The organism is Zeimonas arvi (assembly GCF_008039575.1).
Lineage (GTDB): Bacteria > Pseudomonadota > Gammaproteobacteria > Burkholderiales > Burkholderiaceae_E > Zeimonas > Zeimonas arvi.
Genome location: NZ_VDUY01000002.1, coordinates 56395 through 111798, shown reverse-complemented (window position 1 = coordinate 111798; position 55404 = coordinate 56395). Strand labels below are relative to the sequence as shown.

The 55404-nt window shown below is 70.0% G+C and carries 54 protein-coding genes and 1 tRNA gene (2 of these 55 cut by a window edge); 29 read left to right on the top strand and 26 right to left on the bottom strand.

Features of this window, described 5'->3' with window-relative positions:
• Window positions 1-1584, bottom strand: the 5' portion of a protein-coding gene (gene aceE / locus FHP08_RS04970; RefSeq protein WP_147703228.1) for a pyruvate dehydrogenase (acetyl-transferring), homodimeric type. 1128 nt of this gene lie to the left of the window's left edge; only the first 1584 of its 2712 coding nucleotides appear in the window; its start codon is at window positions 1582-1584; the stop codon falls past the left edge of the window.
• 147 nt (window positions 1585-1731) lie between these two features.
• Window positions 1732-2712, bottom strand: a complete 981-nt coding sequence (locus FHP08_RS04965) for a helix-turn-helix transcriptional regulator (protein ID WP_187272172.1) — start codon at window positions 2710-2712, stop codon at window positions 1732-1734.
• Between the two features lie 160 nt (window positions 2713-2872).
• On the opposite strand from FHP08_RS04965, the gene FHP08_RS04960 reads away from it, so the two are divergent.
• The 4 genes from FHP08_RS04960 (at window position 2873) to FHP08_RS04945 (ending at window position 5311) form a co-directional block, all read left to right on the top strand.
• Window positions 2873-3574 carry an ABC transporter permease gene (locus FHP08_RS04960; RefSeq protein WP_147703226.1) on the top strand — a complete coding sequence of 234 codons (702 nt, stop codon included), beginning with the start codon at window positions 2873-2875 and terminating at the stop codon, window positions 3572-3574.
• Between the two features lie 5 nt (window positions 3575-3579).
• Window positions 3580-4326 (top strand): ABC transporter ATP-binding protein, encoded by a 747-nt coding sequence (locus FHP08_RS04955; protein ID WP_147703225.1) that lies wholly within the window; start codon window positions 3580-3582, stop codon window positions 4324-4326.
• A complete protein-coding gene (locus FHP08_RS04950) occupies window positions 4296-5180 on the top strand; it encodes an extracellular solute-binding protein (RefSeq protein ID WP_147703224.1) in 885 nt (294 codons plus the stop codon). The genes FHP08_RS04955 and FHP08_RS04950 overlap by 31 nt, the downstream gene beginning before the upstream one ends.
• 54 nt (window positions 5181-5234) lie before the next feature.
• Window positions 5235-5311 (top strand) — tRNA-Arg (locus FHP08_RS04945).
• Between the two features lie 110 nt (window positions 5312-5421).
• On the opposite strand, the gene FHP08_RS04940 is transcribed toward FHP08_RS04945, so the two are convergent.
• From FHP08_RS04940 to FHP08_RS04930, 3 genes are all read right to left on the bottom strand, one after another.
• A complete protein-coding gene (locus FHP08_RS04940; protein ID WP_147703223.1) occupies window positions 5422-5820 on the bottom strand; it encodes a hypothetical protein in 399 nt (132 codons plus the stop codon).
• Between the two features lie 199 nt (window positions 5821-6019).
• Window positions 6020-7408, bottom strand: coding sequence for a sigma-54-dependent transcriptional regulator (locus FHP08_RS04935; protein ID WP_225879036.1), 1389 nt, complete (start codon window positions 7406-7408; stop codon window positions 6020-6022).
• A 10-nt stretch (window positions 7409-7418) separates the two neighbouring features.
• Window positions 7419-8717: a sensor histidine kinase gene (locus tag FHP08_RS04930; RefSeq protein ID WP_147703221.1), complete on the bottom strand. Its 1299-nt coding sequence runs from the start codon at window positions 8715-8717 to the stop codon at window positions 7419-7421.
• Between the two features lie 245 nt (window positions 8718-8962).
• Here FHP08_RS04930 and FHP08_RS04925 point away from each other — a divergent pair, with 245 nt between their 5' ends.
• The 3 genes from FHP08_RS04925 (at window position 8963) to FHP08_RS04915 (ending at window position 11743) form a co-directional block, all read left to right on the top strand.
• Window positions 8963-9526 carry a hypothetical protein gene (locus tag FHP08_RS04925; protein WP_147703220.1) on the top strand — a complete coding sequence of 188 codons (564 nt, stop codon included), beginning with the start codon at window positions 8963-8965 and terminating at the stop codon, window positions 9524-9526.
• 137 nt (window positions 9527-9663) lie between these two features.
• The gene (locus tag FHP08_RS04920) at window positions 9664-11391 is read left to right on the top strand and encodes a flavin-containing monooxygenase (protein WP_323808892.1); all 1728 of its coding nucleotides are present in this window, start codon (window positions 9664-9666) and stop codon (window positions 11389-11391) included.
• 40 nt (window positions 11392-11431) lie between these two features.
• On the top strand, window positions 11432-11743 hold the full coding sequence (locus FHP08_RS04915) for a putative quinol monooxygenase (protein WP_147703219.1): 312 nt from the start codon (window positions 11432-11434) through the stop codon (window positions 11741-11743).
• 75 nt (window positions 11744-11818) lie between these two features.
• Here FHP08_RS04915 and FHP08_RS04910 read toward each other — a convergent pair whose 3' ends face one another.
• From FHP08_RS04910 to FHP08_RS04900, 3 genes are read right to left on the bottom strand one after another with little or no spacing between them, the layout of a single operon-like run.
• Window positions 11819-12691 carry a UbiA family prenyltransferase gene (locus FHP08_RS04910; protein ID WP_147703218.1) on the bottom strand — a complete coding sequence of 291 codons (873 nt, stop codon included), beginning with the start codon at window positions 12689-12691 and terminating at the stop codon, window positions 11819-11821.
• A 4-nt stretch (window positions 12692-12695) separates the two neighbouring features.
• Window positions 12696-13889, bottom strand: coding sequence for a metabolite traffic protein EboE (gene eboE, locus FHP08_RS04905; RefSeq protein ID WP_147703217.1), 1194 nt, complete (start codon window positions 13887-13889; stop codon window positions 12696-12698).
• Entirely contained in the window at window positions 13889-15085 is a 1197-nt protein-coding gene (locus FHP08_RS04900) for a 3-dehydroquinate synthase (RefSeq protein WP_147703216.1), read from the bottom strand. Before FHP08_RS04900 ends, eboE begins: the two co-directional genes overlap by 1 nt.
• 128 nt (window positions 15086-15213) lie before the next feature.
• Here FHP08_RS04900 and FHP08_RS04895 point away from each other — a divergent pair, with 128 nt between their 5' ends.
• Window positions 15214-15579, top strand: coding sequence for a transmembrane 220 family protein (locus FHP08_RS04895; protein WP_147703215.1), 366 nt, complete (start codon window positions 15214-15216; stop codon window positions 15577-15579).
• A gap of 47 nt (window positions 15580-15626) precedes the next feature.
• Here the strand turns inward: FHP08_RS04895 and FHP08_RS04890 are convergent, their stop codons facing one another.
• From FHP08_RS04890 to FHP08_RS04875, 4 genes are all read right to left on the bottom strand, one after another.
• The gene (locus FHP08_RS04890; RefSeq protein ID WP_147703214.1) at window positions 15627-15986 is read right to left on the bottom strand and encodes a c-type cytochrome; all 360 of its coding nucleotides are present in this window, start codon (window positions 15984-15986) and stop codon (window positions 15627-15629) included.
• A gap of 140 nt (window positions 15987-16126) precedes the next feature.
• Window positions 16127-17428: a PQQ-dependent sugar dehydrogenase gene (locus tag FHP08_RS04885; RefSeq protein WP_147703213.1), complete on the bottom strand. Its 1302-nt coding sequence runs from the start codon at window positions 17426-17428 to the stop codon at window positions 16127-16129.
• Between the two features lie 208 nt (window positions 17429-17636).
• The gene (locus tag FHP08_RS04880; protein ID WP_222707817.1) at window positions 17637-18563 is read right to left on the bottom strand and encodes a TatD family hydrolase; all 927 of its coding nucleotides are present in this window, start codon (window positions 18561-18563) and stop codon (window positions 17637-17639) included.
• Between the two features lie 44 nt (window positions 18564-18607).
• Window positions 18608-19468: an EboA domain-containing protein gene (locus FHP08_RS04875; protein ID WP_147703212.1), complete on the bottom strand. Its 861-nt coding sequence runs from the start codon at window positions 19466-19468 to the stop codon at window positions 18608-18610.
• A gap of 164 nt (window positions 19469-19632) precedes the next feature.
• Between FHP08_RS04875 and FHP08_RS04870 the strand changes: the two genes are divergently transcribed.
• The gene (locus FHP08_RS04870; protein WP_147703211.1) at window positions 19633-21018 is read left to right on the top strand and encodes an alkaline phosphatase family protein; all 1386 of its coding nucleotides are present in this window, start codon (window positions 19633-19635) and stop codon (window positions 21016-21018) included.
• 15 nt (window positions 21019-21033) lie between these two features.
• On the opposite strand, the gene FHP08_RS04865 is transcribed toward FHP08_RS04870, so the two are convergent.
• The gene (locus FHP08_RS04865; protein WP_147703210.1) at window positions 21034-21321 is read right to left on the bottom strand and encodes a 4Fe-4S dicluster domain-containing protein; all 288 of its coding nucleotides are present in this window, start codon (window positions 21319-21321) and stop codon (window positions 21034-21036) included.
• Between the two features lie 159 nt (window positions 21322-21480).
• Between FHP08_RS04865 and FHP08_RS04860 the strand changes: the two genes are divergently transcribed.
• The 7 genes from FHP08_RS04860 (at window position 21481) to FHP08_RS04830 (ending at window position 30540) form a co-directional block, all read left to right on the top strand.
• The gene (locus tag FHP08_RS04860) at window positions 21481-22641 is read left to right on the top strand and encodes an efflux RND transporter periplasmic adaptor subunit (protein WP_147703209.1); all 1161 of its coding nucleotides are present in this window, start codon (window positions 21481-21483) and stop codon (window positions 22639-22641) included.
• 5 nt (window positions 22642-22646) lie between these two features.
• Window positions 22647-25739 (top strand): efflux RND transporter permease subunit, encoded by a 3093-nt coding sequence (locus tag FHP08_RS04855; protein WP_147703208.1) that lies wholly within the window; start codon window positions 22647-22649, stop codon window positions 25737-25739.
• Complete coding sequence (locus tag FHP08_RS04850) at window positions 25736-26053, top strand: DUF3240 family protein (protein ID WP_147703207.1); 318 nt, start codon at window positions 25736-25738, stop codon at window positions 26051-26053. The genes FHP08_RS04855 and FHP08_RS04850 overlap by 4 nt, the downstream gene beginning before the upstream one ends.
• The gene (locus FHP08_RS04845; RefSeq protein ID WP_147703206.1) at window positions 26050-27306 is read left to right on the top strand and encodes a TolC family protein; all 1257 of its coding nucleotides are present in this window, start codon (window positions 26050-26052) and stop codon (window positions 27304-27306) included. Before FHP08_RS04850 ends, FHP08_RS04845 begins: the two co-directional genes overlap by 4 nt.
• 104 nt (window positions 27307-27410) lie before the next feature.
• Window positions 27411-27719, top strand: coding sequence for a hypothetical protein (locus FHP08_RS04840; RefSeq protein WP_147703205.1), 309 nt, complete (start codon window positions 27411-27413; stop codon window positions 27717-27719).
• Between the two features lie 14 nt (window positions 27720-27733).
• Entirely contained in the window at window positions 27734-29284 is a 1551-nt protein-coding gene (locus tag FHP08_RS04835) for an acetolactate synthase large subunit (RefSeq protein ID WP_147703204.1), read from the top strand.
• Window positions 29281-30540, top strand: coding sequence for an MFS transporter (locus FHP08_RS04830; RefSeq protein WP_147703203.1), 1260 nt, complete (start codon window positions 29281-29283; stop codon window positions 30538-30540). Before FHP08_RS04835 ends, FHP08_RS04830 begins: the two co-directional genes overlap by 4 nt.
• Window positions 30541-30552: 12 nt before the next feature.
• Here FHP08_RS04830 and FHP08_RS04825 read toward each other — a convergent pair whose 3' ends face one another.
• Window positions 30553-31062, bottom strand: a complete 510-nt coding sequence (locus tag FHP08_RS04825) for a hypothetical protein (protein ID WP_147703202.1) — start codon at window positions 31060-31062, stop codon at window positions 30553-30555.
• A 246-nt stretch (window positions 31063-31308) separates the two neighbouring features.
• Between FHP08_RS04825 and FHP08_RS04820 the strand changes: the two genes are divergently transcribed.
• Entirely contained in the window at window positions 31309-32085 is a 777-nt protein-coding gene (locus tag FHP08_RS04820; RefSeq protein ID WP_147703201.1) for an SDR family NAD(P)-dependent oxidoreductase, read from the top strand.
• Window positions 32086-32089: 4 nt separating this feature from the next.
• On the top strand, window positions 32090-32578 hold the full coding sequence (locus FHP08_RS04815) for a hypothetical protein (RefSeq protein ID WP_147703200.1): 489 nt from the start codon (window positions 32090-32092) through the stop codon (window positions 32576-32578).
• Here FHP08_RS04815 and FHP08_RS04810 read toward each other — a convergent pair.
• Window positions 32572-33627, bottom strand: coding sequence for a formylglycine-generating enzyme family protein (locus tag FHP08_RS04810; RefSeq protein ID WP_147703199.1), 1056 nt, complete (start codon window positions 33625-33627; stop codon window positions 32572-32574). The two genes, FHP08_RS04815 and FHP08_RS04810, sit on opposite strands and share 7 nt — an antisense overlap.
• Window positions 33628-33671: 44 nt before the next feature.
• Here FHP08_RS04810 and FHP08_RS04805 point away from each other — a divergent pair, with 44 nt between their 5' ends.
• Window positions 33672-34568, top strand: a complete 897-nt coding sequence (locus FHP08_RS04805; RefSeq protein ID WP_147703198.1) for an NAD(P)-dependent oxidoreductase — start codon at window positions 33672-33674, stop codon at window positions 34566-34568.
• A gap of 36 nt (window positions 34569-34604) precedes the next feature.
• Here the strand turns inward: FHP08_RS04805 and FHP08_RS04800 are convergent, their stop codons facing one another.
• Genes FHP08_RS04800 through FHP08_RS04785 form a run of 4 tightly spaced genes read right to left on the bottom strand, consistent with a single transcriptional unit; the run spans window position 34605 to window position 38301 of the window.
• On the bottom strand, window positions 34605-35444 hold the full coding sequence (locus FHP08_RS04800; protein ID WP_147703197.1) for a TauD/TfdA dioxygenase family protein: 840 nt from the start codon (window positions 35442-35444) through the stop codon (window positions 34605-34607).
• Window positions 35441-36760 carry a TRAP transporter large permease gene (locus FHP08_RS04795; RefSeq protein ID WP_147703196.1) on the bottom strand — a complete coding sequence of 440 codons (1320 nt, stop codon included), beginning with the start codon at window positions 36758-36760 and terminating at the stop codon, window positions 35441-35443. The genes FHP08_RS04800 and FHP08_RS04795 overlap by 4 nt, the downstream gene beginning before the upstream one ends.
• Window positions 36757-37284 carry a TRAP transporter small permease gene (locus FHP08_RS04790; protein WP_147703195.1) on the bottom strand — a complete coding sequence of 176 codons (528 nt, stop codon included), beginning with the start codon at window positions 37282-37284 and terminating at the stop codon, window positions 36757-36759. Before FHP08_RS04790 ends, FHP08_RS04795 begins: the two co-directional genes overlap by 4 nt.
• 12 nt (window positions 37285-37296) lie before the next feature.
• Window positions 37297-38301 carry a TRAP transporter substrate-binding protein gene (locus FHP08_RS04785; protein ID WP_147703194.1) on the bottom strand — a complete coding sequence of 335 codons (1005 nt, stop codon included), beginning with the start codon at window positions 38299-38301 and terminating at the stop codon, window positions 37297-37299.
• 166 nt (window positions 38302-38467) lie between these two features.
• On the opposite strand from FHP08_RS04785, the gene FHP08_RS04780 reads away from it, so the two are divergent.
• The gene (locus FHP08_RS04780) at window positions 38468-38860 is read left to right on the top strand and encodes a cupin domain-containing protein (RefSeq protein WP_222707816.1); all 393 of its coding nucleotides are present in this window, start codon (window positions 38468-38470) and stop codon (window positions 38858-38860) included.
• A gap of 162 nt (window positions 38861-39022) precedes the next feature.
• Entirely contained in the window at window positions 39023-41662 is a 2640-nt protein-coding gene (locus FHP08_RS04775; RefSeq protein ID WP_147703192.1) for a cation-translocating P-type ATPase, read from the top strand.
• Here FHP08_RS04775 and FHP08_RS04770 read toward each other — a convergent pair.
• The 3 genes from FHP08_RS04770 to FHP08_RS04760 all read right to left on the bottom strand — a co-directional run bounded on the left by FHP08_RS04770 (window position 41628) and on the right by FHP08_RS04760 (window position 45774).
• On the bottom strand, window positions 41628-42581 hold the full coding sequence (locus FHP08_RS04770) for an acyltransferase (protein WP_147703191.1): 954 nt from the start codon (window positions 42579-42581) through the stop codon (window positions 41628-41630). The genes FHP08_RS04775 and FHP08_RS04770 overlap by 35 nt on opposite strands.
• Window positions 42582-42677: 96 nt before the next feature.
• A complete protein-coding gene (locus tag FHP08_RS04765) occupies window positions 42678-44300 on the bottom strand; it encodes a GMC family oxidoreductase (protein ID WP_147703190.1) in 1623 nt (540 codons plus the stop codon).
• 7 nt (window positions 44301-44307) lie between these two features.
• The gene (locus FHP08_RS04760) at window positions 44308-45774 is read right to left on the bottom strand and encodes an aldehyde dehydrogenase family protein (RefSeq protein ID WP_225879060.1); all 1467 of its coding nucleotides are present in this window, start codon (window positions 45772-45774) and stop codon (window positions 44308-44310) included.
• Between the two features lie 200 nt (window positions 45775-45974).
• Here FHP08_RS04760 and FHP08_RS04755 point away from each other — a divergent pair, with 200 nt between their 5' ends.
• The 3 genes from FHP08_RS04755 to FHP08_RS04745 all read left to right on the top strand — a co-directional run bounded on the left by FHP08_RS04755 (window position 45975) and on the right by FHP08_RS04745 (window position 50239).
• Window positions 45975-48347 carry a TonB-dependent receptor gene (locus FHP08_RS04755; protein WP_147703188.1) on the top strand — a complete coding sequence of 791 codons (2373 nt, stop codon included), beginning with the start codon at window positions 45975-45977 and terminating at the stop codon, window positions 48345-48347.
• A gap of 70 nt (window positions 48348-48417) precedes the next feature.
• Complete coding sequence (locus tag FHP08_RS04750; RefSeq protein ID WP_225879035.1) at window positions 48418-49539, top strand: alpha-hydroxy acid oxidase; 1122 nt, start codon at window positions 48418-48420, stop codon at window positions 49537-49539.
• A gap of 16 nt (window positions 49540-49555) precedes the next feature.
• Window positions 49556-50239, top strand: a complete 684-nt coding sequence (locus tag FHP08_RS04745) for a Fe2+-dependent dioxygenase (protein WP_147703186.1) — start codon at window positions 49556-49558, stop codon at window positions 50237-50239.
• 72 nt (window positions 50240-50311) lie between these two features.
• Here the strand turns inward: FHP08_RS04745 and FHP08_RS04740 are convergent, their stop codons facing one another.
• The 4 genes from FHP08_RS04740 to FHP08_RS04725 form a co-directional block, all read right to left on the bottom strand.
• Window positions 50312-50824 carry a hypothetical protein gene (locus FHP08_RS04740; protein WP_147703185.1) on the bottom strand — a complete coding sequence of 171 codons (513 nt, stop codon included), beginning with the start codon at window positions 50822-50824 and terminating at the stop codon, window positions 50312-50314.
• A 155-nt stretch (window positions 50825-50979) separates the two neighbouring features.
• On the bottom strand, window positions 50980-51447 hold the full coding sequence (locus FHP08_RS04735; protein ID WP_147703184.1) for a Spy/CpxP family protein refolding chaperone: 468 nt from the start codon (window positions 51445-51447) through the stop codon (window positions 50980-50982).
• Window positions 51444-51905: an anti-sigma factor family protein gene (locus FHP08_RS04730; RefSeq protein WP_147703183.1), complete on the bottom strand. Its 462-nt coding sequence runs from the start codon at window positions 51903-51905 to the stop codon at window positions 51444-51446. Before FHP08_RS04730 ends, FHP08_RS04735 begins: the two co-directional genes overlap by 4 nt.
• Entirely contained in the window at window positions 51898-52476 is a 579-nt protein-coding gene (locus FHP08_RS04725; protein ID WP_187272171.1) for an RNA polymerase sigma factor, read from the bottom strand. Before FHP08_RS04725 ends, FHP08_RS04730 begins: the two co-directional genes overlap by 8 nt.
• A gap of 116 nt (window positions 52477-52592) precedes the next feature.
• Between FHP08_RS04725 and FHP08_RS18770 the strand changes: the two genes are divergently transcribed.
• The 5 genes in view from FHP08_RS18770 to garD are tightly spaced (at most 26 nt apart) and all read left to right on the top strand, a layout consistent with a single transcriptional unit that may run on beyond the window.
• Window positions 52593-52874: a hypothetical protein gene (locus tag FHP08_RS18770; RefSeq protein ID WP_323808891.1), complete on the top strand. Its 282-nt coding sequence runs from the start codon at window positions 52593-52595 to the stop codon at window positions 52872-52874.
• Window positions 52829-53548 carry an aldo/keto reductase gene (locus tag FHP08_RS04720; RefSeq protein ID WP_323808889.1) on the top strand — a complete coding sequence of 240 codons (720 nt, stop codon included), beginning with the start codon at window positions 52829-52831 and terminating at the stop codon, window positions 53546-53548. Before FHP08_RS18770 ends, FHP08_RS04720 begins: the two co-directional genes overlap by 46 nt.
• On the top strand, window positions 53548-54264 hold the full coding sequence (locus FHP08_RS04715; RefSeq protein WP_187272170.1) for a DUF6064 family protein: 717 nt from the start codon (window positions 53548-53550) through the stop codon (window positions 54262-54264). Before FHP08_RS04720 ends, FHP08_RS04715 begins: the two co-directional genes overlap by 1 nt.
• The gene (locus FHP08_RS04710) at window positions 54261-55151 is read left to right on the top strand and encodes an SDR family NAD(P)-dependent oxidoreductase (RefSeq protein WP_147703181.1); all 891 of its coding nucleotides are present in this window, start codon (window positions 54261-54263) and stop codon (window positions 55149-55151) included. Before FHP08_RS04715 ends, FHP08_RS04710 begins: the two co-directional genes overlap by 4 nt.
• A 26-nt stretch (window positions 55152-55177) precedes the next feature.
• Window positions 55178-55404, top strand: partial view of a galactarate dehydratase gene (gene garD / locus FHP08_RS04705; RefSeq protein ID WP_187272204.1) — the 5' end (the start) only. 1315 nt of this gene lie beyond the right edge of the window; the window shows 227 of its 1542 coding nt (coding positions 1-227); it begins with the start codon at window positions 55178-55180; its stop codon lies beyond the right edge, outside the window.

Here is a 55404-nt window from a genome sequence, read left to right as displayed (position 1 = left end):
CCGCGGGCCCAGCGTCTTGTCGCGCACCAGCGCGGTCAGCACCCGCACGAAAGCCTGCGTGGTGGAGATCTCGCGCCCCTCGGCGGTGGGTTCGAGCACCGCCTTGAAGGCGTCCAGGCCCGGCACGGCGAACTTCTCGCTGGACTTCGTCCGGCGCTGGGGCAAGGAGCCGCCGAGCGCGGCGCGGCGCTCGAGCATGTACTTCATCTCCGGCGACTCGGGGTCCGGCCGGTAGAAGGGCAAGGCCTCCAGCTTGTCGTCGGGGATCGGAATGGCGAAGCGATCGCGGAACTCCCGGATCGAATCGGCGTCGAGCTTCTTGAGCTGGTGGGTCGGGTTCTTGGCCTCGCCGGCGCGGCCCATGCCGTAGCCCTTGACCGTCTTGACCAGCAGCACCGTCGGCTGACCCTTGTGATGGGTGGCCGCGTGGAAGGCCGCATAGACCTTGTGCGGGTCGTGACCGCCGCGGTTCAGGCGCCAGATGTCGTCGTCGGTCATCCGCGACACCATCTCCAGCAGCTTGGCATGCTTGCCGAAGAAGTGCTTGCGCACGAAGGCGCCGTCGTTGGCCTTGTAGGCCTGGTACTCGCCGTCGACCGTCTCCTCCATGACGCGCTGCAGGATGCCGTCCTTGTCGCGCGCCAGCAGCGGATCCCAGTACGAGCCCCAGATCAGCTTGATGACGTTCCAGCCCGAACCGCGGAAGTCCCCCTCGAGCTCCTGGATGATCTTGCCGTTGCCGCGCACCGGCCCGTCGAGCCGCTGCAGGTTGCAGTTGATGACGAAGACCAGGTTGTCGAGCTTCTCGCGGGCGGCCAGGCTGATCGCGCCCAGCGACTCGGGCTCGTCCATCTCGCCGTCGCCGCAGAAGACCCAGACCTTGCGATTGCTGGTGTCGGCGATGCCGCGGGCGTGCAGGTACTTCAGGAAGCGGGCCTGGTAGATCGCCATCAGCGGGCCCAGACCCATCGAGACCGTGGGAAACTGCCAGAACTCCGGCATCAGCTTGGGGTGCGGGTAGGACGACAGCCCCTTGCCCTGCACCTCCTGGCGGAAGTTCGCCAGCTGCTCCTCGCTGAGGCGCCCTTCCAGGAAGGCGCGGCCGTAGATGCCGGGGGCCGAGTGCCCCTGGAAATAGACCAGGTCGCCACCGTGGCCCTCGTGCGGCGCATTCCAGAAGTGGTTCATGCCGGTGCCGATCATCGTGGCCAGCGAGGCGAAGGATGCGATGTGGCCGCCGAGGTCTCCGCCGTCGGGCGGGTTGTGCTTGTTGGCCCGCACGACCATCGCCATGGCGTTCCAGCGGATGAAGGACCGGATCCGCTCCTCGTATTCGGCGTTGCCCGGCGACCGGGCCTCGAGATGCGGGGGGATCGTGTTCAGGTAGGCGGTGTTCGCCGAGAAAGGAATGTAGGCCCCCGACCGACGAGCCTTCTCGATCATCTGCTCGAGCAGGAAATGCGCACGCTCGGGACCTTCGCGGTCGATGACCGCCTCGAGCGCGTCTAGCCATTCGCTGGTCTCGAGGGCGTCGATGTCGACGGGGTCGTTGGCGGCGGGCAGCTGGCTGGGGACCGCTGACATGGCTTCTCCTCTCTCGTTGCGATCGGCTGGGTGGTTCGCCGAATTCTAGGAAGGCCCCTTGCAAAAGACAAGAAAAATTTTCAGAATCTGAATTGATATTTCATATTATGGTTAACGAGATGTCCACTCCGTGCAGGTCCTGATGTCTCACTTGCCGCTCGAAGGTGGCGTCATGTAACCCTCGGTCTCCGCCGCCAGCCTCCGGACCGCCGCGATCAGTTCCCGCACCCGGCCATCGCGCGCAAGCGCGTCGTCGCCGGCCAGCCAGTAGGTCTCGACCCCGATCGACACGAAGCCCAGGCCGAAGCGAAGCGCGGCGGCCTTCAGGCCGAAGCCCGCGTCGGCGTCGCCGGCGGCAACCGTGGCCGCCACCGCCAGGTGCGAGGCCTCCTCGATCTCGTAGCCCGCGATGCGCTCCGGACTGATCCCCTGTTCCCGAAGCAGGCGGTCGAGCCAGCTGCGGGTGGCGGCGCCACGCTGGCGGTTCACGAAGCGCAAGCCCGTGCGCGCCAGGTCGGCCACGTCCCGGATTCGACGCGGATTGCCCGGCGCCACGATCAGGCCTTGCTCGCGGCGCGCCAGCGGGGCCACGAAGCTCGCTGCGCCGCCCGGCCGCGCCGGCGCGGCCGGACGTTGGCCGGCCGGCACATGAAAGCCCGCAAGCTCGACTTCGCCCCGAGCGAACGCCTCCAGCGCCTCTTCGGATCCCACGAAGCGCACCTGGACCCCCGCAGCGAGACGCTCGGCCAGGCAGCGCTGCAGCAGCAGGTCGTGGCTGGCCGCAAGCCGCAGCGGCCGGCGGGCGGCGCTCGACGAGACCGCGGCCAGCCGGGCGGCCAGCCTGTCGATCGGCCTTCGAAGGCCTCGTTCCGCCTCTTGCTCGAATGCAGCGACCGCCGCGACGACCGCGCGGCCGGTCTCGGTCAGGCGAGTCCCGTGCCCCTTCACTCGTTCGACGAGGTGAAAGCCAGTGAGCCGCTCGGCCTCCACCACCCTGCTCCACGCCGTCCGGTAGGACACGTCGAGCTCACGGGCGGCGGCCGCCATCCGGGGCGAGGATTCGAGCGCCGCGAGCAGGCGCGCCAGGCCGGTGAGATCCGGCGCCTGGTCGCCATCGGCGATCTGCACCGCGAGCCGTACCCGCGGAGCGGGCGCGCCGGACCCGGCCGATTCCGCGTCTCCCCGGCCGCGGGACGCAGTGGATGCGCGAGGTTTCATCCGGTCGTCCGATATATGCAAACAATTGCCGAATGGTAAGGCATGAAAGCCCCATTCATATACTGCACCGATGATCCCCGAGGCACTGCGCGAAGCGCTGGTCCTGCTGCGCCACTTCGAAGGCGACGTCGCGGACATCGCGCTGCTCTCCCTCGAGGTGAGCCTCAGCGCGGTCGCGCTCGGCGCCGCACTCGGCCTGCCCCTGGGCGCGCTGGTGGCGATCGCGCGCTTCCCCGGCAAGCCGGCAGTCACCGTGGCGATGAACACCTTCATGGGCCTGCCCTCCGTGATCGTCGGCGTGCTGGTCTACCTGCTGCTGTCCCGCAGCGGCCCGCTCGGCCCCATGGGGCTCCTCTTCACGCCGACGGCAATGGTGGTCGCGCAGACCTGCCTGACGCTGCCGCTGATCGCGGCGCTCACCCGGCAGATGGTCGACGACGCCTGGCGCGAGCACGGCGAGGCCTTGCGCTCGCTCCGCCTGTCGCTGCCCAGCCGGGTCCGCGTGCTCCTGTGGCACACCCGCTTCTCGCTGGTGGCGATCCTGCTGGCCGGCCTGGGCCGAGCGATCTCCGAGGTCGGCGCCGTGATGATCGTCGGTGGGAACATCGACGGGATCACGCGCACGATGACCACCGCGATCGCGCTGGAGACCAGCAAGGGCGACCTGGCGCTGGCGCTGGCGCTCGGCATGCTGCTGATGACCATCGTGCTCGGGCTGAACCTGGTGGCCAGCGCGAGTCGCGGCCTGGCGATGCGACGCTTCGGAGCCTGAGCGTCATGAGCGCGCCCCTCCTCGAGCTCGATGGCGTCTGCTTCCGGCCTGGCGGCCGGACCCTGCTCGACCGCATCGACTTCACCTGGGGCGATGGGTCGATCTGCGCCCTGATCGGCCCGAACGGCGCCGGCAAGACGCTCACGCTGCGCATCGCCCACGGGCTGCTGCAACCCGATGCCGGCCGCGTGCGCTTCGAAGGCCGCACGCCCCCGCGCGACGACACCGCCTTCGAAGGCCAGGCCCTGGTATTCCAGCACCCGTCGCTGTTCCGGGGCAGCGTGCTGGACAACCTGATGCTCGCCCGCCACGCGGCGGGGCTGCCTGAGAAGACCGTGCGCGCGCACGCGCTCACGATGCTCGAGCGGGTCGGCCTGTCGGCCCTGGTCCGCGCGCCGGCGCTGAAGCTCTCGGGCGGCGAACGCCAGCGCCTGGCGATCGCCCGCGCCTGGCTCACCGGGCCGCGGCTGCTGATGCTCGACGAGCCGACCGCCAGCCTGGACCCCGCCGCCCGCGAATCGATCGAAGCGCTGATCCGGGAGATCGCCGCCAGTGGATGCCGCGTGCTGATGACCTCGCACAACCTGGGCCAGGTGGCCAGGCTCGCCGACGAGGTCCTGTTCCTGAATGCCGGCCGGCTGCTCGAGCGCGGCCGGACCGGCGATTTCTTCCGCGCCCCCCGTACCGTAGAGGCGCAAGGCTTCCTTCAAGGAGAACTGCCATGGCAACCCGAGGCGGCCTGCGATTGCTGAGCCAGTCGATCGCCCGCGGGCGGCTCGCGGCGTTCCTCCTCGGCGCCGGGGCCGCGCTCGCCGCGCTCCTGTCGCTCGGTGCCGTCACCGCACAGACGGCCGAATCGATCACCGTTTCCTCGACCACCTCGACCGAGCAGTCGGGGCTGTTCAGGCACATCTTGCCGATCTTCGAGAAAAAGACCGGCATCTCGGTCAAGGTCGTCGCGGTGGGCACGGGCCAGGCGCTGGACATCGGCCGGCGCGGCGACGCCGACGTCGTGTTCGTCCACGACCGGGCCGCCGAGGAGAAGTTCGTGGCCGAGGGCTTCGGGGTGAAGCGGCAGCCTGTCATGTACAACGACTTCGTGCTGATCGGACCGAAGGCGGATCCGGCCAGGGTGGGCGGCAGCAAGGACGTGGTGGGCGCGCTGAAGAAGATCGCCGCAGCCAGGGCGCCCTTCGTGTCCCGCGGCGACCGCAGCGGCACCCACGCGGCCGAGATGCGCTTCTGGAAGATGGCCGGGGTGGACCCGAGGACCGGGTCGGGCAGCTGGTACCGCGAGACCGGCTCCGGCATGGGCCCGGCGCTGAACAGCGCCGCCGGCATGAACGCCTACGTCCTGGCCGACCGGGGCACCTGGCTCTCGTTCAAGAACCGGGCCGACCTGGTGGTCTCGGTCGAGGGCGACAAGCGCCTGTTCAACCAGTACGGCGTGATGCTGGTCAATCCCGCCAGGCATGCGCACGTGAAGCAGAAGGCCGGCCAGGCCTTCATCGACTGGTTGCTCTCCCCAGAGGGCCAGGCGGCGATCGGCGGCTACAAGTTCGACGGCGAGCAGCTCTTCTTCCCGAATGCAGGCGGCGATGCCTGAGGCACGCGCGGGCGGCTGACAAGCTCAAAAAAACTGTTATAATTTCGCTTCTGCGCGGCTGTAGCTCAGTTGGATAGAGTACTTGGCTACGAACCAAGGGGTCGTGGGTTCGAATCCTGCCAGCCGCGCCACCTTATTCAGCAAAATCAAGGGCTTAGAGAGAAATCTCTAAGCCCTTTTTTTTTGCGCATCGGTGGCCTTCGGCCGGGCTGCGCCCGGTACCCCGCCGAAGGCCTCCAGGTCAGCGTCTGCGGAGGTCCGCCATTTCCGGCGCTCCTGGCCGGCGGGAGTTGGCAAGCGCTCCGTGCTCATCGTCCTTCTTCTGACGCCACCAGGCCAGAAACGAGTCGAAGTCGCCATTGAACTTTCGTGCCTTCAGCGCCTCCCATACGACGCTGCACTCCATGGCGAAGCCAGCGTCGAACGGTTCGTGAATGGAGCCGTAGTCGCAGATCCAGAAGAGCCTTTCAAGCGATTCGATGCTCTCGCCGGCAAGGCTTCCCTGAGCCTGTGCGGCGCTCTGTCCGCCCATACCGCCCAAACCGCCCAGTGCGCCCAGTGCGCCCGCAACCGCGATCGTCGCCACCGCTCGCGTCACCCGAGTCTGTCCGCTTCCCATCGAAACGAGGTCCTGTGCCATGACGTTCTCCTTTGCGCACGTCTGGAATCGACCGATTCGCCGTGCACAGACGCTTGTGCAGGTTCCATGCCAGATGTGGTTCGGAGAAGACACGCCTTCGCAATCAATGGCTTGCCAGGCCTCAGGCCAGTTGGTCTGCGGCCCTGGCGCACCCGACCGCCGGATGTGACGGTGGCGCCCGTCGCAGGCGGCGGGCAGGTCAGCGGGATTCGCGACCGGTCGGCTTTCGAATCCCGTACTTGCGCATGCGTCCGCGCAGGGTGCTCGCATTCAGGCCGAGCAGGCGAGCGGCACCGTTGTCGCCTTCGATGGTCCAGCCGGTGGCGTCCAGCGCGCGGCGGATATGGGTCTGCTCGACCACCTGCAGCGACGCGATCGCCGACGGCATTTGCGGATCCGCCCGATTCTCGATGGGAGATGCTGCCAAACCATCCACAGCCTCGAGCAGGCCGCCGCTCGAAAGGATCAGCGCGCGCTCCACGGCATTCTCGAGTTCGCGCACGTTACCAGGCCAGTCGTAGGCGCACGCCCAGGCGATGAAGGCCGGCGAAACATGGTCCGCCTGCCGGCCGAGCCGTCTCGCAACGCGGGCGACGACATGTCGAACCAGTTGTGGAATGTCGCCCCGACGCTCCCGCAGCGGCGGTAGCGTGATCGGAAACACGCTGAGACGGAAGTAGAGATCGGCGCGAAAGCGCCCGGCAGCTACTTCCGCCCGCAGGTCGCGGTTGGTTGCCGCGATCACGCGCACATCGACGCGCAGCGCCCGCGTGCCGCCGACCCGCTCGAACTCGCGCTCCTGAAGTGCGCGCAGCAGCTTTGCCTGGGCTTCGAGAGGGAGCTCCCCGACCTCGTCGAGAAACAGGCTTCCGCCGTCGGCCAGCTCGAAACGGCCGCGCCTTTGCTGGTGGGCACCGGTGAATGCGCCCTTCTCGTGCCCGAACAACTCGCTCTCCACGAGCGCGCCTGGCAGCGCCGCGCAATTGAGCGTCACCAGCGCACGGTCGCGGCGAGCGCTCTGCTCATGAACGGCGCGCGCGACCAGTTCCTTGCCGGTGCCAGTCTCGCCGGCAATCAGGACGGTGCTGTCGGTGGCGGCCACCTGCGCGATGAGCCCGCGCACCCGTGACAGTGCCGCCGAGTCGCCGACCAGGACACCGGCGTCGTGCCGCTGCTGCTCGACCAGCCCGCGTATCGTGGCCTTCGAGCGTTGGTGGGCTGCGATCTCGCGACGCAACGCGACGTGGGTGCCGACCCGTGCAAGCAGCTCCGCGGTCTCGAAAGGCTTCGTGACGTAGTCGACGGCACCGATCTCGAAGGCACGGACCTTGTCGAAGGTTTCCTTCAGCGCGGTCAGGAAGATGACGGGAATGGCGCGGGTCGCTTCGGCCGCTTTCAAACGGCGGCAGGTCTCGTAGCCGTCGATGCCCGGCATCATCACATCCAGCAGGATCAGGTCAGGCGCCCGCTCGATGGCTCTAGCCAGCGCCTGTTCGCCATCGGTCGCAGCCAGGGTTCGGTAGCCGGCGGCCTCGAGCTCCTGCTCGAGCAGGTCGACGTTGAGTGGCTGAACGTCGACGATCAGCACCGTGGCGGCATCAGGGTGCATCGGGGCGACAGCGCTGCGGCAAGGTCAGCGTGAAGGTCGATCCTGCGCCGGGAACGGACTGCGCGACGAGCTCGCAATCCAGGGCCCGGGCCAAGCGCCGCGCGATGGCCAGTCCGAGCCCCGTTCCACCATGGACGCGGGAGCTACTGGCGTCGACCTGCTCGAACTCCTCGAAGATCGATTCGAGCAACTCGGCCGGAATGCCGATGCCGGTGTCGGCGACGGCGATCTCGACCGTGCCATCGCGCCAGCCGGCCCGCAGGTCGATGCAGCCGCGCTCGGTGAACTTGACGGCGTTGCTCAGCAGGTTGATCACGATCTGGCGCAGTTTCGCCTCGTCCACCCGCATCACCGGCAAGCCTGGATCGAACTGCGCGCGCAGGCGCACGCCGTCGGCCAGCAGTGGCTCCACCGTGCGCAGGCAATCTCGCAGCAAGAAGGAGAGCTGGACATCGGAAACCTGGATCTCGATCCGGCCTGCCTCGATGCGCGCCAGATCCAGCGTGGCGTTGATCAGCGAGAGCAGGTGCTGCGCGCTGGTCAGGATCTTCTCCAGGTTCTCGGCCTGCCGGACGTCTATCTGATCCCGGGTGGACCGCAGAACGATGCGGGTGAATCCGATGATCGCACTGAGCGGCGTGCGCAGTTCGTGGGACATGTTCGCCAGGAACGCGCTCTTGTGTCGGCTTGCGACCTCCAGCTGATGGCTCTTGTCGGCGACCTCCCGAAAGAGGCGCGCATTCTCGATCGCGATCACGGCCTGGTCGGCGAAGGATTGCAGCATCGCGAGCTGGGATGCCGGAAACGGACCCGGCTCAGCCCGGCCAACAGCGATCGCGCCGATCGGCCGGCCGTCGCGCAGCAAGGGCACGCCCAGGCTGCTCCGAAAACCTGCGGCGACAGCGGCTTGGCGAGGCGCAAATTCCGGGTCTTCGAGCACGTCCGGGATGGCCACGACCTCTCGGGTCAGCACTGCCCGGCAGGCCGCCGTGTCCCGGCTGACCGGCCGCGGAAAGATGCTGCGCATCGCATCGATGCCCCGCGGGTCGACGATGGCCAGAGCCGCGATGTGCAGCAGTGTGCCGTCGAACGTGAAGACGTTCGCGGAGCGCGCGCGGCACAGAGACAGAGCGGCCGCCGCGATGGTGTCGAATACCGGCTGTGCATCGCCGGGGGAGCGAGAGATCGCGCGCAGGATCTCGGCGGTGGCCGCCTGCTGCTCGAGCGCTTCAGCCAGCGCCTGGGTGCGCTGGGCAAACGCTTCGTAGATCGATTCCGCCGTGTCCATGTTGCGCTTGCCCCCGATGAGGCGACTACCGGCGACAACGAGCAGGTCGAACCACGACGATACACCAGGATTTGCCGCACGGTTCGGCACCCTGCGGGCACAGACCAATGCGGGTACCCCCGCAACAGGCCAGGTGCCGGGAAGTGATCATCGAATCCGGCAATCGCATCGGCAAGCCGCGGCACCGCTTTGCGGATTGCGGGGCGCCCGGTTACGCTGCCGGCTCGCTGCTATGGAGCCCATCGATGCCCGGTCCGCTCGCCTCCCTGTTTCGACCCTCGGCCCTGACCGCCGCACCACTCGCCGCCTGTGTCCTGATCCTGGGCCTGGCCGGTTGCGCCTCGATGCCCGGCCCCGGCGAGACGGTGACGGTCTCCGTCGGACGCCCGGTCACCGCCCAGGACCTCGAGACCCGTCGCGATGTCGCGGCGGCGCGCCCCGCGCTTCAGGCGGCCGGGATCGGCCCGGCCGAGATCGCGGCCGGGCGCGTGCTCCGGGTCCAGTGCGCGGTGATGACCGACGGCTGGTGGGACAGCCTCGCGATCCTGCCTCCGGGCTTCGATGCGCCCGGCGATCGCGCGCTGGTACTGGCGGTCGCGGACCGCGGCGACAACGACAGGCTGCCGGTCAACAAGGTGGCCGCCCGCGCGGAGCCGCCGCTCGGCCCCGGCGGGCAGGCCTACCGCTTCATTCCCGACTGGCGCGAGCGCGGGCTCAGCCGCAGTTTCGAGCGGCAAGCGCCCGCCGGCGGGCCGCCTTCGGACTATCTGATCGTCCAGGGCTCCTGGCTGGTGCGCTGCCGGCGCTGATTGCGCGCCGGTCCCGCGCGGGCCCGGCGGGTCCCGCTTGCCGCGGTGGGCATCACGTGCCGATTCCCGGCGCGGCGGGTTCGCGGCGCGCTCGACACGCGTCTATCATCGTTCCGAGAACGACACCCGGAGACGTGATGGCCGAGGCAGCATCCCCAGGATCGCGCCCTTCCCTGCTCGATCCGCGAGCCCCGCGCGAGGCCGGCGATGCCGGGCGCGACCGCATGCAGGTCGACGCCCTGATCGTCGGCGCGGGCTTCTCGGGCATGTACCAGCTGCTGCGCTTGCGCGACCATCTCGGCATGAAGGCGCTGGCGCTCGAGGCCGCCGACGGCGTGGGCGGCACCTGGTACTGGAACCGCTATCCGGGCGCGCGCTGCGACTCCGAGAGCCATTCCTACCAGTATTTCTTCGACGAGGATCTGGTGCGCGAGTGGCAGTGGTCCGAGCGCTACCCGGGACAGGCCGAGATCCTGCGCTACCTGAACCATGTGGCCGATCGCTACGCACTGCGGCCCGACATCCGCCTGAAGACCCGGGTCACTGCCGCCCGCTACGACGAGCCGGCCAACCGCTGGCTGGTCGAGACCGACACCGGCGAGCGCTACAGCGCGCAGTTCCTGATCGCGGCCGTGGGCGGCCTGTCAGCGGCCAACGTGCCGGACATTCCGGGCCTGCCGAGCTTCTCGGGACGCTGGTACCACACCGGCGAATGGCCGCACGAGGGAGTGGACTTCACCGGCAAGCGGGTCGGCCTGATCGGCACCGGTTCCACCGGCATCCAGTGCGCGCCGGTGATCGCGCAGTCGGCGGCCCACCTCACCGTGTTCCAGCGCACCGCCAACTACAGCATTCCGGCCCGCAACGCGCCGCTGGACGATGCGTTCAGGCAGTACGTTCGCGAGCACGTCGACGAGATCCGCAAGGTGATGCACGCCAGCACGAACGGGCACCCTTTCCTTTTCGCCGACCGTTCGGCCACCGCCACCCCGCCCGACGAGCGCGACGCCATCTACCGGGCGGCCTGGGAGAAAGGCGGGCTGCGCTTTCGCGCCGCCTTCAAGGACCTGCTGGTCGACCAGGCCGCCAACGACACCGCGGCCGGGTTCATCAAGGCGCGCATCCGCGAAGTGGTGAAGGACCCGGCCAGGGCCGCCATCTTGTCGGACATCGACCACCCCTTCGCCGCCAAGCGCCCGCCGATCGACACCGAATACTTCGAGACCTTCAACCGCGACAACGTGTCGCTGGTGGATCTGCGGGCCGCGCCGATCGTGGAGGTCGTCCCGGAAGGCATCCGGACGGCCGACGCGCTGTATCCGCTCGACATCATCGTCTTCGCCACCGGCTTCGACGCGATGACCGGCGCCTTCCTGAAGATCGCGATCGAAGGCCGCGACGGCCTCACGCTGCAGCAGGCCTGGCGGGCCGGGCCGCGCAACTGCCTCGGCCTGCAGGTGCCGGGCTTCCCGAACCTGTTCACGATCACCGGCCCCGGCAGTCCCTCGGTGCTGTGCAACCTGCCGGTCGCCATCGAGCAGCACGTGGACTGGGTCACCGACTGCATCGCCTGGATGCGCGAGCGCGGCGCCACCCGCGTCGAGCCCGCCGAGGAAGCAGTCGAGCAGTGGCTGGCCACGGTGCAGGCCGCCGCCGACGCCACGCTGCTGCCGAGCGTGCCCCACTCCTGGTACCTGGGCGCGAACGTTCCCGGCAAGCCGCGGATCTTCATGCCCTACGCCGGCGGCATGGCCCGATACCGCGCCATCTGCGACGACGTCGCTGCCCAGGGCTACCCCGGCTTCGTGTTCGACGCCCCGATGCGCGCGACGCCCCGGGAAACCGGCTCGGCGCTCGAGGCATAGCCGAACTCCTTCCTCTTCCCCCTCTCCCTTCTCCCCGAACATGATCAACGTCATCGCCGTCATCACCGCCAAACCCGGACAGCGGAAGGCCGTGCTCGAAGCCTTCCGCGCCAATCGCGCCAACGTGCTCGCCGAGGACGGCTGCATCGAGTACGGCGCGGCCGTCGACGTCGACCCGGTGCTGGGCTTCCAGGCGCCTTTCGGCCCGGACACCTTCGTGGTCATCGAGAAGTGGCGCGACCTGGATGCGTTGAAGGCGCATGCCCGCGCCCCGCACATGGCCGCCTACGCGGCGCAGACCAGGGATCTGGTCGCCAGTCGCGCGATCCACGTCCTTTCCCCGGCGGCCTGAGCCGCAGGACCCGCGCCCCGGGCATCGCCGGCGCCCGCTTCCCGACACGGGCGCTCGGGAACCCGGGGCGGGCGCTCAGGTTCCCGAGATGTAGCGCTGCAGGAAAAGCGTCACGGCAAAGCCTGCCAGCGCCAGCAGCGCCAGGGCCGGCGCGCCGGCGCCCGCGATCAGCATCGCGTCGAGCAGCGAGATGCCGGCGATCAGGCTGACCACGGCGCGCGGGATGTCGCCGCGCTGTCGGCGACGCAGGAACCAGAGCGCGACGAGCATCCAGACGACGAACAGCAGCAGGAAAGGCGCCACCACCGCCGACTGCGCGGCCAGCCAGGCGCCGTGCAGCACCGGCGCCGCCAGGAAGAGCAAGGGCCACAGGTTGCGGACCTCGCCGAGGTTCTCCTGCTTGGCCACGTAGGTGAGCCCGATCAGGTAGCAGAGCAGCAACCCCGCGCCCAGCCAGAGCGCGCCGGGCAGGACCAGGGTCACGCAGAGCCCTGCCCCGAGATAGACGAGGACCCGGCACAGGCCCATCAGCAGCGGGCTGAGCGGATTGCCCTTGTGCCAGGCATCGTACAAGGTGATCGCCGCCGCCAGCCCGACGCCGGCCAGCACCGGCGCGATGCCGGCGCCGGTCCCGAACCCGTAGCCCGCCCAGGCCAGCAGCAGGAGGCCGAGCGCCATCTGCGCGTAACCGGCGAGGAAGACGCTGCTCCGCGACACCTCTCCCGACGGGATCGGCCGCTCGGGGCGCTCGCGGGCGTCGTACTCGGCGTCGAAGGCGTCGTTCAGGAACATCCCGCCCACGTAGAACAGCGAGAATGCGACCAGCATCACCGCCATCTGTGCGCCGAAGGCGGTGGCGCCGGCCAGCACCGCGCCGGCCAGCGTGTTCGTCCATACGGTGGGAAGGTTGGACACCCGCCCGAGCTTCAGCACGGTCTTCGGTTTCATGGGCTCAGCCCCCGATTCTCTGCAGGACCCAGTCGAGCTCGCGGGCAATCGCCGCGCCCAGCGGAACCTTGCGATAGGCCTCGGGCAGCACGTCCCAGGTATAGGTCTCGACCTCGAGATGTCCGGACACCGGGTCGGACGCATGCAGTGCGAGCACCTCCGCCAGGAAGGACTGCGTGGTGCCGAATCCGATCATTTCCGGCAGGAAGACCGGCACGTGAAAGTGCACGCGCCATTCGGCGCCCCGGGCGGTGTCGCGCGCCGCGAGCGCCTCGGGCAGGTCCAGGAAGCGCCGCAGCTGGCCGTCGCGCCGCTCGACCACCTGGTGCAGGTAGACCGGCTCGGCGAAGGCCTCGAGCCGGGCCGCGCTCGCTTCGTCGAGAGCCGGCACCCGGAGCGCCGAACTGAGCTGGGCCTTGGCGATCCGGATGCCGCGCGCGCGCAAGGCGGCGATGCTGGCCGCCGGATCCTCGAACTCGACCGCCGCGTGGCAGACGTCGTAGCAGACCCCCAGGTGCCGGCGCATCGCGGCCTCCAGCGCCGTTCCCGACAAGCCGGTGGCGGCCGCCAGTTGCGCCCGTGCGGCCTCGCCGAACAGATGCCCCTCGAAGTACGCGATGGTTTCGTCGACGGTCTCGAGGAGGCAGCAGGGCTCGGGCTCCAGGGCCAGGCAGATCGTCTTGCCGGTGGCGCGCTCGATCTCCACCAGCCGCGCGACATGCGCGATCAGGTTCGCGGTGATCGTGTCGAGCCGCCCCGCGGCCCAGGGCCTGAAGGTGCCCGGCACCGTGCTCAGGCTGCCCTCCAGGCCATCCGGCAGCAGCCGGGCGAAGAGCTCGGCCAGCGCATTCGTGTACGCCAGTCGGAGCGGATCGCTCCAGTCGGGTCGGTAGGCGCCTTCCTTCACGGTGGCGCCGTGGAAGGTCCCGTACGGAAAGCCGTTGACCGTGAACACGTAGAAGCCGCCGTCGTCGAGGAAACCCTTCAGCGCCTCGAAGCGCGCGGGATCCTGGAGCGCCGCGAGCGCCGTCGCACCCAGTCGAAGGCCGACGCCCATCGGTTCGCCGGGGCAGACCTGGGCTCGCACCGCCGGCAGGTGCTCCCGCAACCCCGCCATCACCTCGTCGAGTGTTTCGCCCGCGTGGATGTTCGTGCAGTAGCTCAGGTGGCAGTCGGTGACCGTGCCGCGAATCCGCATCAGGCCTCCAGGCGCCGCTCGAGCCAGGCGATCGATTCCTTCATGCGGTCCACGTCGATCTCGTGGAGTTCCACGCCAGTGCCGATGCCTGCGAGCAGCGTGATCGTGAGCTCGCCGCCCAGGTGCTCGCGGAACTCGCGCAGGCCCGCCAGGATCGCCAGCTCGCCATCGGGCTCGGTGCGCAGCAGGCCCGGGTGCCAGAGGTCGAAGCCGAGGAACTCGAGCAAGGCGCAGATGCGATCTTCCTGCCCCGCCTCGAGCAGGCCGCTCAGCACCGAATAGCGTGCATCGAGCGCCATGCCGATCGCGACCGCCTCGCCATGCCTGACGTGGTGGCGCGTGATGCTTTCGAGCTTGTGCGCCGACCAGTGGCCGTAGTCGAGCGGCCGCGCGCTGCCCGTCTCGAAGGGATCGCCGCCGTGCGCGATCTGGCGCATGTGCAGCTCCGCGCATCGGCGGATCATGGTGGCCATTGCCTCGCGCTCGAAGGTGGCGAGGTGCTCGGAGTGCTGCTCGAGCCACGCGAAGAAACCGGCGTCGCGAATCAGCGCGACCTTGACCGCCTCGGCCATGCCCGCGATCTTGTCCCGATCGGGCAGGCTCATCGCGAAGTCGAGATCGTTGAGCACCGCGAACGGCGGCGCGAAAGTCCCCACGAAGTTCTTCACGCCATGCAGGTTGACGCCGTTCTTGACGCCCACCCCCGAGTCGTTCTGGGCCAGGACCGTGGTGGGAACGCGGACGTGCCGGATGCCGCGGTGCGTGGTGGCGGACACCAGCCCGACGGCATCGAGCACGGCCCCGCCCCCGATCGCCACGACGCAGGAGTGGCGGTCGATGTGGAAGTCGAACAACGATTGCTGGATCGCCTCGATGAAGTGCAGGTCGGCCTTGATCTTCTCGCCGCCGGGCACCAGCACCGGCTTGCAGACGAGCTCCAGGGCGTCGGCGTGCCCTGCCACGTAGGCCTGCACCTGGTCCGCCAGTTCGGGCCGCGCGGCAGCGAGGCCGTCGTCGATGAAGACGATCAGGCGGTGGCGCTTGTGTGGCTCGAGCCGGGCGATCGCGTCGCGCAGCGCGACGTTCCCGGGCGCGAACAGGTCCTCGGTGAACACCACCGGGAACTCGAAGGGCACGGAAAACCGCTGCCAGACCGTCTGCCTCTCGACCGCGGACTTCGTGACTGGGATGCTCATCGCTGCCGCCCTGTGTTTCCGGCCGCGCGGCGGCCGCTTTCGATCGTCATTGTGTACGAACAGACGAGGATGGAGAATGCGCTCACGGCCGGCGCGACCGGCCCGTACAACCGGAGACTTTCGCCGCCATGCGCTACCTGAACGTCCTGTTGGGAATCCTGATGCTCGCCTTCGTCGCGGTCCAGTACAACGACCCGGACGGGCCGCTGTGGATGGCGATCTACTCGGTGCCGATGATCTGGGCCTTTCTCGCCGCCTTCCGCCTGCCCCTGCTGCGCACGCCGCTCGGCAGCCGCCTGCTGCAGCTCAGCGTGCTCGCCGGCGTTGCCGCAGTCGCGTACTACTGGCCGCAGATGCCGGGCTTCTGGCACAAGGAAGTCTGGTGGAACGAGGAAACCGCGCGTGAAGGGATGGGCGTGATGCTTCTCCTGATCGTGCTGCTGGTCGCCTGGGTCAGCTCGCTGCGAGGCGGCGCTGCCGTCGGCCGGGTCTGAACGCCGCGCGGGCACACCGGTGCCCGCCGCCTTGGCGCGGCGCGCGCTCAGGGCGAGAACTCGTGGCTCTTGATGTAGGCCGCGACCGCCATCCGCTGCTGCTGCGAGAACACTTCCTTCCATCCGGGCATCTTCCGGAAGCCGTAGGTGACCCGGTCGTAGATGAAATCGGCGTCCATCCGTCCCGGCACCAGCTTGGGCGCCTTGCCCGGGTAGGCGCTGGCACCGTGGCAGTGGCGGCATTGCTGTTGCCAGACCTGCTTGCCCATCTCGATGTTGGCGGGGTCTTCCAGGAAGGCTTTCTCGAAGACCGGCGGTTTCTCTTCCTCGGCGGGCTTGCCTTGGGCATGCGCGCCGACAGACACAAGGAGCAGCGACACCGCCGCGAACGCGAGACTTTTTCTCATCAGCCTTTCACCTGCACAACTCGTCGGATCGGGAACGGTCCGGCGCTGCCGCCGCCGGACCTGGAAAGAATCGCTGGCTCGAAGCAACCTGGGGCATCGCGGGCCGTGGCCGACGATGCCCCAGGGCGATCAGGCCGCGATCACTGCGCCGGAACGATCTTGTAGATCGTGTCCAGCGAGCCGTTCGGGCCGGTGGTCACGGAGGTCAGCGCATAGACCTCGCCGTTCGCGTCCTGCGCGAAGGCCAGGATGTAGGGCAGCTTGCCCGACATCCCGACGACCTCGGCGAGTTCCATCGTCCACTTGCCGTCGGCGCCCTTGGTGCCCACGAAGATCTGACCGTCCATCTCTGCAAAGGACTTGCTCCAGTCGCCGAAGATGTACTTGCCCTTCCAGGCCGCGTTCGCGCCCTGGTAGACATAGCCGCCGGTGACCGAGATCCCCATGCATCCGTCGGGCTTGGCCGTGCAGTTCTTGTATTCCAGGATCGGCAGGGTCAGGCCGTTCTTGTCGCAACTGGCCGGATGGTTGTCGGGCTTCGTGTAGTCGAAGCAGTGGGTGGCTTCCATCCGGCGCCAGCCCATGTTCTGCCCCTTGCCCACGATGCTGACTTCCTCGTAGCTGTTCTGCTGCACGTCGCCGCAGAACAGGGCGCCGCTGCCGGTGTCGAAGGAGCAGCGCCACGGGTTGCGCAGGCCATAGGCCCAGATCTCGGGCATGGCGTTGCGATCCTTGGCGAACGGATTGTCGTCGGGAATGCCGTAGGGCTTGTCGCCGGTGCGCTTGTCGACGTCGATGCGAAGCATCTTGCCCAGCAGCGTGGTCAGGTCCTGGCCGTTGCCGTCGGTCACGTTGTGGCCGATGCCCCAGTCGTTCGCGTAGCCGCCGTCGCCGGTGGAGATGTAAAGCATGCCGTCGGGGCCGAAGCCGATCCAGTGGCCGTTGTGGTTGAACTGCGGCCAGGCGATCGAGCTGATCCGGCGGGCCGTGCTCGGATCGGCCATGTTCGGGTCGCTCCTGGAGACCGTGTATTCCTCGACCACGTTGCTGTGGTCGTACCAGAGCATCTGGCCGAGATCCTGCTGGAAGTCCAGGTGCGTGCTGAACGCGACGTAGAACTTGCCGTTCTCCCTGAACTTCGGGTGGAAGGCGATGCCGAGAAGCCCGCGCTCGTCGAAATCGTGGTGCTGCTTGACGATCTTGCTTCGGATGTCGAGGAAGGGCGTGGGCAGCATCTTGCCGTTCTCGATCACTCGCACCCGGCCGAACTGCTCGATGACGAACATCCGGTTGTCACCCGGCGGCTGGACCATCGCCAGCGGCGTGTTGACTTTGGTGACGAAGGGCTCCAGCTTGATCTTCGGGCCCGCCACCGCGGCACCGCTGCCGAAGGCGATGCCAAGCGCGGCGACCAGCGCGGCCCCCAGTTTGATGGGACTCATTGCTCCTCCTGATCATTGTTTCGCCGGAATGGATCCGGCGCTCGTGGTCCGGCGCAACGATGAGCCCAGCGACGGGTTCTTCCGCACCGGCAGGACACGCGCCGAAAACGCTTCTCTCCGGCGCGACCCGTGAATCGAGTATAGATCAGCCGACTTCAGTCGAACAACGCAAATCGGAGGGGGCGCGAAGCCGGGCCAGCCGGCGCCTTCACTTGATGATCAGGTCGTCCATCGACCGACGGTTGGCGAGCTTCTCGACACGCGGTTCGCGCCCGCCGCGCAGGATCGAGTTGCCCTCGTAAAGCGCGCGCTGATCGATGTCGACCGGGTTCAGCCAGTCCGCTTCCTTCATCTGCCCGCTTTGCCCGTAGGCGTCGAGCGCGTTCTGGTAGCAGGCCAGCCTGACCTGCTCCTCGGGGATGCCGCGCTGCAGCGCGAGCCGGGCGGTCTTGGCCACGCCGAGCGGCTCGGAGATGCCCCAGTCGCAGGCCGAGTCCACGATGATCTGGCGGGCGCCGTACTGGCGAAGGATCTCGACCATCCGCTCATTGCCCATCTTGGTGCTCGGATAGATCGAGAAGGCGGCCCAGAAGCCGCGGTCCAGGCACTCGCGGACCGTCTCCTCGTTGTTGTGGTCGATCACCACCTTCGAAGGCGCCAGGCCGTGCTCGATGCAGACGTCCATCGAGCGCGAGGTGCCGCGCTTCTTGTCGCGATGCGGGGTGTGGATCATGACCGGCAGGTCGAGCTCCTTCGCCAGGTCGAGCTGCAGCCGGAAGTACTTGTCCTCGAGCGCGGTCTGCTCGTCGTAGCCGATCTCCCCGATCGCGACCACCCCTTCCTTCAGCGCGAAGCGCGGGATCAGCTCCATGACGCCCTCGGCCAGCGCCTCGTTGTTCGCCTCCTTCGAGTTCAGGCCGATCGTGCAGTAGTGGCGGATGCCGAACTGGCCGGCGCGGAAGCGCTCGAAGCCGACCAGCGTGGACAGGTAGTCGAGGTAGGCGCCGACGTTGGTACGCGGCTGGCCGAGCCAGAAGGCCGGCTCGATGACCGCCACGACGCCGGCCGCGGCCATCGCCTCGTAGTCGTCGGTCGTGCGCGACACCATGTGCGCATGGGGGTCGATGAACATCATCTGTCGTCTCCAGGGTCTCTGTGCATGATGCGGTTCTGCGCGTCTCAGCCGCAGCGGGCGGCCAGCGCGCTCCAGTCGAGTTCGCCGCGGGCGATGGCCTCGCGCAGCTCGGGCGCGCGGTCGAGCACGGCCGCCGCGGCCGGGTCGGGGCTGGCCGACAGCCCGAGCGCCGCAGCCTCGCGGAAGCAGTCGCCGTCGTCCAGCGCCCGGGCCAGGTCGTCGACCATCGCCCCCCTTGCGAAGGGCCCGACGCAGCGCCAGATCTCCCACGGGACCGGCCGCGCGGCCGCCCTCCTCTCGTGCGAGAAGTCGATCATGATCCGGGCGAGCTCTTCGTTGGCGCGCTCGTCGAGGCCCACGATCGGGCCCAGCCTGCTGCCGATGAAGAGCGCCTTCAGGACCATGTGGTTCCAGCGGTGCTGGTCGAAGCATTGCCTCGGATAGGGATTGCGGTGGGCGATCGCCTCGAACACCGCCTGGACGTTGCCTCGCAGGCCTTCGCCCACCTGGTGCTCGAGCGCGTCGGAGCCCGGGTAGAGGGGCAGGCCACGATAGAGGGCGATCGACTCGGCCACGTCGGCGGTCTGGCACAGCCCCCTGAACCGCTCGGCGAAGCCCTCGGGCGGCAGCGCCGCGAGCATCAGCACGCGCGCCGCGTCGGACACGCTCCAGCCTTCCAGAGACCAGCCAGGCACCTCGGCGGCCAGCCGCGCGCGCGGCTCGGCATCCACGGCGAGCGCGGCCTTGCCGAGCCGGCGCGGCGCCATGCCGAGCGCGACGTGCAGGAACTTGTCGGTGGGGGCGGCGGCGATCGATCGAAGCTGCTCGTCGAGCCAGCGATCCCGCTCCTGGTCGAGGCGCGCGCGAAGGCATTCGCGAAGAATGTTCCGGGCCGGCTCGCTCATTTCTCCCCCTCTCGGATCGGTTTCGGCCGCCTGGAGGACGTTTGCCGAGGCCGTTTTCGGGGGATATTGCCAACGGTCCGACGCCCAGGCAAATGGTATTACACTCGCCCGGTTCGCAATCTGCCCGCCCGGCCTCCGGGCTCGCCCCGGAGCGCCCCGATCCGATGAAACCGTGCCTGGTCATCCTCGCCGTCGGCCTGTCTCCGGCCCTGGTCGGCGAGCACACCCCGAACCTGAGGCGTCTCGCGGATCGCGGCGGGCAAAGGCCACTGGACACGGTGGCGCCGGCGGTCACCTGCACGGTCCAGTCGACGCTGCTCACCGGGCTGCCGCCCTCGGGCCACGGCATAGTCGCCAACGGCTGGTACTTCCGGGACCTGAGCGAGATCTGGCTGTGGCGGCAGTCGAACCGGCTGGTCGCCGGCGAGAAGGTCTGGGAAGCGGGCAGGCGCCGCGATCCGTCCTTCACCTGCGCGAAGATGTTCTGGTGGTACAACATGTACGCCAGCGCCGACTGGAGCGCGACGCCGCGTCCCATGTACCCCGCCGACGGCCGCAAGATCCCCGATCACTACGCGCACCCCTACGCGCTGCACGACGAGCTCGACGCGAAGCTCGGACCGTTCCCGCTGTTCAAGTTCTGGGGGCCGATGACCGACATCTCGTCGACGGCCTGGATCGCCGATGCCACGCTGCACGTGATGCAGACGCGCGATCCCACCCTGACCCTGACCTACCTGCCCCACCTCGACTACAACCTGCAGCGCCTCGGGCCCGACCTGGCCCATTCTCGGGTGCAGGCCGACCTGCGCGAGCTCGACGCCGAGTGCGGCAAGCTGATCGACTTCGCCGACGCCACCGGCCGCGATGTGATCGTGGTGTCCGAGTACGGCATCACACCGGTCACCGATGCGATTCCCATCAACCGGGCGCTGCGCGAGGCGGGCCTGATCCAGGTCCGCCCGGAGGAGTTCGGCCGCGAGATCCTCGACCCGGGCGCCAGCGTCGCCTTCGCGCTCGCCGATCACCAGGTCGCGCACGTCTACGTGAACGACCCCTCGCGCATCGCCGAGGTGCGCACGATCGTCGAGCGGCTCGATGGCGTCGAGACCGTCCTCGACGAGGCCGGCAAGCGCGCCGCCGGCCTGGATCACGAGCGCTCGGGCGAGCTCGTCGCGATCTCGAGGGCCGATCGCTGGTTCAGCTACTACTACTGGCTGGACGACCGGCTTGCCCCCGATTTCGCCCGCACGGTCGACATCCATCGCAAGCCGGGCTACGACCCGGTGGAGCTGTTCGTCGATCCCGAGCTGCGCCTGCCGATGCTGGCCACGGCCTGGCGGCTCGCCAAGCGCAAGTTCGGCCTGCGCACGCTGATGGACGTGATCTCGCTGAAGGACGTGCAGCTCGTGAAGGGTTCGCATGGGCGGATCACCGGCGATCCGGCGCACGGTCCGCTGGTGATCAGCTCGCGCGGCGACCTGCTGCCTGCAGGGAAGGTCGGGGCCACCGCCTTCAAGCAGCTGGTGCTGGCGCACGTTTTCGCCTGAGCGCGGGCGCGACCCTCAGGTCGCCCTGCCCAGGGTGATCGCGCCCTCGGGGCAGGCGGGCGCGCAGCGGCCGCAGGCGTGGCAATCGTCGGGGCGCACGACGTAGGCCTGCCTGCCGCCGTGCGCCCAGGCCTTCAGCCGCCCGCGCAACGAGAGTGACGCCCGGTCGTCGCTCGAAAGCACGCGGATCTCGAACACGCCGAACGGGCAGACGGCGACGCAGGCCGCCTTGCCTTCGCAAAGGTTCCGGTCGATTGCGGGGACGATCTTGCCCGGGGCACCCCGGCAGCTTTCCGTGCTCATGTCGCTGGAGCGTCGCTGGCATCCACGATTCGCCCGCATGCGAGCGGGCCGCTGCCGGCATTCTCGCCGCAATGCGGCCCGGCGTCGATCCGGCCCACGTTCAGCCAGGATTCAGGGTCACGGTCATAGAGTCCGACATCGATCCGGTGCCTCGAACTCATGCCCGCACGCCTCATGCCCTCCTGCCGCCTTCTCGCCCTCCTGCTCGCCGCGTCGACAGCCGGCTCGCTCTCGCACGCGGGGCTCGCCCGGGCGGCCGAACCGCCCGCATCGTCGACCTCGTCGGCATCTCCCCGATCGTCGGCAACGCCGGCATCGCTGGAGGTGGCCCGATTCGCGGCAGCCGGCATCCAGACCGCGCCGGTCCTGAGCGCCGATGCCGGCTGGCTCGGTCACCTGCCGGCCCGCGTGACGGTGCCCGACGCACAGCTGCGATTCGTCGCCGCTCCGGTGAGCGCACGGGTCATCGCAATCCTCGTCGGCACGGGCGACTCCGTGAAGGCCGGGCAGCCGCTGGCGACCTTGTCCAGCGCCGAGCTGATCGGTTTGCGCCGCGACCTCGTCCAGGCGAGCGCCGAGCGCGATCGCGCGGCACGAGCGTTCGCTCGCGACCAGGCCCTGTTCTCCGAGGGTCTGATTCCCGCATCCCGGGTCGAGGCCAGCCGCGCCGCCGACCGGCAGGCCGCGGCGCTGCTCGCCGAGCGCCGCGCCCTGCTGCAACTGGCCGGCGCCGCCCCCGGAGGCAGCGCCGAACTGACGGTGAAGTCGCCGATCGACGGCGTGCTGCTGTCGCAGCAGGTGCGCGCCGGCGAGCGGGTCGACCCGGCGACCACGCTGTTCCAGGTGGCGCGACTGGAGCCGCTGGCGCTCGAGATCGACGTGCCGGTCGCGCTCGCCGGCGGTCTGGCGGCGGGACGGGCGGTGCGGATCCCCGCGAGCGGCTCGGAAGGCAGGGTGATCGCGGTCGGGCGCGCCGTGGGCGTCGGACAGACGATCGTCGTGCGCGCGCAGCTCGACACGCGCCTCGCCACGCTCAATCCGGGCCAGCAAGTCGAGGCGGAGATCGCCGTCCCGCCGCGCGAAGGTACGCGGCCGGCCTGGCGCATCCCCGGCAGCGCGCTCGTCAGGCTCGCCGGCACCGACTCGCGGCCCGTGGTATTCGCCGAGCGCAACGGCCGGTACGTGGTGGTTCCGGTCGAACTGATCTCCGGCTCGGATCAGGAGCGAGTGGTCAGGGGCGGCCTCGACGCCGGCGACCGGGTCGTCTCTCGTGGCACGAGCCAGCTGAAGGCCGCGCTCGGGCCTGGCTCGGGGGACTGATCGCGATGCTGTCCCGGATCATCGAATTCGCGCTGACCCAGCGGCTGCTGATGCTGGTCCTGACCGCCCTGCTGGTGGGCGCGGGGGTCGTCTCGATCCGGGCGCTGCCGATCGACGCCTTCCCCGACGTCTCGACGACCCAGGTCAAGGTCATCGTGAAAGCGCCCGGCATGACGCCCGAGGAAGTCGAGAGCCGGATCACCCTGCCGATCGAGCAGGAGCTGCTCGGCATCCCGCGGCAGCGCATCCTGCGCGCGGTCTCGAAGTACGGCCTCACGGACCTCACCCTGGACTTCGAGGACGGCACCGAAATCTATTGGGCCCGGCAGCAGGTGGCCGAGCGCCTGGCGGCCGCGATGGACGCGCTTCCCCCTCAGGCCAGCGGCGGCCTTGCCCCGATCACCACCCCGCTCAGCGAAATGTTCATGTTCACGATCGAGGGCCCGTTGTCCCTCGAGGAGAAGCGAACCCTGCTCGAATGGGTGATCCGCCCGCAGCTGCGCACGATCCCTGGCGTGGCCGACGTCAACAGCCTCGGCGGGCACTCCCGGGCCTTCGAGATCGTTCCCAATCCGCAGCTTCTCGCGGCGCGCGGCATCGGCCTCGACCAGCTCCGAAGCGCGGTGGAGCGCAACAGCCGAAACGATGGCGCCGGCCGGCTCGCCGACGGCGAGGAGGCGCTCATCGTCCGCGTCGAGGGCGCGGTCGTCGGCCTGGACGACCTCGCCGAGATCGTCATCGATCGGCGCGACGGTGTTCCGGTCCGGGTGGGCGACGTCGCCCAGGTGCACATCGGCAGCCTCACGCGAAACGGCGCGGTGACCCGCGACGGCGCCGGCGAGGCGGTGCAGGGCCTCGTGCTGGCCTTGCGCGGCGCCAACGCCCAGGCGGTGATCGACGGCGTGAAGGCGCGGCTGGCGGAGATCTCGACAAACCTGCCAGCCGGCACGCGCATCGAGCCCTTCTACGACCGGTCCACGCTGGTCGAGCGCGCGATCGGCACCGTGTCGCGGGCGCTGCTCGAGGCGATCGTCCTGGTGCTCGTGTTGCTGGTGGCTTTCCTGGGCAACCTGCGGGCCGCCCTGGTGGTGGCGCTCACCCTGCCCCTCGCGGCGCTCGGCACATTCGTGCTGATGCGCTACACCGGCCTGTCCGCGAACCTGATGAGCCTGGGCGGCCTGGCGATCGCGATCGGCCTGCTGGTGGACGCTTCGGTCGTGGTCGTCGAGAACCTGGAGACCCGGCTGGCCGAGGGCGGCGCGCTCGCGCCGGTGTCGGCCCTTCACCTCGTCTATCGCGCGGTGCGCGAGGTCGCGGTCCCGGTCACTTCGGGCGTGTGCATCATCGTGATCGTGTTCCTGCCGCTCCTCACGCTGCAGGGGCTCGAGGGAAAGCTGTTCATCCCGGTCGCTCTGTCGATCGTCTACGCGCTGTCGGTGTCGCTGGTGCTCGCCCTGACCGTGATCCCGGTCCTCGCTTCGCTGCTGCTCAGGCGCGGACCGGCCCACGCGCCCTGGCTGGTGCGCAAGCTCGACGCGATCTATCGTCCGTCGCTGGCCTGGGCCATGGCCCATTCCCGCGCCGTCTTCGTGGCGGCGCTGGCCCTGCTGCTGCTGGCCGGCGGCGCCTACGTCCGGGTCGGCAAGAGCTTCATGCCGACCATGGACGAGGGCGACATCATCATGCAGCTGGAGAAGCTGCCCTCGATCGGCCTGGCGCAGACGGTCGAGATCGACACACGGATCCAGCGGGCCATCCTCGAGCGGGTCCCCGAAGTCCGCAGCATCGTGGCCCGTTCGGGCTCCGACGAGCTCGGCCTGGATCCCATGGGCCTGAACCAGACGGACAGCTTCCTGGTGCTGGCGCCGATCGCCGAATGGCGCCGTCCGGACAAGGCCTGGCTCACCGACCAGTTGCGTGCGGTGGCGGCCGCCTTCCCGGGCGTGCAGGCGACCTTCACCCAGCCGATCGAGATGCGGGTGTCGGAGATGCTGACCGGCGTGCGCGGCGACGTGGCCGTCAAGGTCTTCGGCAACGACCTGCGCGAGCTCGCCGGCGCGGCCGCCCGGATCGAGAGGCTGCTCGGCGAGATCCCGGGGGCCGAGGACGTGTTCACCGCGAAGAACGAGGGCATGCAGTACCTGCGCGTACGGATCGACCGCCTCGCCGCCGGGCGCCTGGGCCTGTCCGTGGACGAGATCGAGTCGTCGCTGCGCACCGTGGTCCAGGGCCAGGAAGCGGGCTCGCTGGTCGAGGGGGGCCGTCGCGTCCCGATCCTGATCCGCGCCGACGAGGACTTCCGCGCAAGCGCCGCACGCTTCGCCGACCTGAGGCTGGGCCTCGACGGCGGCGGCGCCGTGCCGCTGTCGGCGGTGGCGCACCTGGAGCGCATCGACGGTCCGGTGAAGATCGACCGCGAGAACGGCGCGCGCTACGCTACGGTCCAGGCGAACGTGCGCGGACGCGACCTGGTCGGCTTCGTCGAGGAAGCGCGGGCCCGGGTGGCCACGGACGTCCCGCTGCCCGCAGGCTACCGCCTGGAGTGGAGCGGGCAGTTCGAGAACCAGCAGCGCGCCGCGGCCCGGCTGGCGGTCGTCGTGCCGGTCGCCCTGCTCCTGATCTTCCTGCTGCTGTTCTCGACCTTCGGATCGGTCCGGCAGGCGGCACTGGTCCTGGCGAACGTGCCCTTCGCGCTGGTCGGAGGCATCTTCGCGCTGCTGCTGTCGGGCGAGTACCTGTCGGTGCCGGCCTCGGTCGGCTTCATCGCCCTGCTCGGCATCGCGGTGCTCAACGGCGTCGTGCTCGTCACGCAGTTCAATCAGCTGATCGACAAGGGGATGACAGCCACCGAGGCGGTCGTCGAAGGCGCTCGACGCAGGCTTCGCCCGGTGATGATGACTGCGTCGATCGCGGCCTTCGGCCTGGTGCCGCTGCTGTTCGCCAGCGGGCCCGGCTCGGAGATCCAGCGGCCGCTTGCCGTCGTCGTGATCGGCGGGCTTGTCAGCTCGACCCTGTTGACCCTCTTGTTGCTGCCGATTCTCTTTCGTCGGTTCGGGCTCGATCGCACCCCGGCCGCCCTCGAGGGAGCACCGCGATGACGCAAGGCCGCACCGACATCGTGCTCACGCTCGTCGCGCCGGCGGCGCTCGAGGAGCCGCTGGTCGATCTCCTGCTGGCCATGCCGGAACTCGCGGGTGGTTTCACCAGCAGCCCTGCCGACGGCCACGGCACGCGCGTCCCGCTGGTCGGGGCCGACGAGAACGTCCGCGGCCGCGGGAAGCGGGTCCGCATCGAGATTGCGCTCGCGTCTGCCGCCCTGTCCACGCTGCTCGATGCGATCCGGCAAGCCATGCCCGCTGCCCCGATCCATTTCTGGACGATGCCGATCCTCGACTTCGGAAGCCTCCAATGAGACTGCCTGTCCTGATCAGCGCGCTTGCGCTCGCCCTGCCGCTGCTCGCCCATGCTGAGGGCGCGCCCCCCTATCCTTCGGAACTTCCGCCCGCGGAGCTCGTTCGCGAGGCGATCATCGAGGCGCCCGACGTTCAGGCCGCCGCCGCGATGCGCGACGCGGGGCTCGCCACCCGTCGGCAGCTCGTCGCCGGGCCCCAGGAATGGGTGGCGCGGGTGGATTACCTGCGGCGGCGCGCGACCCAGGGCGGCGACTCCGAACGCACGAGCGACTGGGAGCTTGCGCTGGAGCGCCCCCTGCGCTCGCCGACCAAGGCGAACCTGGACCGGCAACTCGGCGACATCCGCGTCGAGGAAGCCGACGTGGCGCTGGCCGATGCGCGGCACGAAACCGCCCGCGAGCTGCTCTCGCTCTGGTACGACTGGCTGCGCGCCAGGACGGTGGCGACGATGCTGCGCGACCAGTCCGAGCTGGCGACGCGCGAAGCATCGGTCGTCGAGCGACGCAACAGTCTGGGCGACGCATCGGCGCTCGACCTGAGCCGGGCCCGAGCAGCCGCCGCCGAGGCGCAGGCGGCCGCGAGCCAGGGGCTCGCGCGCGCCGAACAGGCGCGGATCATGCTCGAGCACCGATTTCCGAGGCTCGCCGGCCCCGGATCGATGCCCGGGCCGGCACCGCGCCCGGAGACGCTGTCGTCCGACCTGTCGGCGCTGGGCCGCGCAGCGATCGAGAGGGACCACGGCCTGTTGCTGGCGCGCGCCGCGGCGGCACGCGGTCTGGCCGAGAGCCGGCGCGCCCTGGCTGATCGCAGGCCGGATCCGAGCGTCGGCCTGCGGATGGCGCGCGAGCGCAGCGGCGCCGACGGCATGGTCGGCGTCTACCTGTCGATCCCGTTCGGCGGCGAAGCCAGGCGGGCCGCGGCGGACGCCAGCGTGGCCACGGCCGATGCGCTCGCGCGCCGGGCCGCCGCCACGCAACGGCGACTCGAGGCCGAGGTCGGCGCGCTGATCCACGCGGTCGAGTCGAGCCGCGCGAACTGGCAGGTCAGCGAGGCGGCGGCCGCCCTGCAGGCGGGGGTCGCCGAGCGGCTGGAGACCGCGCACCGCCTCGGCGAGGCGAGCCTGGGCGAGGTCCTGATCGCCCGCAGGCAGGCGAAGCAGGCAGCGCTGGCGAGCCTCGAGGCGCGCATCGAGGCCCTCCAGCGCCGGGCGCGGCTGCTGCTCGACGTGCACCTGCTCTGGGACTACGACTGACGCCTTCGCGCATTCCGGCACGGCCCCGGGTCGCCCGGCAGGGCCCCGCGGTCTAGAATCGGCCGCAGACCCACCCGACACCCGGCTCGCGCCGGGATACCGCCGTGAACGAGACACCCCGCCCCGGTTCCGCCCCGCAGAACATCGACCTCGACGAGGTCGGTCGCCTCGTCGACGCGCTCGAAGACGACCTCGCCAGGGCCCGCAGCGACTCCTCGCGGATCGACGCCCTGCGCGCCGAGGTCGAGCAGCTGCGCGCCGCGCTCGGCGCCGAGTCGCCCGAGGACGGCGATGTCCACCGCGGGCTTTCGGGCCTGCGCGATGCGATGCACAAGCTCGGCGACGAACTGATCTCGGATGCATTCGAGGGCAGCCGCTACATCGCCCAGATCGGCCGCATCCTGGGCCTGTGACGGAGACACCCGCAATGAACGGTGCCGAATCGCTGGTCCGCACGCTGCTTGCCTCGAAGGTCGAGGTCTGCTTCACCAATCCCGGCACGTCCGAGATGCATTTCGTGGCCGCGCTCGACACGGTGCCCGGCATGCGCTGCGTGCTCGGGCTCTTCGAGGGCGTGGTCACCGGCGCCGCAGACGGCTACGCGCGGATGGCCGACCGGCCGGCCGCCACGCTGCTTCACCTCGGCCCCGGGCTGGCCAACGGGCTGGCCAACCTGCACAACGCCCGCAAGGCGCGCAGCCCGGTGGTCAACATCGTCGGCGAGCACGCGATCCATCATCGCGGCTACGAAACGCCACTGGCCAGCGACCTCGAAGGCATCGCGCGCCCGGTTTCGCACTGGTTCCGGATGTCGGGCGACGCCCGCTCGGTGGCCGGCGACGCGGCCGAGGCAGTGCGACAGGCGCGCAGCGGCGCCGGCAAGGTCGCCACGCTGGCGCTGCCTGCCGACACCGCCTGGAACGAGGCCGACGGACCTGCCGCGCCGCGGGAGCCGCCGCCGCGAGGCAAGGCGGATCCGGGTGCGATCTCGCAGGCCGTGGCCGCGATCCGGTCCGGCAAGCGGGTCACGCTGATGATGTCCGGCCGCGCGCTGCGCGAGCCCTGCCTGGGCCTGGCCGCGCGGATCGCCGCCGCGACCGGCGTGCGACTGCTGTCGCAACAGTCCAATGCCCGGGTCGAGCGGGGCGCGGGCCGCGTGGTCGTGCCGCGGGTCCCCTACCCGGTCGACCAGGCGCTCGCCGCGCTGGCCGACATCGACGTGCTGCTGCTGCTCGGGGCCAATCCACCTGCCTCCTTCTTCGCCTACCCGGGCAAGCCGTCGATGATGACGTCGCCCGGCTGCGAGACCCTCCGCGTGGCCGGCCCCGACGACGACCTGGAGCACGCCCTGCGCTGGCTCGCCGACGAGCTCGGGGCGACCGCGGCGGCGCCGCTGGCCAACGACGCGATCTGCATGACGCCCGCCCAGCCCGGGCGGCTGACCGCCGAAGCGGTCATGCAGTCGGTGGCTGCCATGCTCCCCGAGCAGGCCATCCTGTGCGACGAATCGGTGTCTTCGGGCCGCGCGCTGTTCCGCTACACGGACGGCTCGGCGCCGCACGACTACCTGCAGCTCACTGGCGGCGCGATCGGCGAGGGCCTGCCCATGGCCACCGGCGCGGCAATCGCCTGCCCCGACCGCAAGGTAGTGAGCCTCGAAGGGGACGGCAGCGGCATGTACACGCTGCAGGCTCTCTGGACCCAGGCGCGCGAGCGGCTCGACGTGGTCACCGTGGTGCTGGCCAATCGTGGCTACCGGATCCTCCAGGGCGAGCTAAAGGGCGTGGGCGTGGAGAACCCCGGCGAGCGCGCGAAGCGGATGCTCGCGGTCGAAGACCCCGAGCTCGACTGGGTCGCGCTGGCCAGGGGAATGGGCGTCGAGGCCGCGGCGACGGACACCGCCGAAGGCTTCAACGACCTGCTGGCCGCGGCGCTTCGGAAGAAGGGCCCGTTCCTGATCGAAGCACAGCTGCCTTGAGTCCGACCGTGGTCGGCCGGGCGACCCTCTTCCGCGGCTGGTACGTCGTCTGGGCGGCCTTCGCCGCCATGACGGTGATCTTCGGGGTCGCCTATTCCTTCGCGGCCTTCTTCCAGCCCTGGTCGGTCGAGTTCGACGCCCAGCGCGCCGACGTGTCCTGGGTGTTCGGCCTGTCCTCGCTGCTCTACTTCTCGCTGGGCGCGGTGGGCGGCGCGCTGGCCGACCGTTTCGGGCCGCGCGCCACCGGCCTGGCCGGCATGAGCTGCCTGGCGGCCGGCCTGCTGGCCTCCAGTTTCGCGACGGACCTGGCCAGCATCTACCTGGCCTACGGGCTGGGCATCGGCCTCGGCGTCGCGCTGGTCTACACGCCCTCGATGGGCGCGGTCCAGCCCTGGTTCGCCAGGCGGCGCGGCCTGGCCTCGGGCATTGCCAGCTCGGGCATCGGCGCCGGCACGCTGGTCGTGCCGATCCTGGCCAGTTGGCTGATCGCCAACCTCGATTGGCGCGAGGCGATGCGCTGGCTGGCGCTGGGGGTCGTGCTGGCGGGCTTCGCCGCTGCCTGGTTCCTGGACCGGGACCCCGCCCGTCACGGACTGGCGCCCGACGGCCTGCCCCTGTCGGCAGCGAGTGGCCTCGCCGCCGACGCCACCACGCGTCGCGGGGCGCCGGCGGGGCTGACGCTGCGCGAGGCCCTGCGCGCCCCGAGCTTCCGATGGCTGTACGCGAGCACGCTGGCCGCCGGCGTCCCGATGTTCGTGCCATTCGCGCACCTGTCCGCGTCGGCGCGCGACGCAGGCATCGCCGACACCGAGGCGGTCGCGCTGGTCGGGCTGATCGGCATCGGCAGCCTGCTGGGCCGCTTCGGGATCGGCGGGTTCGCCGATCGGCTCGGGCGATTGCAGACCCGGATCATCGTCGAAGCCATGCTCGGCGCGTCCTTCCTGATCTGGGCGAGCGCCGACGGCTATCCGGCCTTTGCCGTCTTCGCGCTCGTCTTCGGCCTTTCGTATGGGGGCATCGTCTCGCTATTGCCGCCGATCTGCAGCGATCTCTATGGCCTCAGGGCGGTTTCGGGGATCATCGGCCTGCTCTACACCGGCGCCGCCTTCGGCGCCCTGCTCGGACCGGTGGCGGCCGGCGCGCTGTTCGACGCTCACGGCCACTACGGCTGGGCCATGGCCCTGTGCGCGACCGGCTCGGTGCTGGCGACCTTCTGTGCCTGGCGCGTGATGCGGATGGCGCCGCGGCAAGCGTAGCGCAAGGGGCCGCTAGACCAGCGTGGCGGCCCAGCGCGGCGATTCGTCGCCCGGGCGGCCCGGGCCCAGCGTCTCGCCGCTCGCATCGAGCAGGCGGCCGCAGCGGACCTCGAGCGCCAGGTCGGCGAGCATCAGTCCCGGCACGCCATGGCGCGGGAACGAAGCCAGATGGCAGGGTTCCTGGACCGCAGCCAGGGCCGTCCCGACCGATCCTGCGCGAATGCCGCGCAGGATGCCGGTGTACCAGCCGGCGACGACCGATTCCTCGGCGAACGGGAACAAGTGCCCCAACGCCAGCGGATTGGTGTCCGGCCAGCTGCCGGTGAGCCCGACGAGGCGCAGCAGGCCGTCGTCGCCGATCTCCCAGGTGGCCGCGTAGTCCGGGGCATCGGCGGACAGGCCGCTCGCGCGCCGCAACCCGGGCCGTTGGCCGATCAGCCGAAACCACGCCTCGAGCGGACGCGATCCCAGCCGGAACACCCGGTCCCGGTATAGAAGGGTATCGCCTGCGTAGGCTGTCATCGTGGACTCTCCATGGCGCTATCGCCGCACTGGGAGCACTGTCGTCCTTCGGCCCTGCCGCCGCTCGTCCCGCCCGACGAAGCGCCCGCATCGGGCGATGGCCGGCCCGTCGGGGCCCGGGGCCGACCCACCACCGTCCGGGGCCGGCCCTCCGGGGTCCGGGACCGCCCGCGCCGGCCAGCAGCCGCACGGGTTTGCTGTCATCCTTCCGCGTGTGCAAACCAGTCCAGCAACGAGGGGGAACAGATGTCGCTATTCGATCTGACCGGCAAGGTCGCAGTCATTACCGGCGCCAGCCGGGGAATCGGGCGGGCGATCGCCGAGCGGATGGCCGAACAGGGGGCGAAGGTGGTGGTGTCGAGCCGCAAGCTCGCGGCCTGCGAGACCGTGGTCGAGGGCATCCGGGCGCGCGGCGGCGAGGCCATCGCGGTCGCCTGCAACATCGGCCGCAAGGAAGAACTGCAAGCCCTGGTCGACGCCACCAACGCCAGGTGGGGCCGGATCGACATCCTGGTGTGCAACGCCGCGGTCAACCCCTACTTCGGTCCGTCGGTGGACATGCCCGACGAGGCCTACGACCGGATCATGAACAGCAACGTGCGCAGCAACTTCTGGCTGTGCAACATGGTGGCCCCGCAGATGGCCGAGCGCGGCGACGGCTCGATCATCATCGTGTCCTCGATCGGCGGATTCCAGGGCTCCGACGTGATCGGCGTGTACTGCATCTCCAAGGCCGCCGACATGCAGCTGGCCCGCAACCTGGCGGTGGAATGGGGCCGGAAGAACGTGCGCGCCAACTGCATCGCACCGGGCCTGATCAAGACCGATTTCGCGCGCGCGCTGTGGGAAGACCCGAAGATCCTCGAGCAGAGCGTGTCCAACACCGCGCTGCGCCGGATCGGCGAGCCCGACGAGATCGCCGGCGCGGCGGTCTTCCTCGCCGCGCCCGCCGGCCGCTACACGACCGGCCAGACCTTCGTGATCGATGGCGGCCGACTGGCCGGGCTGGCGCGCGGAGACTGAGCTGATGGCGGGCAAGCGGACCCGCCCGATCGGGCGCCCGCGCGGGAGCGGGCGCCTGCGCCCAGGGCTGCGCCGAGCTGCGCTGACGCTCTTCGCGCTGCTTGCCGGCTGCGGCTATGCGGAGATCTCGATCCTGCTGACCGATTCGGATCCCTCCTCGTGGTGGATCCGGATCGAGTCGCCGACCTCGCTCGCCGAATGGCACACAACCGCGCCGGCCGTGGTCGTCGCCGGCGGGGCCTTCGTACCCGAGGGTTCGCAATGCGCCGGTCCCGCCGGCACCATCGCGCCCGGCTACCGGATCGCCTGGCTGAATTCCGCCACCGGACAGGCCGGCCTCGCGGCAGCCCGACTCGACTGCCTCGACCCCCTGGCGCTGCGCTGGGACGCCGGCGCGTTGACGCTCGCCACCGGATCCAATCCGATCGTGGTCACGGCCAGCGACGCGGGCGGACACTCGGCCTCGGACACGCTGGTCGTCTGGCGTCAGTGAGCGGCCGCGACGGCGCCGGTCTCCCTGAGCAGGCGAAACCCGACCAGCGTGTAGCGCGTCTCGGGCGTGTTCCAGTTCCGGAACGAGGCCCGCGCGTAGAAAGGCCAGGTGTGCCAGGACCCGCCTCGGCGCACCTTGAGCCGGCCGTCCGGCGGACCTCCTGGGTCCTCGAGCGGCGAGACACGGTAATAGGCTTCCTCGTACCAGTCGGCCACCCACTCCCAGACATTGCCGTGCATGTCGTGGAGGCCCCATGCGTTCGGGGCGAAGCTCCCGACCGGCGCGGTGAAGACAAAGCCGTCCCGCGCCGGCAGCGCCTGGGCCTGCCAGCGCGGCCAGTGCGTCGAGGCGTCCAGGTCGAACAGGTTGGCGGCGCTCGTCTGCGGCACCGGCGCGTCGCCCCAGTGATAGCGGGTGCGGCTGCCGGCACGGCACGCGTATTCCCACTCCGCCTCGGTCGGAAGCCGATAGGGCACGCCCTCGATCTCGCCAAGCCAGCGCGCCATCGCCATCGCGTCGTTCCAGCTGACGTTCACCACCGGATGATCGTCGCCCTGCGGAAAACCCGGATTGCGCCACGAGTAGGCCGGATCGCGTCCCTCGAAGGCGTCACCGCGCGGCGATCGCGCAGGGTCGTAGTCGCTTCGGAACCCGTAAGCGCCAGTCCCGTCCGCGATCGACTCGGGCACATGGCCCGAAGCTTCGACGAAGCGCCGGAACTGGCCTACGGTGACCTCGTGCCGGGCGAGGTAGAAGCCGCGGGTGATTCGCACACGATGGCGGGGCGCCTCGTCGTGCAGCTCGGCGATCCGCTCGCGTCCGATCGTCGGGAACGCGGCCTCCAGCGCGCCGGCCGATTCCTCGCTGCCCATCATGAACTCCCCCGCCGGCACCAGGACGAAGGCCAGGCCCAGCCGGTCGACGATCGTCGCGGGGCCGCCTGCGCCTTGTTCGCCGCCCCGGCTCGCACAGCCGGCAGTCGCGAGGAGCAGCGCGGCAAGCAGCGTTCCTGCCGCGCGTTTCCTTCCGGAACTCGTGTGCTTGCTCATCTGCGCCCCCTTGGGGCACCCTCGCCCCTCCAGGGAGGATAACCATGAAGAAGATCGGATTCATCGGCGCGTCGGGCCTCATGGGCCACGGCATGGCGCGCAGCCTGCTCGCCAAGGGCTTCCAGGTCGGCCTGACGGTGCACCGCAACCGCGCGCGCGTGGCCGACCTGCTCGAGGCCGGCGCGACCCAGGCCGCCACGCCGGCCGAGCTCGGCAAGACCTGCGAGGTCGTGATCGTCTGCGTGACCGGCTCGCCCCAGGTCGAGCAGGTGCTCGCCGGTCCGGACGGCGTGCTGAGCGCCCCGCGCAAGGGGCTGGTCGTGATCGAGACCTCGACCAGCGAGCCCGACTCCACCGCCCGCCTGCGCGAGGCCTGCGCGGCGAAGGGGGTCACCCTGGTCGACGCGCCGCTCGCCCGCACCCCCGTCGAGGCCGAGCAGGGCCGGCTGAACACGATGGTCGGCGCCGACGATGCCACCTTCGCCGCGATCCGGCCCGTGCTCGAGGGCTATTGCGAGAACATCTTCCACGTGGGCGGCCCGGGCGCCGGGCACGTGATCAAGCTGCTGAACAACTTCGTGGCCCAGGCGATCTGCACGGCCACCGCCGAGGCCTTCGCGGTCGGCGTGCGGGCGGGCGTGGATCCCCGGAAGCTCGTCGAGGTGGTTTCCGCCGGCGCGGTGAACTCGGGGATCTTCCAGGCCATGGCCAAGACCCTGTCGGGCGACCTGGAGGGGCTGAAGTTCGAGCTCGACAACGCCCGCAAGGACGTGCGCTACTACACCCACCTGGCCGAAGGGCTGACCGTGCCCTCGATCGTCGGCGAGGCGGTGCACCAGAGCCTGGCCATGGCCAGCGCGATGGGCCAGGGCAAGAAGTTCGTGCCGGCGCTGGTGCTGGCGCAGGAGCAGCTCACCGGCGCGAAGATCGTGCCGGGCTGAGCGCGACGCAAGCCCGGGGTCGCCAGGCCCCGGGCCTCATGCCGGCTTGAGCGTGATCCGCCAGAGGCTGCGCGGATGCCTCGGGTCGGTCAGCGTGGCCGAATGCAGCAAGGCGGCGTTGTCCCAGATGACCACGTCGCCCACCTCGTAGGAAAGCCGGTACTGGTAGCGGGCCTGCGTGGAATGTGCCTTGAGCTCGTCGAGCAAGGCCCTGCCCTCGGGCTCGCCCATGCCTTCGATGCCGAAGGAGCTGCCCGACACCGCGTACAACGCCTTGCGGCCGGTGTACCAGTGCTCGAGCACCAGCGGATGGCGAACCCACTGCATCCGCGCCTTCTGCGCGTCGCTCAGCACCGAGGCCACCGTGCGCGAGGCTTCGTCGAGATCGTCCCGGTTGCCGTAGTGATGCAGCACCGTGAGCCCCTCGAGCCTCGACTTCGCGGCAACGGACAGGTCTTCCCACGCCGCAGTCTGGTCGGCGAACAGCGTGGCGCCGCCCACCGCCGGCACCTCGATCGAGTACAGCGTGGTCGCCCTGGCGGGTTCGGCCAGATAGGAGTAGTCGGTGTGGAAGTAGGTGCCGGCGTCGGCCAGCCCCTGGGCGACGCCATCCTTCACGACGTTGGACAGGCGAAGGATGTCCGGGATCTCCGGATGATGGAACTGATCGATCACGTGCGGCTCGGGCCGGCCGAAGCGCGAGGCCCAGCGGTGGAAGGCCGGCGCGTCGAGCCGCTGGCCGCGCACGACCAGCAGGTGGGCGTCGTAGAAGGCCCGCTCGATCGCGGCAAACAGCGTGTCCGGCATGGGCTGCGAAAGGTCCACCCCGCGCAGCTCGGCGCCGAAGCTTCCGAGCGGACGAATGTCGAGCGTCATCTGAGGAACTCCGGGGAGATCAGGCTGGGCACGAAGAGCGTGACCTGCGGCCAGAGGATGACGAGGATCAGTACGCCGAACATCGGCATGAGCATGATCATCGTGTCCTTGAGCACGTCACCGAGGCGCACGCCGGCGATCGAACAGGAGATCATCAGGCACAGGCCGTAGGGCGGCGTCACGAGGCCGAAAGCGAGCGAAACGATGCCGATCATCGCGAAGTGCACCGGGTCCAGGCCCGCCGTCCTGGCGACTGGCTGGAGGATGGTCCCGACGATGATGATCGCCGGAATCGCGTCCAGGAAGCAGCCCACCACCAGGAACACGGCCGCCACGAAGAAGCCGGTGGCGATGGGGCCCATCTCCCAGGCATTCACGCCGCCCAGGATCGCATGCGGGATCTGGTAGAAGGCCATCAGCCAGCCGAAGGCGCTGGCCGTGCCCACACAGAACAAGGTGGCGCCGGCGAGCCGGCCGGTGTCGAGCAACGCCTCGTAGAGCCCCTTGAGGCTCATCTCGCGATACGCGACGAGGGACAGGATCGCGGCATAGAGCACCGCGATGCACGCGGACTCGGTGGCGGTGAACCAGCCGAAGATCTTGCCGCCGATGATGATCACCGGCGTCAGCAGCGCGGGCACCGCCACGTACAGGGCCCGCACGATCTCCCCCGCGGACGAGGCCTCGTAGGTCGGGTAGCCACGCCGCTTCGCGTAGACGTGAACGGTGGCCATCTGGACCAGGCCCATCAGCAGGCCCGGAATGATGCCCGCCAGGAAGAGCGCGCCGATCGACGTGGTGAGCACCCCGCCCCAGACGATCATCAGGATCGACGGCGGGATGATGACCGCCATGACCGCCGACACCGCGGTGATCGCCACCGAGAAACTGGTGTCGTAGCCCTCCTTGACCTGGGCCTCGATGAACAGCTTGCCCTGGCTGGCCGCGTCGGCCGTGGCCGAACCGGAAATGCCCGCGAAGAAGATCGACAGGACGATGTTGATCTGCGCGAGGCTTCCCGGCAACTGCCCGACCAGCGCGCGCGACAGGCGGACCAGCCGGTCGGTGATCCCGCCGGTGTTCATCAGGTTGGCGGTGAGCAAGAAGAAGGGCACCGCCAGCAGGATGAACGAGTTGTAGGCGTTGAAGGTCTCCTGGGCGAGGACCATGAGCGACAGGTGCGGCTCGATGACGAGCATCGGCAGGCAGGCCAGGCCGAGCGCGACCGCCACCGGCACGCGCAGGAACAGCAGCACGAAGAAGATGCCGAACAGGACGGCCGAGGCCCCTCCGGGCGAGAAGATGAGGCTGCTCATGCGCGCGCGCCCCCTTCCCGGCCGGTGGCGACGCGCCAGAGGTCGACCATCCGCTCGCCGTGGAACGCGAGCCAGCTCAGCCCGAGGAGCGGCCAGGCGATATGGATCATCCACAGCGGCAACTCGGCCAGCTCCGAGATCCGGTTGAACGCGAACTCGGTGAACTCCCAGCCGGCAATCACGAAGACCACTGCGAACACCAGCACCGCGATGCCCGAGACGAGCTGCAGGACCGCATCGGCGCGCGGGGAGAGCCGCGGCCACATGTCGACGATGAAGTGCGTGCCCTCGCGCATCCCGACCATCGAGCCGATCATGATCAGCCAGACGAACAGGAAGCGCGCCATCTCCTCCGTCCAGATGTAGGACGGGATCAGCGAGGTGTAGCGCGAGAAGATCTGCAGGCTGACCGGGACGACCAGGATCGCCACCGAGATCACGAGCAGGAACGAGAGCAAGCGGTGCCAGGCGGCCGTGAAGCGCCGCCAGGCGCCGCGCGGAGCGCGGGCCTGGTCAGGAGACATCGAGAGGCGCCGTCAGATGGCGTTGATCTTCGCGAGGATGCCCTCGGCGCCGATTTCCCTGGCGTAGGCGGCCATCACCGGGTCGACCAGCTTCTTCATGGCATCCCGGTCGTTGAAGGCGATCCGCTTGAGCTTGCCGGCCGCCTCGAGGGTCTCGAGCCGCTTGCCGTCGCCGCCCGACTCGACCTCGCGGCCGTAGGTGGCGGCCTCCTTGCCGGCCCGGACAACGGCGTCCTGAAGGTCCTTGGGCAGGCCCTTGAAGGTCTTGGCCGAGAAGCACAGCGGCCGGATCGTGATCGCGTGCTGGGTCATGTTCAACTGCGGCGCCACCTCGTAGAACTTCATCTGCTCGACACCGGCCGCCTCGTTCTCGCCGGCCTCGATGACGCCGTTCTGTATCGCGTTGTAGACCTCGTTGTACGCGATGACCGTGGGCGCCATGCCCGTCGCCGCGAAGGTCTTGCTCCAGATGGGCGCGCCCTGCACCCGCACCTTGAGCCCCTTCATCTCGGCGAGATTCGTGACCGGCTTCGTCGCGAAAATGTTGCGAACGCCGCCGCCGCCATAGCCGATCAGCATGACGCCGGCCTTGGCCGCGATGTCGTCGGCGATCGGCTTGAACAGGTCCTGGTCGAGCACCTTGTTCCAGTGCGCGAGGTCGCGGAACAGGAAGGGGGCGTCGATGAAGGGCGCCGAGCGGGAGAACGTGGACATGTGGGCCGGCGAGGCCACCGCGAAGTCGACCGCCCTGCCCTGCGCCATGTACTCGACGTACTGCTTCTCCAGGCCCAGCGCGCTGTTCTTGTGGATGACGAAGTTGATCGGCTTGCCGTAGTACTTCTGGACCAGCTCGGCGAAGCGCTGCATGGCCATCGTGTAGGGATGGCTGTCGTCGAACTGGGAGGCGCCGTTGAGCGTCAGCGTCTGGGCGCTCGCCCGGCCGATGATTCCGAAAGTGCCGAATGCGGACGCCGCGGCGGTCGCGGACGCTGCGCCGATGAAGGATCTGCGGTGCATCATGTCTCCTCTGGGTTTGACCGGGCCGCCACGGAGGCTCCAGGACGGCCCGGCGATTTTTCTCGGGGCAGTTTAGCCCCAGAACCCGCCGCCGCGAAAGGTCTCGCGAACGACAATTTCGCGCGGCCCGGCCGGCATGCGGAAAACCGACATGGGAGACCTCTCGATGAGATTCAGCGTCCAGCACGCCCGCGACGGCCGCTTCGAAACCGACGGCCTGAGGCAGTACTTCGAGTACCGCGACCTGGGCATCCGGACCGCCACCGACGGCAAGGCCGTCATGCACGTGATCCGCGCCCGCGAAGGCACCCACGCCACCGGCGAGTGGCACCGGCACGAAGTCGACCTGCAACTGGTCTACGTGCTGAAGGGCTGGGTGCGCTTCGAGTACGAAGGGGTCGGCGAGGTGCTGCTCGAGGCCGGCTCCTGCGTGCACCAGCCGCCCGGCATCCGGCACCGCGAGATCGCGCACTCGCCGGACCTGGAGCTGATCGAGATCGTGTCCCCGGCCGATTTCAGGACCGAAGCAGCGGCAGCACCGGCCAAGCCACCGGCGTGACCAGGGCGACGGCGATCAGGGTCATCGCCAGGCTGGCGCGCATCATCGCGGCGGCCAGCGACAGCCCGCCAGGCCTGCGAGCGCGCCTCGGCCGGGCAGAGGCTCGTCTTCCTGCCTAGCCTGTATCGTTTCGTCCGTCATCGATTACTGCCCGATCGTCGAGTGCCGAAGCCGTCAGGATCTCGTGCCAGCGCCGAAGCCGGTTCCCCCGCTTCGGGCACCGGGCGTTCCACGGGCGACGCCGGGCTCGACGCTGCCGAGGCGGACCGGCGCCTGGCCCTGGACGGGCCCAACGAGCTGCCCCGCCCCGGCACCCGCACGCTGCGGCGCGTGACCCTCGACGTGATCCGCGAACCGATGTTCGGCCTGCTGCTGGCCGCGGGAGCGATCTACTTCGTGCTCGGCGACCTGGCCGAAGCCATGATGCTGCTGGCCTTTGCCTCGCTGTCGGTGGGCATCGCGATCGTGCAGGAGCATCGCAGCGAGCGCGTGCTGGAAGCCCTGCGCGACCTGACCAGCCCGCGCGCGCTGGTCATCCGGAACGGCGAGCGGCGCAGGATCCCCGGCCGCGACGTGGTCCGCGGCGACCTGATCGTGCTGGCCGAAGGCGACCGTGTGGCTGCCGACGCGATCCTGCGCCGCAGCGAGGACCTCCAGCTCGACGAGTCCCTGCTGACCGGCGAGTCGGTGCCGGTTCGCAAGCGTTCCCTTTCCGCCGCCGACGACCGCGTGGAGCTGGCCGCCCTGCCCCCCGGCGGCGACGACCTGCCCGCCGTGTTCGCGGGCACCCTGGTCGTGCGCGGCCAGGGCATCGCCGAGGTGAACGCCACCGGCGCTGCGAGCCGGATCGGCCGCATCGGCCAGGCGCTCGGCGGCATCGAGACCGCCACGCCTCGGCTGACCCGCGAGACCCGCGCGATCGTCCGCACCGTGGCCCTGGTCGGGCTCGCCTGCTGCCTGGTGGCGGTGCTGCTCTTCGGCCTGTTGCGAGGGTCCTGGCTGGACGCGGTGCTGGCCGGCATCGCCCTGGGCATGTCGATGCTGCCCGAGGAGTTTCCGCTGGTGCTCACCGTGTTCATGGTGATGGGCGCCTGGAGGCTGTCCCGCGCGCGGGTGCTGACCCGCCGGGCCGCCGCGATCGAGACCCTGGGCGCGGCCACCGTGCTGTGCACCGACAAGACCGGTACGCTGACCGAGAACCGGATGGCGATCGCCGCGCTGCAGCCGGCCGGTGGCGAATCGCTGTGGATCGACGGCGATTCGCCGGCTGCGCCGGCTGGCGCGCGGCGCCTGCTCGGCCTGGGCGCGCTGGCCTGCGCGCCCGAGCCGCACGATCCGATGGAAAAAGCCTTTCACGCGCTGCACCAACAGTGGGGCGGCGAGCTTCCCGACCCCGACGCGCTTCGCCACGTGTGGCCGCTGCGCCCGGCGCTGCTGGCGGTCGGCCAGGCCTGGGAACAGTCCGGCGGCACGCTCGTCGTGGCCGCCAAGGGGGCGCCGGAGGCGATCGCCGAGCTGTGCCGTTTCGACGCCGCGCGGCGCGGGACGCTGCAGGCCGACGTCGACCGGCTGGCCCGGGCGGGCCTGCGCGTGCTCGGCGTGGCGGAGGCCAGGCCCGCTGCGATGCCGGCCGGGGTCCGGTCCGGAAGCGGGGCCTCGGCCGATCCCATGCCCGCGGACCTGACCGGGCTCGATTTCCAGTACGCCGGCCTGGTCGGGCTCGAGGATCCCGTGCGCGACAGCGTGCCCGAGGCCGTGGCCGAGTGCCGCAGCGCGGGCATCCGGGTGGTGATGATCACCGGCGACTATCCGCAGACCGCCCGGGCGATCGCCGGGAAGGCGGGCATCGACTCGGGCAGCGTGATGACCGGAACCGAAATGGCCCGCCTCGGCGACGCGGCGCTGGCCGGCGCGATCGCGGGGGTGTCGGTCTTCGCCCGGATCATGCCGGAGCAGAAGCTGCAACTGGTCCAGGCGCTTCGCAGCTCGGGCGAGGTGGTGGCGATGACCGGCGACGGCGTGAACGACGCGCCGGCGCTCAAGGCCGCCGACATCGGGATCGCGATGGGCGGCCGCGGCACCGACGTCGCCCGCGAGGCCTCGGCCATCGTGCTGCTCGACGACGACTTCGGCTCGATCGTCCGCACCGTGCGGCTGGGCCGGCGCATCTACGACAACCTGCGCAAGGCGATGACCTACATCCTGGCGATCCACGTGCCGATCGCCGGCATGGCCCTGCTGCCGCTGCTGACCGGCCTGCCGATCGTGTTCTGGCCCATCCACATCGCCTTCCTGGAGATGGTGATCGACCCGGTCTGCTCGATCGTGTTCGAGGCGGAGAAGGAGGAGTCCGACGTGATGGGCCGGCCACCGCGCGACCCCGAAAGCCGCATCCTGTCCGCGCAGGTGCTGGGCTGGGCGCTGCTCCAGGGCCTGCTCGCCTTCGCCGTGGTCGCCGCCGCCTACCTGGGCGCGGCCCGGGCCGGCCTGCCCGAGGGGGACATCCGGGCGATCGGCTTCGTGACCCTGATCCTGGTGAACCTGGCGCTGATCCTGGTGAACCGATCCTATCGGGTGGACCCGGTGGGGTTGTTGCTGCGACCCAATCGCGCGCTGGTCTGGGTGCTGGTGGCCGCCGGCGGGCTCACCGCGCTCGCCCTCGCCTGGCCGCCCGCGCAGCAGGTGTTCCGGTTCGGAAGCTTCCACTGGCGCGACCTGGCGATCGGCACCGGCGCGGCGATCGCGCTGGCGATCGCGCTGGACCTGCTCAAGATGCTGTGGGGTCGTCGGCTGGCGGGCTGACTTCGGGCGCGGGAGCGATCTTGCCTTCGGCAACGAGCAGCGCCTCGATCTGCCCGTCCTTCTCGCGCCAGCGTTCCTGCTGCCAGCGCTGGATCGCCTTGCGAAAGCGCGGATCGGTCGCGTAGTCGCCCGCCAGCATGTCGGCGGGCACCTCCAGCAGGCGAACCCGCACGACGACCTTCTCCATCCGCCCGCACAGGAAGTCCCAGAAGGTCGGAACGCCTTCCGGGTACACGATCGTGACGTCGACGAAGGAGCGGAACTTCGCGCCCAGCACGCTGAGGGCGAGCGCCATCGCCCCGGCCTTCGGCTTGAGCAGGTGCCGATAGGGCGAGCGCTGGTCGGCGTGCTTCTGCGCGGTGAAGCGCGTGCCTTCGGGGAAGTTCATCACGCTGGTGGGCACCAGTGCGAACTTCTCGCAGGCGCGCCGCGAGGTTTCCAGGTCCTCGAACCGCTTCTCGGGGTGCTTCTTCAGGTAGGCGTCCGAATGGCGGCGCATGAACGGGAAGTCGAGCGCCCACCAGGCCAGGCCCATGACTGGCACCCAGATCAGCTGCTGCTTGAGGAAGAACTTGAGCAGCGGAATGCGCCGGTTCAGCAAGTGCTGCAGCACGAAGATGTCGACCCAGCTCTGGTGATTGGCGCTGACCATGTACCAGCCCCGGTAGTCCAGGCCCTCGACGCCGGCCACGTCCCAGGCCGATTTCTGAGTGAGCCGCATCCAGGCGCTGTTGCCCGAGATCCAGTTCGCGGCGACGCCGTTGAGCATCGGGTCGATGACCCGGCGCACCGCCGCAAAGGGCAGCAGCAGCTTGACCAGGGCCAGCAGGAACAGCAGGCCGCACCACAGCAGCGTGTTCAGCGCGAGCAGCGTCGCGGCGACCACGCCGCGCAGGACCGGGGGCAGGAAGGAGAGCATCTCTGGGGACGTGGATGACGCCGAGGATCGCAGGTCGATTGCCGCGGCCGATTTCCATTGCCGCGGGCCCACATGATAGCCCCGCGCCGGCGAGGCTCAGGTCCGCGCGTCCTCGGCGATCATCGCAGCCGCCCGTTCCGCGATCATGATCGTCGGCGCGTTGGTGTTTCCGCCCACCACCGCCGGCATGATCGAGGCGTCGACCACCCGCAGGCCTTCCAGGCCGTGGACCCTCAGCCGGGTGTCGACGACCGCGCCTTCGTCCGGGCCCATCCGGCAGCTGCCGACCGGGTGGTAGACGGTGTCGGCCCGCTGGCGGATCGCTTCGCGGATCCGGTCATCGGTCGTGAGCGAGGCGCCATAGATGTCGGCGCCGCGCCAGGGCGCCAGCGCATCGGCCTGCATGATCTCGCGCAGCGCCTTGTAGCCGCGAACCAGGACCTCCAGATCGTCGGAGTCGCCGAGGAAATTCGGGTCCACCAGCGGCGCCGCCATCGGGTCCGCGCTGCGCAGGCCCACGCGCCCGCGGCTCTTCGGTCGCAGGATGCAGACGTGGCAGCTGTAACCGTGCCCCCAGTGAAGCTTGCGGCTGTGGTCGTCGACGATGCCGACCACGAAGTGAAGCTGCACGTCCGGCGCGGCCAGCCCCGGATCGGTCTTCAGGAAGCCGCCCGCCTCGGCGAAGTTGGTGGTCATCATCCCGGTGCGCTGCCGGCGGAACTCGAGCATGGCGCCCAGCGTCCGGGCGGCGCCGCGCACCGAGAAGCCGAACAGCTCGCGGCGCGCCGAGCGGTAGCAGCTCACGTAGTCGAGGTGGTCGTGCAGGTCGCGGCCCACGCCCGGCCGCTCGTGCAGGACCGGGATGCCGTGGTGGCGCAGCTCCTCGCGGGGCCCCACCCCGGACAGCATCAGCAGTTGCGGCGACTGCAGCGCGCCGGAAGCGAGCAGCACCTCGCGGCGCGCGCGCAGGACCATCGTGGCCTGACCTTGCCGATACTCGACGCCGACCGCGCGCCGCCCCTCGAACAGGATGCGCGTCGCGCGGGCCCGGGTGAGCACGGTCAGGTTCGGACGCTCGCGCGCCGGCGCCAGGAAGGCACGCGCCGCGCTCCAGCGCTCGCCGTTTCGCTGGGTCACCTGGTACAGGCCGACGCCCTCCTGCTCCGCGCCGTTGAAGTCCGGGTTGCGCGCGAAGCCGGCCTGCTCGGCGGCCCTCAGGAAGTCCTCGCAGATCGGGTTCGGCGAGCGAAGGTCCGACACCGACAGCGGGCCGCCCACCCCGTGCCAGGCGTCCGCGCCGCGCGAATTGTCCTCGGAGCGGCGAAACCACGGCAGCACCTCGCTCCAGCTCCAGCCCGGGTTGCCCGCCTCTGCCCAGCCGTCGTAGTCGGACGGATGGCCGCGCGTGTAGATCATCGCGTTGATCGCGCTGCTGCCGCCCAGCGTGCGTCCGCGCGGCTGGTAGCCCCGCCGTCCGTTCAGTCCTGGCTGCGGCTCGGTCTCGAAGGCCCAGTTGTTGTGGCGGGTCGGGAGCATGGCCGCGGTCCCCGCGGGCACCCGCACGAACAGGCTGGTGTCCGGCTTGCCCGCCTCCAGCAGGCAGACGCTGGCGTCGGCATCTTCGGACAGCCGGGCGGCGAGCACGCAGCCGGCCGATCCGCCGCCCACGATCAGGTAGTCGAATTCCTGCACAGTGAGGTCGCTGCGGGCGATCGGCATTTCCGGCTCAGGTGAAGTAACGGGCGGTCATCCGGATCAAGGCCTTGACCCGGGGGGTGTACGGCGGGAACAGCAGGTGCGCGATGCTGAAGCGATCGACCAGCACCGCGCGCTCGTGCGAGAAGGCCCGGAAGCCGTGGACGCCGTGCGCGTTGCCGATCCCGCTGGCATTCAGGCCGCCGAAAGGCAGGTTGCCGTGCAGGAAGTGGACCACGCTGTGGTTCACGCAGCTGCCGCCCGAGACGGTTCCCGCCAGCACCTTCTCGATCCGCTTGCGGTCGCGGCCGAACACGTAGAGAGCGAGCGGCGTCGGGCGCGCGTCGATCTCGCGGATCACCGCGTCGAGGTTTCGGTAGCCGATCACCGGCAGCAGCGGCCCGAAGATCTCCTCCTCGAGGATCCGGCTGCCCGGCGCCAGGTCGGTCAGCACCGTGGGTGCGATGAAGCGGCTGGCCGCATCGGTGTCGCCGCCGGCCACCAGCCTGGCGCCGCGGGCCAGGGCGTCGTCGAGCAGGCCCTTGACGCGCTCGAAGTGCCGGGTGTTGACCACCCGGGCGTAGTCCGGGCTGGCGCGCTGCGCCTGCGCGTCGGCCCCGTAGACATGCGCGATGCGCGCCTTCAGCCGCGCGAGGAAATCCTCGCGGACGCTCTCGTGGACGTAGACCAGGTCCGGCGCCACGCAGGTCTGGCCCTTGTTCGCGAACTTGGTGCCCACCAGGTTGCGCACCGTCCGATCCAGGTCCGCGCTCGCGTCGACGATGAAGGGCGACTTGCCGCCCAGCTCGAGGGTGACCGAGCTCAAGTGCTCGGCCGCGGCCTTCATCACGATGCGCCCGACCGTCGTGCTGCCGGTGAAGAAGATGTGGTTGAAGGGCAGCGCGAGCAGGCGGGAAGCGACCTCGGCATTGCCCTCGACGACCGCGACCTCGTCGGGCGCGAAGGTGTCCGCCACGATCGCGGCGATCAGCCGCGAGCAGCTCGGCGTGAGCTCGGAGGGCTTGAGGATGGCCGTATTGCCGGCCGCGATGGCCGAGACCAGCGGCCCGAAGCTCAGGTTGAACGGGTAGTTCCACGGCGACACGATCAGGCAGACGCCCCGCGGCACGTAGCGGACCTCGGCGCGCGTGCCGAACATGGCCATGGTGGGCGGCACCCGCCGGGGCTTCATCCACTTCTTCAGGTGGCGCTTCGCGTGAGCGATCTCGTGCAGCACCGGGAACAGCTCGCTCAGCGCCACCTCCTCGGGCGGCTTGCCGAAGTCCTCGGCCGCCGCGCGCTCGATCTCGCGCTGCCGGGCCCGCAGCGCCGCGCCAAGCCGTTCGAGCTTGTCGATGCGCTCGCGCGCGGTGGTGGACCGGAGGCTGGGCGCGAAGGCCTGCTGGCGGCGGAACAAGGCCAGCTCGGATTCCGGGAGCGCTGTCGCGGATGCGCGATCGGCGCGGGATTTGGTTGTCATCGGTGTCGAGTCTCGGATCGTCTCTCGCCGCGAACTATAGACGGGAAGCGTCGCGATTCCGGAACGACGCGCTTCGGCCTCGGGCGTGCTTTGGTTGCGAATGCGAATCGTTCGTGTTTACACTCCGAGCCTTCCCGAGAACTTCCCGCTCACCCATGACCGACATGCCGCCCGCTCCGCCTCCCCGCCGTCCCCTCTGCCTGCCTCTGAGCTTCAGAATGCTGCCTCCCGCCAGCGCACGCACCACGCAATGCGGCGGCCCGGCCGCCACCGACGCCTCCCCGAGCCCCCTCCTGCGGACCGGCGCGGCCCTCGGTCTCTCCGCCGCGATGCTGGCTCCGCTTCAGGCGCTGGCGGCCGAAGAGGCCGCCCCTCGGCCTTCGAATCTCGCCCCGGTCACCGTGGAGGCCGCGCCGATCGAGCCCAATCCGAATGCCGAACCCGGCGTGCCCTACAAGGCCCGGACCTCGGGCGACGAGCGCCACAGGCGCCCGATCGCGGAGACGCCGAGCAACATCACCGTGCTGACCAAGCCGCAGATCGAGGACTCCGGCTACACCGACCTGCGCGACATCGTCGACGCGCAGCCCGGCATCACGCTGGGCACCGGCGAGAACGGGAACGCCTTCGGCGACCGCTACATCATCCGCGGCCAGGAGGCCCGCAGCGACGTCTTCGTGGACGGCCTGCGCGACCCGGGCATGACGATCCGCGAGAGCTTCGCCACCGAGCAGGTCGAGATCACCAAGGGACCCAGTTCGAGTTTCGCCGGCCGCGGCACCTCGGGCGGCGCGATCAACTCGGTGACCAAGCAGGCGACGACCGACTTCGACTACGCCAAGTTCTCGACCGGCCTCGGCACCGACCGATACACGCGCACGACGCTCGACGCGAACAAGGTCCTGAACGACCGCGCGGCGATCCGCGCGAACCTGCTCTACGGCTACGAGAACGTGCCCGACCGGGCGCCTGCCGACCGCGAGCGCAAGGGCATCGCGGTATCCGGGCTCTTCCTGCCCACCGACCGGCTGCAAGTGGTTCTCGATTACTACGGCATGCGTGCCCGCGACAACCCGGACCTGGGCGGCTATCTGGTGGGTACCCTGCCGAACCGGCGACCGGCCACGAACGTGCCGGTCTACGCGCAGCAGCCGGATTTCCTGAACTCCGACGTGGACACGCTGACCGGGCGGATCCGCTACCAGATCTCGCCGGACGTGAGGATCACCAACCTGACCCGGGTCGGCAAGTCGGCCAACGGCTACGTGGCCACCGGGGCGCGCGGCGTCACCACCGATCCGAGCAACCCGGGCGGCGTCTACGACACGGCCTCGCTGAGCACGCACCAGGGCTGGCAGGACGTCGACTACGTGGCGAACCAGACCAATCTGTTCGTCAACAAGACCATCGCGGGCAAGAAGCACGAATTCATCTTCGGTCTCGAGTACACCGACCACAGGGTGGTCAACGGCACCTACGACGTGAACAACTCCGGCGAGAACTGCATCGTCCCGGGGCGCGGGGGCACCTCGCCCGGCTGGTGCATCACCGACGCCAGCGGCGCCCCGGTGAACGGACTGAACACGATCATGAATCGCCAGATCACGAAGGATCGCTGGGATCTCGACTGGAACGTGAAGACGGTCTCCCTGTCGGCGATGGACACGGTGAAGCTGAGCGACACCTGGACCGCCTTCGGCGGCCTTCGCTACGACCGCTTCGACTTCGACACCACGGCGCAGGACGCGTCGCTGCAGACGACGAACTTCCAGTACTCGGACACGCTGCTCAACGGTCACGCGGGCGCGACCTGGCAGTTCCGGCCCGATGCCAACTTGTATTTCAGCTACGCGACCGCCAGCGACGTCAACGGCGGCGAGTCCGACGTGGGCACGAGCTGCGGCTACGGCGGCATCTGCATCGACTCCGCCAACAACGTGGGCATCGCGTCGAGCAAGCCGGAGACCACCCGCAGCATCGAGCTGGGAACCAAGTGGAACCTGGCGGGCGGCAAGCTGCTCGCGACCGCGGCCCTCTTCCAGATCACCAAGCACGACGTGATGGAGCAGGCGCCCAACAGCACCGGCTACTCCTCGGTAGGCGCGCTGAACACCGGCAAGAACCGGGTGCGGGGCATCGAGTTCGGGCTGGTCGGCAAACTGACCGACCGGCTCACCGCCCAGGGCGGCCTCGCGCTGATGCGGGCCGAGGTGCTGGAGTCCAACGTGGCGGCCAACATCGGCAAGACGCTGAGCAACTTCGCGGATCAGAGCGCCTACGCACAGCTCCGGTACCAGGCCACGGGCAAGTTCGCCTTCGGCGTCGGCGCGAAGTACGAGAGCGAGAAGTTCGCCGGCCAGCCGGATTCGGCGCCAGGCTACACCGCCAGTGGCGAGTACAGCCAGCCGATTCCCTCGTACACAGTCTTCAACCTGTTCGCCAGCTACCGGGTGAACCGGAACATGGACCTTCGGCTCAACGTGGGCAACGTGACCGACCGCGACTACTACCTGGCCGGCTATCGCTCGGGAGCCTTCCTGTACAAGGGCGACGCGCGCAATGCCCAGCTCACGCTCAACTATGACTTCTGACGGGATAGCCGAAGGCGCACGCGCGGCCGCGAAAGGCGCGCATGCGGCGGCCCCAGGGCAGGCCCTGCGCGTGCCCGAGGGGATCCACTGCGCCCAGGACTACGAGGCGCTGGCCTCGCGGTTCCTCGACGCACCGGTTCACGCCTATGTCGCAGGCGGCAGCGGCCGCGAACGGACGATCGAGGCGAACTCGCGCGCCTTCGACGAGCTCGGCATCCAGCCGCGCGTGCTGCGCGACGCGCGCGCCGGCCACACGCGGCTGACGCTTCTCGGCCGCGAGCTCGCCCACCCGGTCCTGCTGGCGCCAGTGGCGTTCCAGGCGCTCGCACACCCGCAGGCCGAGCGCGCGACGGCTCAGGGCGCCGCCGCTACGGACACCTGCATCGTCGCGAGCACGCTGTCCTCGTGCAGCCTGGAGGCCATCGCCACCGAGGCCGGCCCGGAGCGCTGGTTCCAGCTGTACCTCCAGCCTCGCCGCGAGGACACGCTGGAACTGGTGCGGCGCGCCGAGGCGGCCGGCTACGGGGCGCTGGTGGTCACGCTCGATGCTCCGGCCCAGGCGCCCAGCCTGCGCGCGCTGCGGGCGGGCTTCCGGTTACCCGACAGCCTGCAGCCCGCGAACCTGGCCACGCATCCGCCGGCGCCACCCTTGCCGACTGCCGCCCGCGGCGCGAGCCGGATCTTCCAGGGGATCATGGCGCAGGCGCCGGGCTGGCGCGACCTGCCCTGGCTGCTCGGCCAGACCCGGCTGCCGGTGCTGGCCAAGGGGGTGCTCCACCCCTGCGACGCGAAGGTGCTGAAGCGGGCCGGCGTCGCGGGGCTCGTCGTCTCCAACCATGGCGGCCGGGCGCTGGACGGGGCTCAGGCCAGCATCGACGCGCTGCCGGCGATCAGGCAGGCGGTCGGTGACGACTACCCGCTGCTGCTCGACGGCGGCATCCGCGCGGGCGACGACGTCTTCAAGGCGATCGCGCTCGGCGCCGATGCGGTGATGATCGGCCGTCTGCAGGTCTACGCGCTGGCGGCGGCCGGCGCGCTGGGCGTCGCCCACCTGATCAAGCTGCTGCGCGAAGAGCTGGAGCTCTGCATGGCGCTGGCCGGCTGCCCCACGCTGGCCGACATCGGCGAAACGTCGATCCATCGCTGGCCGCGCCCGGCGCTCGTCGACCACCAGGAACACCACGCATCCTGATCCCGGAACACCGACGATGCTGATCCCCGTAGAAAGAGTGCTCACGCGCGACGAGGTCGCCGCCTTCCGGGCCCGGCTCGACGCGGCCTCGTGGCGGGACGGGCTCGCCACCGCCGGCACGCTGGCCCGGTCGGTCAAGCGCAACCTGCAGCTCGAGGACGGTTCGCCGCTCGCGACCGAGCTGGGCAACGAGGTGTTGCGCCGGCTCCAGGCGAACTCGCTTTTCGTGTCGGCCGCCCTGCCCCGCCGGATCTATCCGCCGAAGTTCAATCGCTACGCCGACGGCGGCACCTACGGTGCCCACGTGGACAGCGCGCTGATGCAGGTGCCCGGCGCCGGGCTCACCGTTCGCAGCGACCTGTCGGCCACGCTGTTCCTGTGCAACCCCGACGAGTACGAGGGCGGCGAGTTGCAGATCGAGGGGCCCTTCGGCGTGCAGTCGGTCAGGCTCCCGGCGGGCGACATGATCCTGTACCCGTCGAGCAGCCTGCACCGGGTTACGCCGGTCACGCGCGGGGCGCGCATCGCCTCGTTCTTCTGGATCGAGAGCCTGGTGCGCAACGATGCGGCTCGCGCCCTGCTGTTCGACCTGGACCGTGCGATCCAGGGACTCACGCCGGCGCTGCGCCCGGACGATCCGCACCTGCTCTCGCTCACCGGCGTGTATCACAACCTGCTGCGACGCTGGGCCAGTCCCTGAGCGATGACGCTCAGAGCGGCCGCCGCTCGGAGTGAACGGCAGCCGGAGGCCCAGCGCTCGGCCGACCGGCCCTCAGTGATCCGATGGCAGCGGCTTCCACCCGGGGTGCTCGAAATGCTTGCCGTACTGCTCGAGCGCGTGAACCACGCCCATGACCCCATCGCCGCGCGAAACCTTTGCATCGCGGCCGCGCAAGGCCTCGTTGCCGGCCATCAGGTCGGCGAGGATGGCGTGCAGGACTTCGTCGGCCTGCGGATCGAGCTCGCAGTTCTGCACGATGTTCGCGACCTGGCGATCGATCTCGCCACCGAGGGCGTCGTATTCCGAGGCCTTCAGCTTGCCGCGATGCACCGCGGGCAAGACCGCGCCCACGGCATCGCGGATCATGGTCATGCTTTGACGCAGCGGCTCGTCGCCCTGCCATTTCCGGCCGTCGTTCAGACGGAGGACCTGCTCGGCGGACGCGTGGCCGTGATCGTGCGCGGCACCGCTCGCCGCCCAGGCGGAAGGCCCGGCGATCGCGGCTCCGGCCAGCAGGCCGGCGAAAAGCACCGCGTGCATCGCGGGTCTGGAAGTGGCTTTCATCTTTCGGACTCCTTCGTCGAATTGATCGGGGCCGGGGCGCCTCTCGCACCGGCCGCCCTCATTGAACGAAGTCACGCGCCGAAAGTTCCCTGCCTGCGCGCCAGGCGAACCGCGCCCACGCCAGGCGAATCGCGCCCACGCCAGGCGAATCGCGCCTATTCGCGATGCAGGCGCTCGAAGGTGGCGCTGGCGGCCGGTTGCGAGAGCAGCACCTCGGCCAGCTTCGCGCGCTGGCCAGGATCCAGCACGCTGCGCTCGGCGAGCAACTGCTCGATCACGAGGCGCTGCTGAGACTCCTGAAGCCGCGCGATGCTCGCCCGCTCGGACTCGATCGCCACCAGGTCGGGCGCCTGCGAGAAGATCTCGCGAATCATCCTTTCCCGATGGCCGGCGATGGCGCTGCTGCTCTCGGCCAGCCCGGCCAGGAAGGCGCGCTCCGCCTCGCGCCAGCGGCCCAGTTGCCGATCGTCCAGACCCAGGTGTTCGGGAAGACTGCCCTGGGCACTGCCCTGGTCGGCGAACTGTCCGACCGGGACCAGCTGCCGCCAGGCGACCGCCCCCAGCACACCGAGATTGATCGCAAGCGAAACGAGCAATGCCAGCTTCAACACGGTCCTGTTCATTCGGCGCTCCCCATCCGGTAACACGCCTCGAGGCCGATGCAGACGCCGCCCGGGGCGATCGGGTCGAAGACGGCCATTGCCGCGATCTGCGAGCCGGCCGCCACGCCGCCACCCGTCGTCAGGCCGAAGCCGAGCACGACACCGAGGCCGAGCGATGCGGCCAGGCCGAGTCCCGCCGGCAGCAGCGGCAGGAAAGGCGCGACACGGCGACGACGCGGACGCGTTCGCGACGCAGGCATGCCTTCGATTCGGCCCTCGATGACCCCGGCCAGATCCACCCCGAGCCGCGGCTCGGGCAGCGTGCGCATCGCCGCCTGGAGCGTGCGCATGGCCGCAAGCGCCTCGCCGCACACCGGGCAGGCACGCAGATGGGCGTCGAGGTCCTCCCTCTCGCGATCGGTCAGCGCATCGTCCAGCCGCGCTGACAGCGCTTCGATTCGGGGGCAGGTTTCAGTCATTCGGATGTCCTCCGTGTCGTTCTTTCCATGCCTGCAGCAGCGCGGCTCTCGCTCTTCCGATCCGCGACTTCACCGTGCCCTCGGCGACGTCGAGAACGGCGGCGATCTCCTCGTAGGAGAGGCCTTCCAGCTCGCGCAGCAGCAGGACTTCCCGGTGATCGGGCTGCAGCCGAAGCAGCGCGGCTTCCAGCAAGCGCAACTCTTGCGTCATCACTGCCTGGGACTCGGGTGTCGGCCCGGGGCCCGGGAGCTCGAACGCTTCGTCGATCGGAACGAAGTCCGCCAGGGATCGACGCCGCAGGACATCGAGGCTGGCATTGCGGGCGATCTGCAACAGCCAGGTCCGGAAGCGCGCCTCGGGCCGCCAGCCCGGAAGCGCTTGCCAGGCCTTCAGGAAGCTGTCCTGCGTCAGGTCCATCGCCTGGTCGCGCGAGCCGACCATCCGGAACACGAAGCGAAAGACGCCGTCCTGGTGACGCCGGATGAGATCGCCGAACGCACGGCGGTCCCCGGCGCTGGCCTGCGCGGCGAGCACCTCGTCGGACAGCCGCTTGTCGGCCCCTTCCGTCAAGCCCGACAATCTCCCAAGAATTCCTCCATGCGCCGCTCGGTCCTTCCTTCAACGAACCGGCGAAAGGAAAGTTCCCCGACCCGACGAACCGCAAGGCACGACCCTCGGGAGTATCCGTGACGCAGTCCCCTCGAGCTACCCGCCGGAGATTCCTGGGCGGCCTGCTGGCCAGCGCGGCGTCGCCAGTCGCCGCGGCCGGTCAGCCGAAGGCCGCGCCGGAGTCCGATGCCGCGCGCGCGCCGGCTCGGATCGCCATGCGCCAGATTCCGTCGACCGGCGAGGCGATCCCCGCGATCGGCCTCGGCAGCTGGATCACCTTCAATGTCGGCCGCGACCCGCTCGCCCGCGAGCGATGCGCCGAAGTGATCCGCGCTTTCCTCGAAGCTGGGGCAGCCTGATCGACTCGTCGCCGATGTACGGCTCGGCGCAGGAAACGATCGGCTACGGGCTGGCGAAATTCGGCGCGGCCGGGCGCGTGTTCGCCGCCGACAAGGTCTGGACCGGCTCGGGCGCGCGCGGGCCGGAACAGATCGAGACCTCGCGCCGCCACTGGAGCGTGGCGCGCTTCGACCTGCTGCAGGTCCACAACCTGCTCGCCTGGGAGGCGCACCTCGAGACGCTGTTCGCGATGAAGGCCGAGGGGCGGCTGCGATACGTGGGCATCACCACGTCGGAAGGCCGGCGCCACGCCGAGTTCGAGATGCTGATGCGCGAGCAGCCGCTCGATTTCGTGCAGCTCAGCTACAACGCGGCCGATCGCGAGGCCGAGCAGAGGCTGCTGCCGCTCGCGCGCGAGCGCGGGATCGCGGTCATCGCCAACCGGCCCTTTCGCCAGGGCGACCTGATCCGCGCCGCATCGCGTCGGCCGCTGCCGGCCTGGGCGGCCGGGATCGGCTGCTCGAACTGGGCGCAGCTCTTGCTGAAGTTCATCGTGTCGCATCCGGCCGTGCACTGCGCGATCCCGGCCACCGGCCGGGTCGACCATCTGCGGGAGAACATGGGCGCGGGCGTCGGGGTCATGCCCGACCCCCCGATGCGCAGGCGAATCGTCGAAGCGGTCGCCGGTCTCTGATGTCGGACTGGTGGACCTATCGGCTGTCGGACTTCCTGCTGTTCTCGCCGGACACCTACCGCCGGCTGTTCGAGCTGTACAACGCCGGAATCTGGCCGACCCAGATCGCAGCTGCCGTGCTCGGCCTGCTCGCGCTGGCAATGGCATTGCGCCGAACCCCGCACGAGGCTGAGGTGCTCGCGACCCTCGCCCTCTGCTGGGCATGGATCGGCTGGGCCTTTCACCTCGGCCATTACCAGACGATCAACTGGGCGGCCATCGGGTTCGCCGGAGCTTTCGGCGTCCAGGCGCTGCTGCTGGCCTGGGCTGCCCTCGCGGCCCGAGGCCCTGCAGCCGCAGGCAAGGACCCGGGCGGCCCGTTCAGCCGCGGCACGGGGCTGGCGCTCTGCCTGCTCGCACTGTTCGGCCTGCCGGCGCTCGACCTGCTGCTCGGCCGTCCCGCGGCCCAGGCAGCATTCTTCGGCGTGACGCCCGACCCCACGGCGATCGCCACGCTGGGGCTGCTGCTGCTGATGCGGGGCGGCGGCCGCGCCGCGCTGTGGCCGATCCCCCTCGCCTGGTGCGCGATCAGCGGCGCGACGCTGTGGGCGATGAGCGCGCCCGAGGCCTTGCTGCCGCCCGCGGCCGGCGCCGCAGCGCTCGCGGTTCGCCTGATCGGCGACCAGGCGTCCATGCGAAGATCCCGGCTCGCACGGGGACACGGAGAGGAGCGATGAGGGACTTCAGGGTCGAGACCGCGATCATCACTGGAGCGGGCGGCGGCATCGGCTCGGCGCTCGCCGCCGAGGCCGTGGCGCACGGCGCTTCGCGCCTGTTCCTGCTCGACATCGACGAGGACAAGGCCCGCCGGGTCGCCGACGGGCTCGCCCGCGACGGACTGGGCATCGAGGTCCGCGGCTGCGACGTCACCGATCACGCCGCGCTCGAGCGCATCGCCGAGCAGACCCTGAGCAGCGGGAGCGGCCCCGTTCTCGTCTGCGCCAACGCGGGCGTGACGGTGCCGCGCGCCCCGCTCTTCGAGGCGGACCCCGGCAACCTGCGCTGGGTCTTCGAGGTCAACCTCTTCGGTTGCTGGGCCACGCTGAAGGCCTTCGGCAGCCGGATGGCTGCGAGCGGGCGCTCCGGGCGGTTGCTGGTGACGGCTTCCGAACACTCGGTCGGCGTGCCCTTTGCGGGCGGCAGCGGGTACACCGCATCCAAGCACGCGGTCCTCGGGCTGGCCGACGCGCTGCGCCGCGAGCTGCCTGCGCAGATCGGGATCAGCGCGCTGATTCCGGGGCTCGTCGCAACGGATCTCTGGGGGGCGATCGGCAGCCGACCCGAGCGCTTCGGCGGTCCCGGCGACCCGGCGCCGGGGGCCGGCCGCCTGATGGCGGAGGGAATCCCGCCGGACGTGGTCGCCCGGCTCGCCTTCGAGGGCATGGCCGCCGGCCGCTTCCTGATCGCCACTCAGACGCATGTGCAGCGCTACGCCGACGCGCGCCGGCGCGACGTGGACGAAGCCTTCGCGGCGCTGGACGCCTCCGACGCGCCCAAGGCGTCCTATGACATCGGCGAGATCCAGTCGCGACTCGCGGCCCAGGCCGCCAGGGAGAACTCGTGAGCACTGCCGCCCCGCTCTACATCCGAATGGACGAGCGCGACAACGTCGCGATCGTGGCCAACGACGGCGGCCTGCCGGCGGGCACCGTGTTCGCCTGCGGGCTGGCGCTGCGCGATCGGGTGCCGCAGGGGCACAAGGTGGCGCTGGCCGACCTGCCGGTCGGTTCGGCGGTGCGCCGCTACGGCGTCACGATCGGCGTGGCCGAGTCCGACATCGCCGCAGGCAGCTGGGTCCACGAGCGGCTGCTGCGGAT

Coding starts and splice junctions, on each gene's coding strand:
- FHP08_RS04735 (WP_147703184.1), bottom strand. CDS start 51,447: ATGAACAGGACCGTGTTGAAGCTGGCATTGCTCGTTTCGCTTGCGATC.
- FHP08_RS04865 (WP_147703210.1), bottom strand. CDS start 21,321: ATGAGCACGGAAAGCTGCCGGGGTGCCCCGGGCAAGATCGTCCCCGCA.
- FHP08_RS04800 (WP_147703197.1), bottom strand. CDS start 35,444: ATGACGCTCGACATTCGTCCGCTCGGAAGCTTCGGCGCCGAGCTGCGC.
- FHP08_RS04720 (WP_323808889.1), top strand. CDS start 52,829: ATGCGCCGAAGTGATCCGCGCTTTCCTCGAAGCTGGGGCAGCCTGATC.
- FHP08_RS04845 (WP_147703206.1), top strand. CDS start 26,050: ATGAGACTGCCTGTCCTGATCAGCGCGCTTGCGCTCGCCCTGCCGCTG.
- FHP08_RS04715 (WP_187272170.1), top strand. CDS start 53,548: ATGTCGGACTGGTGGACCTATCGGCTGTCGGACTTCCTGCTGTTCTCG.
- eboE (WP_147703217.1), bottom strand. CDS start 13,889: ATGCGGATTCGCGGCACGGTCACCGACTGCCACCTGAGCTACTGCACG.
- FHP08_RS04885 (WP_147703213.1), bottom strand. CDS start 17,428: ATGAGTCCCATCAAACTGGGGGCCGCGCTGGTCGCCGCGCTTGGCATC.
- FHP08_RS04850 (WP_147703207.1), top strand. CDS start 25,736: ATGACGCAAGGCCGCACCGACATCGTGCTCACGCTCGTCGCGCCGGCG.
- FHP08_RS04835 (WP_147703204.1), top strand. CDS start 27,734: ATGAACGGTGCCGAATCGCTGGTCCGCACGCTGCTTGCCTCGAAGGTC.
- FHP08_RS04755 (WP_147703188.1), top strand. CDS start 45,975: ATGCTGCCTCCCGCCAGCGCACGCACCACGCAATGCGGCGGCCCGGCC.
- FHP08_RS04805 (WP_147703198.1), top strand. CDS start 33,672: ATGAAGAAGATCGGATTCATCGGCGCGTCGGGCCTCATGGGCCACGGC.
- FHP08_RS04770 (WP_147703191.1), bottom strand. CDS start 42,581: ATGCTCTCCTTCCTGCCCCCGGTCCTGCGCGGCGTGGTCGCCGCGACG.
- FHP08_RS04870 (WP_147703211.1), top strand. CDS start 19,633: ATGAAACCGTGCCTGGTCATCCTCGCCGTCGGCCTGTCTCCGGCCCTG.
- FHP08_RS04820 (WP_147703201.1), top strand. CDS start 31,309: ATGTCGCTATTCGATCTGACCGGCAAGGTCGCAGTCATTACCGGCGCC.
- FHP08_RS04790 (WP_147703195.1), bottom strand. CDS start 37,284: ATGTCTCCTGACCAGGCCCGCGCTCCGCGCGGCGCCTGGCGGCGCTTC.
- FHP08_RS04745 (WP_147703186.1), top strand. CDS start 49,556: ATGCTGATCCCCGTAGAAAGAGTGCTCACGCGCGACGAGGTCGCCGCC.
- FHP08_RS04740 (WP_147703185.1), bottom strand. CDS start 50,824: ATGAAAGCCACTTCCAGACCCGCGATGCACGCGGTGCTTTTCGCCGGC.
- FHP08_RS04825 (WP_147703202.1), bottom strand. CDS start 31,062: ATGACAGCCTACGCAGGCGATACCCTTCTATACCGGGACCGGGTGTTC.
- FHP08_RS04780 (WP_222707816.1), top strand. CDS start 38,468: ATGAGATTCAGCGTCCAGCACGCCCGCGACGGCCGCTTCGAAACCGAC.
- FHP08_RS04710 (WP_147703181.1), top strand. CDS start 54,261: ATGAGGGACTTCAGGGTCGAGACCGCGATCATCACTGGAGCGGGCGGC.
- FHP08_RS04765 (WP_147703190.1), bottom strand. CDS start 44,300: ATGCCGATCGCCCGCAGCGACCTCACTGTGCAGGAATTCGACTACCTG.
- FHP08_RS04925 (WP_147703220.1), top strand. CDS start 8,963: ATGCCCGGTCCGCTCGCCTCCCTGTTTCGACCCTCGGCCCTGACCGCC.
- FHP08_RS04900 (WP_147703216.1), bottom strand. CDS start 15,085: ATGAGCATCCCAGTCACGAAGTCCGCGGTCGAGAGGCAGACGGTCTGG.
- FHP08_RS04910 (WP_147703218.1), bottom strand. CDS start 12,691: ATGAAACCGAAGACCGTGCTGAAGCTCGGGCGGGTGTCCAACCTTCCC.
- FHP08_RS04815 (WP_147703200.1), top strand. CDS start 32,090: ATGGCGGGCAAGCGGACCCGCCCGATCGGGCGCCCGCGCGGGAGCGGG.
- FHP08_RS04875 (WP_147703212.1), bottom strand. CDS start 19,468: ATGAGCGAGCCGGCCCGGAACATTCTTCGCGAATGCCTTCGCGCGCGC.
- FHP08_RS04730 (WP_147703183.1), bottom strand. CDS start 51,905: ATGACTGAAACCTGCCCCCGAATCGAAGCGCTGTCAGCGCGGCTGGAC.
- FHP08_RS04860 (WP_147703209.1), top strand. CDS start 21,481: ATGCCCGCACGCCTCATGCCCTCCTGCCGCCTTCTCGCCCTCCTGCTC.
- FHP08_RS04950 (WP_147703224.1), top strand. CDS start 4,296: ATGGCAACCCGAGGCGGCCTGCGATTGCTGAGCCAGTCGATCGCCCGC.
- FHP08_RS04920 (WP_323808892.1), top strand. CDS start 9,664: ATGGCCGAGGCAGCATCCCCAGGATCGCGCCCTTCCCTGCTCGATCCG.
- FHP08_RS04940 (WP_147703223.1), bottom strand. CDS start 5,820: ATGGCACAGGACCTCGTTTCGATGGGAAGCGGACAGACTCGGGTGACG.
- FHP08_RS04880 (WP_222707817.1), bottom strand. CDS start 18,563: ATGATGTTCATCGACCCCCATGCGCACATGGTGTCGCGCACGACCGAC.
- FHP08_RS04855 (WP_147703208.1), top strand. CDS start 22,647: ATGCTGTCCCGGATCATCGAATTCGCGCTGACCCAGCGGCTGCTGATG.
- FHP08_RS04795 (WP_147703196.1), bottom strand. CDS start 36,760: ATGAGCAGCCTCATCTTCTCGCCCGGAGGGGCCTCGGCCGTCCTGTTC.
- FHP08_RS04785 (WP_147703194.1), bottom strand. CDS start 38,301: ATGCACCGCAGATCCTTCATCGGCGCAGCGTCCGCGACCGCCGCGGCG.
- FHP08_RS04960 (WP_147703226.1), top strand. CDS start 2,873: ATGATCCCCGAGGCACTGCGCGAAGCGCTGGTCCTGCTGCGCCACTTC.
- FHP08_RS04915 (WP_147703219.1), top strand. CDS start 11,432: ATGATCAACGTCATCGCCGTCATCACCGCCAAACCCGGACAGCGGAAG.
- FHP08_RS04810 (WP_147703199.1), bottom strand. CDS start 33,627: ATGAGCAAGCACACGAGTTCCGGAAGGAAACGCGCGGCAGGAACGCTG.
- FHP08_RS04895 (WP_147703215.1), top strand. CDS start 15,214: ATGCGCTACCTGAACGTCCTGTTGGGAATCCTGATGCTCGCCTTCGTC.
- FHP08_RS04955 (WP_147703225.1), top strand. CDS start 3,580: ATGAGCGCGCCCCTCCTCGAGCTCGATGGCGTCTGCTTCCGGCCTGGC.
- FHP08_RS04930 (WP_147703221.1), bottom strand. CDS start 8,717: ATGGACACGGCGGAATCGATCTACGAAGCGTTTGCCCAGCGCACCCAG.
- FHP08_RS04890 (WP_147703214.1), bottom strand. CDS start 15,986: ATGAGAAAAAGTCTCGCGTTCGCGGCGGTGTCGCTGCTCCTTGTGTCT.